This window comes from Blastococcus sp. SYSU D00868, assembly GCF_054050575.1.
The window spans coordinates 57,672-105,662 of record NZ_JBJGZO010000014.1; the positions used below are offsets into that span (position 1 = coordinate 57,672).

Consider the following 47,991-nt stretch of genomic DNA (forward strand, 5'->3'; position numbering starts at 1 on the left):
GGCAAGGAGGAGCTGCCCGGGCAGCTGTGCGCCTTCACCGCGGCGGTGCTGCGCGAGGAGGCGATGCACGAGCCGGGGCACTACGACGTCGTCCACTCGCACTACTGGCTCTCCGGCCAGGTGGGCTGGCTGGCCCGCGACCGCTGGAGCGTGCCGCTGATCCACAGCGCGCACACGCTGGCCAAGGTGAAGAACGCCGCGCTGGCCGCCGGCGACCACCCCGAGCCGCGGGCCCGGGTGATCGGCGAGGAGCAGGTGGTCGCCGAGGCCGACCGGCTGATCGCCAACACCGAGGACGAGGCTCGCCAGCTGGTGCAGCACTACGGCGCCGACCCGCGCCGCACGCTGGTCGTCCCGCCCGGTGTCGACCTCGACCGGTTCCGGCCGGCCGACCGGACCGCCGCCCGCCGCGCCGTCGGCCTGCCCGAGGACGCCGTCGTCCTGCTCTTCGTCGGCCGCATCCAGCCGCTCAAGGCGCCGGACCTGCTGCTGGAGGCGGCCGCGCGGATGCTCGCCGACGACCCGGCGCTGCGCGACCGGCTGCGGGTGCAGGTCGTCGGGGCCCCGAGCGGCTCGGGCCTGGAGGCGCCCCGGCAGCTGCAGGAGCTGGCCGCGGCCCTGGGCATCGCCGACCTCGTGACGTTCCTGCCGCCGCAGCCGCCCGACCGGCTGGCCGAGCACTACCGGGCCGCCGACGTCGCCGTCGTCCCCAGCCACAACGAGTCCTTCGGGCTGGTGGCGCTCGAGGCGCAGGCCTGCGGCACCCCGGTCGTCGCCGCCGCGGTCGGCGGGCTGCCGACGGCGGTGCGCGACGGCGTCTCCGGCGTCCTGGTCGCCGGCCGCGACCCGGGCGACTACGCCGCGGCGGTCCGCGCGGTGCTCGCCCGCCGGGAGCTGCTGTCGGCCGGGGCCCGCCGGCACGCGGCCGCGTTCTCCTGGGACCGCACCGCCGACTCGCTCGTGGAGGCCTACACCGCCGCGGCCGGCGAGATGGCCGGCGCCGCCCGGCGCCGCGGCGGCGGGGGCCTGCGGGCGGTCGCGGGCGCGCAGGTGGCCCGGTGAGCGAGGCCCTGCGGCGCAGCGTCGAGGAGCTCGACGCGGTCATCGCCGCCGCGCTGCAGGACGCCGACCTGGTGCACGAGCACCCCGCGCCCGGCCGGTGGCTGGTCGACCTGCCCGGCACCAAGAAGCTCAAAACGGTCTGCGGCCTGATCGTCGGCGAGCACGCGCTGCGCGTGGAGGCCTTCGTCTGCCGCCAGCCCGACGAGAACCGCGAGCAGCTGTGGACCTACCTGCTGCAGCACAACGCGCGGATGTACGGGGTGGCGTTCTCCATCGACGCCGTCGGCGACGTCTACCTGACCGGCCGGCTGCCGCACGCGGCGGTGACCGCCGACGAGCTCGACCGGGTGCTGGGGTCGGTCCTCAGCTACGCCGACGACCACTTCAACACGATGCTGGAGATCGGGTTCGGCACCTCCATCCGGCGCGAGTGGGCCTGGCGGGTCAAGCGCGGGGAGTCGCTGCGCAACCTGGAGGCGTTCGCCGACTTCGCCGACCCCACCCGGCGCTCGGCGAACGGCTCGGCCGACCCCTCCTGAGGCCGGTGCCCGGCGCCGTCGGGCAGGATGACCGCGTGACCGGGACCCTCGTGCTGCTCCGCCACGGCGAGAGCGAGTGGAACAAGGCCAACCTCTTCACCGGCTGGGTCGACGTGCCCCTGTCGGAGAAGGGCCGCGCCGAGGCCGCCCGGGGCGGCGAGCTGCTCGCCGAGACCGGCCTGCTGCCCGACGTGGCGCACACCTCGGTGCTCAAGCGGGCCATCGGCACCGCCGAGCTCGCGCTGGCCGCCGCCGACCGGCAGTGGATCCCGGTCAAGCGCTCCTGGCGGCTCAACGAGCGGCACTACGGCGCGCTCCAGGGCAAGGACAAGGCCGCCACGCTCGCCGAGTACGGCGAGGAGCAGTTCGCGATCTGGCGGCGCTCCTACAGCACCCCGCCGCCGCCCATCGAGCCCGGCAGCGAGTACAGCCAGGACGGCGACGTGCGCTACGCCGTGCTGCCGCCGGAGGTGCGCCCGGCCACCGAGTGCCTGGCCGACGTCGTCGTCCGGATGCTGCCGTACTGGTACGACGCGATCGTCCCGGACCTGCGGGCGGGGCTGACCGTGCTGGTCGCCGCGCACGGCAACAGCCTGCGGGCGCTGGTCAAGCACCTCGACGGCATGGGCGAGGACGAGGTGGTCGGCCTCAACATCCCCACCGGCGTCCCGCTGCGCTACGACCTCGACGACGACCTGCGCCCGACGAAGCCGGGTGGGGAGTACCTCGACCCGCAGGCCGCCGCGGCCGCCATCGAGGCCGTCAAGAACCAGGGCAGGAAGTAGCCGCCGCGCTCCCGTGGTGCCGTGCGGCACCGCGGGAGCGGTGGGTCAGGCGTTCCGCATCTCCATCTCGCCGGTGACGAGGTAGACGACGCGGCGGGCCACGCTGACGGCGTGGTCGGCGAAGCGCTCGTAGTAGCGGCCGAGCAGGGTGATGTCGATGGCCTGCTCCATGCCGTGCGGCCAGCTGTCGGACAGCAGCTCGGCGAACAGCTGCCGGTGCACCCGGTCCATGAGGTCGTCCTCGGCCTCGAGCTGGGAGGCGGCGTCGACGTCGAGCTTCGCGATCACGGTCGCGGTCTTGCTGACCAGGCTCTCGGCGATGTGGCCGGCCTCCAGGAACAGCGGCCGCACCTCCTGGGGCACGGCGGGGTCGGGGAACCGCATCCGCGCGACCTTGGCGACGTGGACGGCGAGATCGCCCATCCGCTCGAGGTCGGCGACGATCCGCATCGCGGCGGTGACGGTGCGCAGGTCGGTGGCGACCGGCTGCTGCCGGGCGAGCAGGGCGAAGCACCGCTGCTCGATGCTCTCCCGCACCGCGTCGATGCGCTCGTCGCCGGTGATGACCCGGTCGGCGAGGGCGACGTCGGCGTCCAGCAGGGCGGTGGTGGCCGTGCTCATGGCCGAGCCCACCGAGTTGGCCATCTCGACCAGGCAGGAGTTGATGTCCTCGAGTTCCTCGCGGTAGTGCTCGCGCACGGGTGTTGCCTCCTCGTCGGCCTGGGCCGGAGTGGTCCTGGGCAGGCGCCCACTGCTGCAGCGCCCGCTGTCAGGGACCCGAGCGTAGGCCGGGCCCGTGCACGCCGCCCGGCCCGCGAGGTGAACGAGGGGACACGCGGACGTGAACAGTCCAGCCCCGTCGTCGCGGCGCCACTCGCACGGGGGATGACGGGAGATCGACCCGGCCTAGCATCGGCTCCGTGAGCCCGCTGGTCGCCCTCGTGACCGGCCTCGCCCTGGGCGCTGCCCTCGTCGGGGCCGTCGTCGTGACGCGCCGCCGGCTCGCCGAGGAGCCGGTCCCGGCCCAGCCCGACCCCACGCTGGAGCAGCTGCTGGCCCGGCGCCTGGTCGACCTGATGGACCCGGCCGTGGTGGTCGTCGACACCGACGAGGCGGTCCTGCTGGCCAACCCGGCCGCGCGGGCGCTGGGCATCGTGCGGGGCACCCGGCTGCTCGTGCCCGAGCTGCTGCGGATCGTCCGGGAGGTCCGCGACGGCGGCAGCCGCCGGGCCGACGTCTCGCTGCCCGGCGACCTCGTGGGCTCGGGCCCGCGCCTCGTCGGCGTCCACGGGGTCCGCCTGGAGAGCGGTCCCGCGCCCGTCCCGGGGCCGGTCGCCCTGGTGTTGCAGGACGTGACGGAAGCCCGCCGGGTGGAGGAGGTCCGCCGGGACTTCGTCGCCAACGTCGGGCACGAGCTGAAGACGCCGGTGGGCGCGCTCGCGCTGCTGGCCGAGGCCGTCCAGGACGCCGCCGACGACCCCGAGACCGTGCAGCGCTTCGCCGCCCGGATGGCGCACGAGGCCGACCGCCTGGCCCGGCTGGTCCGCGAGCTCATCGACCTCTCCCGCCTGCAGGGCGGCGAGCCGCTGCCCGAGCTGGAGCCGGTCGGCATCGACACCGTGCTGCACGAGGCGACCGACCGGACCGGGCTGGCCGCGGCGGCCAAGCAGATCGACATCGTGGTCGGCGGCGAGCGCGGGCTGGTCGTGCGCGGCGTCGAGGCGCAGCTGGCGACCGCGGTCACCAACCTGCTCGCCAACGCCGTCACCTACAGCCCCGAGGGCACCCGCATCGCGGTGGCCGCCCGCGCCCGCTCCGGCTTCGCCGAGATCGCGGTGACCGACAGCGGCATCGGCATCCCCCGCGAGGACCGCTCCCGCATCTTCGAGCGCTTCTACCGGGTCGACCAGTCGCGCGCCTCCAGCACCGGCGGCACCGGCCTGGGGCTGGCGATCGTCAAGCACGTGGCCAGCAACCACGGCGGCTCGGTCTCCGTGTGGAGCGAGGAGGGCCTGGGGTCGACGTTCACGCTGCGCATCCCCCTGGCCGCCGCCGACACCGCGCCCCGCCCCGCGGCCGGGCACGACGACTCCGCGCCTCCGGGCGCACCATCACCCGGGGCCCCCGGCTCCGGGTCGCAGACGTCCGCCGTCACACACGCCGGCGGACCCACGGAAGGACGGTCATGACCCGGGTGCTCGTGGTGGAGGACGAGGAGTCCTTCTCCGACGCGTTGTCCTACATGCTGCGGCGGGAGGGCTTCGACGCCGTCGTCGCGTCCACCGGGCCGCAGGCGCTGGACGAGTTCGACCGTCAGGGCGCGGACATCGTGCTGCTGGACCTGATGCTGCCCGGCCTGCCCGGCACCGAGGTGTGCCGCACCCTGCGCAGCCGCAGCAACGTCCCGATCATCATGCTGACGGCCAAGGACGGCGAGATCGACAAGGTCGTCGGCCTGGAGCTGGGCGCCGACGACTACGTCACCAAGCCGTACTCGGCGCGCGAGCTGGTCGCCCGCATCCGCGCGGTGCTCCGCCGCCGCGGCGAGCCCGAGGCCGCGGCCGACGGCGCGCTGGAGGCCGGGCCGGTGCGGATGGACGTCGACCGGCACGTCGTGTCCGTGGACGGCGAGCCGGTGTCGCTGCCGCTCAAGGAGTTCGACCTGCTGGAGCTGCTGCTCCGCAACGCCGGCCGGGTGCTCACCCGCAGCCAGCTCATCGACCGCATCTGGGGCTCGGACTACGTGGGGGACACCAAGACCCTCGACGTCCACGTCAAGCGGCTGCGGGCCAAGGTCGAGCCGGACCCGGCCAACCCCAAGTACCTGGTGACCGTCCGCGGCCTCGGTTACAAGTTCGAGGCGTAGCACCCGGTCGGCCTACCGGCCGACACCGCGGCCAGGTGCCGGGTCGCCCTGCGCTGAGCCCCACCGTCGCGCCCCGTGGGGACCCTCCGGGTCCGCCACCGGGCACGACCACCCGCAGGGGCGGCTCTCGTCTGCCGGCCGTCGCAGGGGCGGCTGTCGGCCGGTGGGCCGACGATGTCATTGCCCGCGGCCGGTCTCCTCCTGCAGCTCGTCGATCTTCATCGACGCGTCGGCCTTGGAGATGTCGTCGGGCACCTCCTCGCCCGCCTGGCGGGCCAGGGTGTTCAGGTAGCTCTTCTGCGCACCGGTGGCCGGCTCGTCGCCGGTCACCCAGTCCCTCGGGTCCTTCTCCGCGGTCAGGTCGCCGGGCTGGCCGCTGTTGGCGCTGGATTCGCTCATGTGTTCGATGCTAGGCGCGGGCGAGCTCCTGCGCAGCGCGAGCGGAGGCGGCGGTCGCGGCCGAGGTGACGGCCCGGGTGCCGGCCTCGGCCACGCGACGGCGGGCCTCCTCCCAGCGCCGGCCGGTCCGGTAGACGTGGACGCTGCCGCAGGCGGGGCACTCCACGGCCATGGCCACGTGGGTGGGGTGGTTGGTGATCGACCGGATGCGCCGGTCGGCCACGAGCTCGTCGGTCCGGGTGACGGGGCAGGTGATCAGGAACATGGGAAGAGCCTGATCCCCCGGACGCGTCCCGACGAGTGGCCGGAGTGACACGGATCGCGTCATTCCTGCCATAGTGGGTGCATGACCGACGTGCAGCGTCCGATCGTCGTGAGCGCCATCGTCGCCGACCGCCTGGTCGGCACCTTCGGGCTCGGGGTGGCCGCCGAGGTGTTCGGCTACGACCGCACCCACATGGGCCTGCCGCCGTTCGACTTCGCCCTGGTCAGCGACCGGCCCGGCGTGGTGCACACCGACATCGGGCTGCCGATCACCGTCGAGCACGGCTTCGAGCGGCTGGCGGTGTCGGACGTCCTGCTGATGACCGCGTGGGAGGGCATCCACGGCGACCCGCCGTCGGCGCTGCTCGACGCGCTGCGGGCCGCGCACGCCCGCGGCGCGACGATCGTCAGCCACTGCACGGGAGCGTTCGCGGTCGCCGCCGCGGGGCTGCTCGACGGCTGCCGGGCCACGACGCACTGGAAGTACGCGGGCGAGCTCGCCGCGCGGTACCCGGCGGTCGACGTCGACCCGTCGGTGCTCTACGTCGACTGCGGCCAGGTCATCACCGGCGCCGGCACGGCGGCCGGCGTCGACGCGATGCTGCACCTGGTGCGCCGGGAGTGGGGCGCGGCCGCGGCCAACGCGCTGGCCCGCGAGATGGTGGTCCCGCCGCACCGCGACGGCGGCCAGGCCCAGTTCATCGACGCGCCGGTCGCCGCCTGCGAGGACGACCGGCTCGGCGTCGTCCTGGAGTGGGCGGTGGCCAACCTCGCCGAGGAGATCACCGTCGACGCGCTGGCCCGCCGGGCGCTGATGAGCCCGCGCAGCTTCGCGCGCCGCTTCAAGGCCACCACCGGCACGACGCCGCACGCGTGGCTGCTCGGTCAGCGGCTGGCCGCCGCCGAGGGGCTGCTGGAGGAGAGCGACGCCTCGATCGAGGAGATCGCCCGGCTGGTGGGCTTCGGCACCGCCGCCGGCTTCCGCGACCAGTTCACCCGGCGCCGCGGCGTCTCCCCGCGGGCCTACCGGCAGACCTTCCGCACCGTGCGGGCCGGCGACGCGGTCGCGGCGGACGACGCGGCGGCCTGATCCCGGACCGGCCGCGCGCTACGCCGTGCGGCGGCCGCGCGCGGCCTCGACCGGCGGCTCGGCGCCGCCGGGCGGCTCGGCGGCGTTGGGCGCCGGGGCGGGGAAGCGCAGCGCGAGCAGGGTGCCCACCCGCTGCCGGACGGCCGGCGCGACCAGGCCGGCGCCGCCGGCGCGCGCCTCCTCCTCCAGCCGCTCGCCGGCGACGACGACGTAGCGGTCCGGCGCCGCCTCCGCGCGGCCGAGGAACGCCCGGCGGACGGCGGCCGGGTCGGCGTCCGCCGGTGCCTCGGTGACCGGCGCGTCGACCACCACCGTCAGGTCCGGCATCAGCCCGCGGGTCGCCCACGTCGAGGTGCGCAGGATGCGCTCGGCGTCCAGGCCCTGGCCGGCGCCGTGGAAGGCGATCGAGGCGTCGACGTAGTGGGCGCTGATCACCACCTGGCCCGCCCGCAGCGCCGGCCGGATCACCGTGGCCACGTGCTCGGCGCGGTCGGCGGCGGCCAGCAGCGCCGCGGTGTAGGCCTCCACCCGCGGGCCGTCCCCCTCGCCGTCCGCGCCGCCGTGCGCCCCGCCGCCGCGGTGCGGCGGGCGGCGCGCCGGCGGCGCCGGCCAGCCCGGCTCGTACGAGACCGGCTGCGGCCGCGGCGGGTAGAGCAGCCGGCCCACCCGGCGGCCGAGGTCGGTGTCGCTCGGCTCGGAGGTGACGACGACCGGGCAGCCGCGCTCCCGGACGACGTCGGCGAGCGCGTCGGTGTAGCGGCGGGTCAGCTCGCGGTCGGCGCCCTCGACGACGAGGAACACGCCGTCGCTGCGCGGCGCGGCGGTGAGGATGTCCGAGCGGCCCCACAGCAGGCGCAGCAGGTCCCGCGAGCGGGTGCGGTGGCGGCCCGGGCCGACCTGCCGGGTGGCGTACGTGCTCACCAGCAGCGCGAGCAGGCTGCCCACCAGCAGGGTCAGCCCCGGCCCGGTGACGCTGAACACCAGGTCGCCCAGCTGGACGTCGTGGGAGCCCAGCACGCCGGCCAGGCCGGGGCCGACCGCGACGGCCAGCAGCAGGACGATGCGCACCGACGAGACGACGAAGGAGAACACCCGGCCGCGCAGCCGGTCCTCGACCTCGAAGCCGATCAGCGTGTAGCCGACGATCCAGCAGATGCCGGCGAAGAGCCCCACGACGAAGGCCGCGATGGTCGCCAGCACGAAGTCCTGCAGCAGGGACATCGCGAGCAGCGCCAGCCCGGCCAGGCCGATGGCGCGGGCGAACAGCGTGCGGCGGGGGATCGTGGGCAGGATCCGCGGCCCGATGAGCATGCCCAGCGCCAGGCCGGTGAAGACGGTGCCGAAGATGATCGAGTACCCGGCCTGGCCGGCGTCCAGGGTCGCCACGTACAGCTGGGCGACGCCGATCGTCAGCCCGCCCGCGCCGAACGCCCCGACGGTGCCGATGTAGAGCGCCCGCATGTTGGGCTGCCCCCGGAGGAACGACACGCCCTCGGCGATCAGCGAGAACACGTTGCCCTGCTCGCCGCGGTCGGCCGCGCGGCCCGGGATGAGGGCGCGCGAGAAGGAGATGGTGGCCGCCGTGACCCCGTAGGTGAGGGCGTCGAAGACGAGGGCGACGACGATCGCGGCCCGCGCCTCGTCGCCCGAGCCGTCGCCGATGGCGCGGGTCAGCGTGGAGAGCAGCGCGAACAGGACGGCGGCGATCGGGACGGCGCCGTAGATCGAGAACTGCATGATCTGGTTGGCGACCGCCAGCCGCTCCCGCGGGACGATCGCCACCTGCATGGCCTGCTTGGCCGGGTTGGTGAACAGCCCGACCGCCTCGACCAGGAACTGGGCGACGTAGAGCCAGGTCAGCTCGTAGGTGAACGCGATCGACAGGTACAGCGACATCGCCAGCAGGTCGCCCACGACCGCGGTGACCCGCCGGTCGAGCTTGTCCGCCAGCGCGCCCGCCAGCGGCGCCAGCAGCAGGTCGGGCAGCAGCCGGGTCAGGATCACGCCGGAGATCGCCGCGCCCTGGACCGCCAGCGACTCCTCCCGCGTCAGCTGCTGGGCCATCGCCGTGGTGGCCAGCAGGCCCAGCCAGTCGCCGAGGCTGGACACGGTGATCGCGAGCCACAGCCGGCGGAACACCGGGATCCGCACCAACGCGCGCAGGGCGTTGTCCGACGGCGCGGCGACCCCGGGTGGACCCGCGGCCGCGTGGTCCTCGGTCACTGGCCTCGCCGTTCGCTCGTCGGTCGGTTCGCCGGAAGGGTAGTGGCGCGACGTGCCGGGTCAGGGCTCCCGAGGTGCGGCGGGCTCACTTCCACCCGGTCGGCGGATCTGCAGCAGCGGCCGGGACGGCGGGTGCGGCGGCGGGCTGGCCGGGTGCGGGGCGACCAGGCCCTGGTCGAGGCGGGCCTCGGCGAGGCGGCGGAGCTCGGCGTACGCGGGTGCCCCGATCAGCGCCGTCAGCTCCGCGGCGTAGGTGACGACCATCGGCTCGGGGGAGACGTGGGCCGCCGGCGAGCCGGTGCACCACCAGTGCAGGTCGGCGCCCCCGGGCCCCCAGCCGCGGCGGTCGAACTCCCCGAGCGTCGTCACGGTCACCCGGGTGCCGTCGGGGCGCTCCACCACCTCCTGCTCCCGGCGCACCGGCAGCTGCCAGCACACGTCGGGCTTCGTGGTGAGCGGGTGCAGCCCCTCCCGCAGGGCCATCCGGTGCAGCGCGCAGCCCGCCCCGCCGGGGAAGCCCGGGCGGTTGAGGAAGACGCAGGCGCCGTCCACCAGCCGGGTGCGCAGCGAGCGCGCGCCCTCCTCGGCGTCGGGGGCCTGCCCCTCCTCAGTCACCTCCGCCTCGGTCCAGTCGCCGCGCCCCACCGGCGCCAGCTGCCAGTCCTCGTCGGTCAGGTCGGCGACCGCGGCGGTCACCCGCAGCAGGTCGTCCTCCTCGCTGAAGAAGGCGCCGTGGCTGCAGCAGCCGTCGTCCGCCCGGCCCGCCACCACCCCGGCGCAGCCGCGCCCGAAGACGCAGGTCCACGCCGACGTCAGCCAGGTCAGGTCCGCCCGGACCACCCGGCCCGGGTCGGCCGGGTCGGGGAACTCCAGCCACTCGCGGGCGAAGTCGGGGTCCACCTCGGCAGGGGGGTCGTGCGGCACCGTCCCAGAGTAGGGACGGCGGGCCGCGCCCCGGGTGCCCGCGCGGCCCGCCGGACGGGCGCCCGGCAGACTGACCGCATGCGGCTCGGGGTGCTGGACGTCGGCTCGAACACGGTCCACCTGCTCGTGGTCGACGCCCACCGCGGCGGGCACCCCACGCCCACCCACGACGACCGCTGGCTGCTGCGCCTGGCCGAGCACGTGGGCCCCGACGACCTGCTCTCCAAGGCCGGGGAGAAGGCGCTGGTCCGGGCGGTGCGCAAGGCCTGCGAGAAGGCCGAGCAGCTCGGCTGCGAGGAGCTGCTCGGGCTGGTCACCTCGGCGATCCGCGAGGCGGGCAACGGGCTGGAGGTCCTCGACCGGGTGCGGGCCGAGACCGGGGTGGACCTGCAGGTCACCAGCGGGGAGGACGAGGCGCGGCTCACGTTCCTGGCCGTGCGCCGGTGGTTCGGCTGGAGCGCCGGCAACCTGCTCGTGCTCGACATCGGCGGCGGGTCGCTGGAGCTCGCCGCCGGCCTGGACGAGGACCCCGACGTCGCCCTGTCGCTGCCGCTGGGGGCCGGCCGGATGACCCGCCGCTTCCTGCCCGAGGCGGCCACCGGCGGCCGGCCGGACCTGGCCGCGCTGGGCGAGCTCCGCGACCACGCCGAGGACCTGCTGGCACCCGCGGCGAAGAAGCTGCGCGCGGTGGGCCCGCCGGACCTGGTCGCCGCCACCAGCAAGACGTTCCGCACCCTGGCCCGGCTGACCGGCGCCGCGCCCTACTCGGCGGGGCTGCGGGTGCCCCGGCAGCTGACCGCCGACGGGCTCGGGCAGCTGCTCGGCTTCGTCTCGCGCATCGAGAGCTCCGCGCTGGCCGAGCTGCAGGGCGTGTCGCCCGACCGCGCGCACCAGGTCCCGGCCGGTGCCGTCGTGGCGCGGGCGGCGATGCACGCGCTGGACGTACCGTTCGTCCGCATCTGTCCGTGGGCCCTGCGGGAGGGCGTCATCCTCCGGCGCCTGGACTCCTTGGGAGGCGTGTGATGTCCGACCCGCGCAGGGACCCCGAGACCGGGGGCCGCTCGCTGGCGGACATCCTCCGCGAGGCCGGCGTGGAGTCGCCGAAGTCCGGGCGGCGCCGCCGCGGCGACACGGGCGAGGAGCCCGCCGTCCGCCAGCGCGGCTCGCGCAACGGGGACGGCGACACCGGCCGGGTCGCGGACGCGCCCGCGTTCGGCCGCCGCGCCGGCGACACCGGGAAGACGCCGCCGCTGGAGCCGGCCGACCCGGTCAAGGCCCGCGTGCGCACGCCGGCGGACCCGCTCGCCGGCCGCCGCGGCCGCGCCGCCGCCGACCCGCCCGCCGCCCGCGGCTCCGACGGCCCCTCGACCGCAGCCATCCCGGGGCTGCGGCCCTCCCGCAAGCCCGGCGTGCCCGGTGCCCCCGGCTCCGACGACGGCGGGCCGTCGACCGGCCCCATCCCGGTGGTCCGCGCCGACGACCCGCCGCTGGTCGAGGACGAGCCCGCCGGCGGCCCGTTGGCATGGCTGCGCTTCGGCGGCGAGCTGGTCGTCGCCCTCGCCGCCGGCGTGGGCATCTACCTGCTGTTCACCGTGCTCTGGGAGCAGCTGCCGCGGATCACCGTGGTCATCGCCCCGCTGGCGGTGACGGCGCTGGTGGGCGCGGTCGGCGCGTGGCGGCACCGGTTCGGCGGCGAGGCGCTGGGGCTGCGGCTCATCGTCGTCCTGGTGTTCGCCGGGACGCTGCTGACCGTGGCCCCCGCCGCGTCGCTGCTCGGCGGCGCCTAGCGGCCGGCCCGGCCGCGGGTCAGGCGTCGTCCTCCTCGTCGCCGGCCTCGGCCTCGGCCTTCGCGAAGACCTCGACGATCGCGCTGCCGAAGGCGTCGAGGTCGTCGGGCTTGCGGCTGGTCACCAAGGTGCCGTCGACCACGACCTCCTCGTCGACCCACTTGGCGCCGGCGTTGCGCAGGTCGGTCTGCAGCGACGGCCACGAGGTCATCCGGCGGCCGCGGACGACGTCGGCCTCGGCGAGCACCCACGGGGCGTGGCAGATCGCGGCGACCGGCTTGCCGGCGTCGAAGAAGGCCTTCACGAAGGCGACCGCATCGGCGTCGGCGCGCACGAAGTCGCCGTTGATCACCCCGCCCGGCAGCACCAGGGCGGCGTAGTCGTCGGGGTCGGCGTCGGCGACGGTCGTGTCGACGTCCTTGGTGTCGCCCTTGTCGATGTGCTGGTAGGCGGTGATCTGCCCGGCCTCCAGGGAGACCAGCTCGGGCTCCGCGCCGGCCTCCTCGAGGACCTGCCACGGCCGCTCCAGCTCGACCTGCTCGACGCCGTCGGTCGCCAGCACCGCGACCCTCATCCCGCTCAGCTCGTCCGCCATGCGCGGCGGCTACCCCGGCGTCCCGGGCGGCACACCCCGGACCGTCGACCCTGGTCACCACTAGCGTTCGTGCCGTGCGCGCCTCCCTGCCCGGCCTGCTGCGGCGGTACCTGCCCGGTGCCGGCGGCGGCGTCCGGCGCCCGGCAGAGGTCCTGCGCGGCGCCGCCGACCTGGTCGCCGACGGGTCCCCCGTGGCCCTGGACCCGGTCCCGGGCGACGACCCGGAGGCCGGGCTCGCCGCCCTCGCGCACGCCGCCGCGGCCACCGGGCTGGCCGGGCACTGCCGGGTGTCCGTGCCCCTCGGCCGGCTGACCGACGACGCGGCCGCCGCCCTGGTGGAGCGGGTGCTCGACGCCGGGCTGGGCGCCGACCTCGCCGGGCCGCCGGCGCGGGTGCGGGCGCTGGCGGCCCGCGCGCCGGGGGCCGGGGCGGTGGTGCCGGCCGCCGCGGAGGGCGCCGAGGAGGCCTGCCGGGCGCTGGCCGCCGGCCGGGTGCGGCTGGTCGGGGGCCGCGGCCGCGGCGCCGACCTGGCCTTCGTGCGCTGCCTCAACGTCCTCATGGCCGGCGGCGGGCACCCCGGCGTCGGCACCGGGGACCGGCGGCTGCTGGCGATCGCCGGCGAGCGGGCGGCGTGGAACCAGCGGGAACCGGAGACCTGGGAGTACGTGATGACGCAGGGAGTGCAGGTGCAGGAGCAGCGCCGGCTGCGGGCCGGGGGCCACACGGTGCGGGTCGCCCTGGCCGTGGACCTCGCGGGGTACGGCGTCGCGGGGGTGCGGCGGTGAGTCGGTCGGGGGTCGCCGTCGTCGGCGGCGGCAAGATGGGTGAGGCGCTGCTGGCCGGCCTGGTCCGGCGCCGCGGGCCCGAGGGCATCGTCGTCTGCGAGCGCAGCGAGGAGCGGGCCGCCGAGCTCACCGCCCGGTACGGCGTGCGCGTGCTCGGCCTCGCCGAGGCGGCCGCGGCCGCGCGGGTGCTGGTGCTGGCGGTCAAGCCGCAGGACGTCGACGCCCTGCTGGCCGCGATCGCCGGCTCGGTCGACGACGGGCACCTGGTGGTCTCGGTGGCCGCCGGTGTCAAGACGGCCCGGATCGAGGCCGCCCTGCCCGCCGGCGTCCCGGTCGTGCGGGTCATGCCCAACACCCCGGCCCTGGTGGACGAGGGGATGAGCGTGCTCTCGGCCGGCGCGCACGCCGCGGACGAGCACCTGGACGAGGCGCAGGAGCTGCTGGCCACGGTCGGCCGGGTGCACCGGGTGCCCGAGGCCCAGCAGGACGCCGTGACGGCGCTGTCGGGCAGCGGGCCCGCCTACTTCTTCTTCGTCGTCGAGGCGCTCATCGAGTCCGGCATCCTGCTCGGCCTGCCGCGGGCGCTGGCCGCCGACCTCGTCGTCCAGACCGCGCTGGGCTCGGCGGTGATGATGCGCGACTCCGGGGAGCACCCGGTGCAGCTGCGGGAGGCGGTCACCAGCCCCGGCGGGACGACGATCGCCGCGATCCGCGAGCTGGAGCGGCACGGCGTCCGCGCCGCGCTCATCGCCGCGGTCGAGGCCGCGCACGCCCGGTCGGTGGAGCTGGGGACGCCGAACCGCTGAGGCTATCGGCCGGCGGGGACGCGGCGGGGACGTCGCGGCCGCGTGTCCCGGCCGGTCACCGGCGACTCGCCCGGGCACATGTCGACAGGGCTACATAGGTGTAGTTCTGCCGAGGACGGACCGGTCCGCATGTCCGTTTCATACGTCGCATCAGTCACGCGGGTCCCCCTACTCTCTGTATCAGCACGTGCGTGTCCCGTAGCCGGTGGGGAAGCCGGCACCCGACTCGTGCTAGTCCGGAGACGACAACATGACCATGCCCCAGCGCCACGCCGCCCAGCAGCACGCCCAGTACACCCGCCCCGGTGTGCCCGCGCCGCGGCCCGTCGGCCGGCCCGTCTCGGCCGCCACGATGGCCCGCCCGGTCGGCCCGCAGCACCCGGCTGCCATGCCCGTCGGCCGCCCGCCGGTCCCGGCCCCGCGCGCCTCGGTCACGTTCCTGACCGTCGCCGAGGTCGCCAGCATGATGCGCGTCTCGAAGATGACCGTGTACCGCCTCGTCCACGCCGGCGAGCTCTCCGCCGTCCGCGTCGGCCGCTCCTTCCGCGTGCCCGAGCGCGCCGTGCAGGACTACCTGCGCGACGCCTACACCGACATCGCCTGACGAAGGACCCTGCTGCCCCCCACGCCACGCTCCGCGCGGCGCGGGGCCCTGCAGCAGGGCCGGGGTGTGGCGGTCGGTCAATCGCCCCACCTCTCGAACGGGGTGTCTCCGGCTCCCGCGGCAACGCCGCCGCGGGGGTGCCGGGTACTCTCGGCTCGATGCGGCCCGGGGCATCCGCCCCAGCACGGCCGCGCACGAGCTGATCACCCCCGCGCGGGGCCCGCGACCACGGTCGGAGCCCGCGCCAGCAGACCAGGAGCACAGACCATGGGTTCGGTCATCAAGAAGCGCCGCAAGCGGATGGCGAAGAAGAAGCACCGCAAGCTCCTGAAGAAGACGCGCGTCCAGCGTCGTAACAAGAAGTGAGCTGACGCTCGTGCCGCCCGCGGTCGTCCTGGTCACCGGTGTGAGCCGGTGGCTCGGTGGCGCGCTGGCGGCCGAGCTCGCCCACGACCCCGCCATCGGGCGGGTGATCGGGGTGGACACCGTCCCCCCGTCCGCCGAGATGCTGCGCCGGCTCGGCCGCACCGAGTTCGTGCGGGCCGACATCCGCAACCCGCTGATCGGCAAGGTCATCGCCACGGCCGGTGTCGACACCGTCGTGCACATGAACATCAGCTCCACCCCGGCCGGGTCCGGGGGGCGCGGGCCGATGAAGGAACTCAACGTCATCGGCACCATGCAGCTGCTGGCCGCCTGCCAGCGCGCGCCGTCGGTGCGCCGGCTGGTGCTCAAGTCGACCACCGCCGTGTACGGCGCCTCGCCACGCGACCCCGCCGTCTTCACCGAGAAGATGCAGGCCCGCCGGGTCCCGTCCGGTGGCTTCGCCCGCGACAGCCTCGACATCGAGGGCTACGTGCGCTCGTTCGCCCGCCGCCGGCCCGACGTCGGCGTCGCGGCGCTGCGGTTCACCAACTTCATCGGGCCCCGGATCGACTCCCTGCTCACCGGGTTCCTGCGGATGCCCGTCGTCCCCACCGCGCTGGGCTACGACGCCCGCGTGCAGCTGCTGCACGAGGACGACGCCCTGGCGGTGCTGACCCGCGCCACGACCGGCGACTTCGCCGGCACGGTGAACGTCGGCGGCGAGGGCACCCTGCTGCTGTCCCAGGTGATCCGCCGGCTCGGCCGGGTGCAGGTGCCGCTGCCCTCGCCGACGCTGGGCTCGCTGGGCCGGCTCACCCGCCGGTTCGGCTTCATCGACTACTCGCCGGAACAGATGCGCTTCCTCAACTTCGGCCGCGTCGTGGACACCACGGTGCTGCGCGACCAGTTCGGCTACACCCCGCGGTACACCACCGAGGAGGCGCTGGCCGACTACGCCCGGACCGTGCCGCCGGTGGTCTCACCGGAGCTCGTCGCGGGGATCACCGGCCGCGCCGAGCGGCTGATCGGCCGGGTCGGGCACACCGCCGCCTCGGTGGGGGACCGGCTGCGGCCGGCGCCGCCGGCGCCCGGGCTGCGGGCGGTGCGCGATGCCTGAGGCGCGCGTGATCCCGCTGCGGCCCGACGACGACGAGCCGCACGTCCCCCCGGCGTCGCCGCAGAGCTGGGACGAGCAGCTCACCGACGTCCTGGAGTTCCTGCGCCGCCGGCTGGGCGGGGAGTACGCGACCGATGAGTTCGGCTTCGACCCCGACCTCACCGACCACGTGCTGCTGCCGGCGCTGCGGCCGCTGTTCAACCGCTGGTTCCGGGTCGAGACGCACGGCGTGGAGAACGTCCCGGACACCGGCGGCGCGCTCGTCGTGGCCAACCACTCCGGCACCCTGCCGGTCGACGCGCTGATGACCACGGTCGCCCTGCACGACGACCACCCCGCCCGGCGGCGGTTCCGGCTGCTCGGCGCGGACCTCGTCTTCGAGCTGCCCTTCATCGGCGCGATGGCCCGCAAGTTCGGCACCACGCTGGCCTGCAGCGAGGACGCCGAACGCCTGCTCACCGGCGGCGAGCTGGTCGGCGTCTTCCCCGAGGGCTTCAAGGGGATCGGCAAGCCCTTCCGGGACCGGTACACGCTGCAGCGGTTCGGCCGGGGCGGTTTCGTCACCGCGGCCCTGCGGGCGGGGGTGCCGATCATCCCGTGCGCGATCGTCGGGGCCGAGGAGATCTACCCGATGGTCGGCAACGCCAAGACCCTGGCGCGGCTGTTCGGCCTGCCCTACCTGCCGATCACCCCGACGTTCCCGCTGCTCGGCCCGCTCGGGCTCGTGCCGCTGCCGTCGAAGTGGCTGATCGCGTTCGGTGAGCCGATCGAGACCGCGTCCTACGGTCCGGCGGCCGCCGAGGACCCGATGCTGGTGTTCAACCTGACCGACCAGGTGCGCGAGACCATCCAGCAGTCGCTCTACCAGCTGCTGCTCAAGCGCCCGTCCGTCTTCGGCTGAGGCGAGGCGCCGGGCGTCGTCCCCGCCGCGGCGGGGCGGCGCCGTTGTGCCGGTGTCCACGTCTCCGCGGCCGGCTGACGTGGACACGTGCACACACGCGCGGGGGTGCCGCGCCCGGGTGAGGCCCACGGGAGCGTCGTCCCCGAGCCGGCCGGTTCGGCCGGGCGGGTGGCCGCCGGGCGGCCAACGGTGGACGTCGGGCGCCGGGGCGGCGCCGTTGTGCCGGTGTCCACGTCCCCGCGGCCGGCTGACGTGGACACGTGCACACACGCGCGCGAGCAGGAGTGCGCGCCTGCCCTCAGAAGACGCGCTGCAGCAGGCGGCGCGGGGCCGGGGGCAGGGGAACCGGGACGGCGGGCTGCTTGCGGCGGCGGATGGCCAGCGCGCCGCCCACCACCCCGCCGGACAGCGCGGCGGCGGCCACCGTCGGGATGCCGATCCGCGCCGCCTTGCGACCGGTGCGGAAGTCGCGGACCTGCCAGCCGCGCGAGCGGGCCACCGCCCGCAGCTCGGTGTCCGGGTTCACCGCGACCGCGGTCCCGGTGAGCGTCAGCATCGGCAGGTCGTTCGAGGAGTCGCTGTAGGCCGTGCACCGCGACAGGTCCAGCCCCTCCCGCTCGGCCAGCGCGCGCACCGCCTCCGCCTTGGCCTCGCCGTGCATGAGCTCGCCGACCAGCCGCCCGGTGTACTGGCCGTCGCGGACCTCGGCGACCGTCCCCAGCGCGCCGGTCAGGCCCAGCCGGTGGGCGATGATCCGGGCCAGCTCGACGGGGGTCGCGGTGACCAGCCAGACGCGCTGGCCGGCGTCCAGGTGCTTCTGCGCCAGGACCCGGGTGCCGGCCCAGATCCGGTCGGCCATCAGCTCGTCGTAGATCTCCTCGCCGGCCTCGACGATCTCGCTGACCTGGCGGCCGGCCACGAACGCGAGCGCGTTCTCCCGGATGGTGTGCATGTCGTCGGCGCTCTCGTTGCCGGCCATCCGGAACTTGGCCTGCTGCCAGGCGAACCGGGCGAGGTCGCGGGCGGTGAAGTACTTGCGCGCGGCCAGCCCGCGGGCGAACCAGAACAGCGACGCGCCCATCATCATCGTGTTGTCCACGTCGAAGAAGGCGGCGGCGGTCGGGTCCGGGACGACGGCCGGCGGCGGCTCCACCTCCGCGGCGGCGGCCGAGGCGGCGCCGGCGACCGACGCCCGCGTCTCCTCGCCGAGCCCCGGGTCCTCCGTACCCCGGCGACCGCGGAAGGGCAGGACCGGCACAGGCGACCTCCTCGGGCCCAGGACCGCCGCGGGATGCGGCGCGCCACCCGGCAGCGACCCTAACCGGCGCTGACGGACCCCCCGTCCGGCCGGTCAGCAGATGACGGGGTACACGCAGATCGGCAGCGGGGTGTCGATCAGCGGGGGCGGTGCGGGCGTCGCCGTCCCGGCGCCCGGCTGGCCGGGCGCGGACGGGGTCGGCAGCCCGCCGCCCGGGGCGGGCAGGGGGAGCGTCGGCAGCGCGGGCCCCGCGCCGGGGGACGGCGAGGCCCCGCCGGAGCCGCCGCCCGGGCTCGACCCGGACCCCGAGCCCGAGCCCGCCCCGGTGCCGGGATCGCCGGCGGTGCCGCCGCCGGGCTGGGGTGCCGCGGGCGTCGGCGGTGTCGCCGGCGGTGCGCCCTGGTCGCTGGTCGGGGTGTCGGGGTCGGTCGCCGGCGCCCCACCGGCGGGCGGCGACGGGACGGCGGGCGCGCCGGCGCAGATCCCCGGCACCGGCCCCAGGTCGTCGCTGCCCTCGGTCGCCGGGACGGGCGCGCACTCGAGCGCGGCCTGCACCGCCGCGACGCGGGCCTGCACGGCCCCGAGCAGGTCCAGCGACGCCTGCGCCGCCCCCGCGGTCGCGGTCGGCAGCTCGGGGCGGATCGCGGCGAGCTCGGCCGCCTGCTCCTCGCTCCAGTCGGCCAGCCGGTCGACCGGGTCCGCCTGCCCGGACTCCACGGCCGACCCGACGAGGAGGGCGGCGCCCTCGGTGGTCTGCGCGTCCATCGCCGCCAGCGTCGAGACGACGAGGTCCGGGTCGTCCTGGGCCGCGGCGAGCTCGTCGAGCCGGGTGCTGGCGAACTCGAGCAGGGTCAGCCCGCGGTCGTCGCCGGCCAGCGCCAGCTGGGTCCGCTCGGTGCCGCGCTTGAGGTCGTAGAGCAGGTCGCCGGGCTGGGCGTCGGCGGAGAGCGCGACCAGCGTGCCGAGCGCGCTCACGGCCAGCGCCGCCCCGGCGAGGCCGGCGGTGAGGCGGGTGCGCCAGCGCGGGGGCGGGCCGTCGGCGGCGCGGACGCCGAGCAGCCGCCGCGCGAGCCCGGGCCGCGGCGCCTCGGGGGTGCGCACGGCGGCCATGGCGACCAGCCGGTCGCGGGTGGCCGCGCGGAACTCCGGCGCCGGCTCGTCGTCCAGGGCGGTCGCCAGCATCTCCAGGCGGGCGACGACCGCCTCCTCCCGGTCGCGGACGCCGGCGCGGCGGGTGCGCGCGGGCGCGTCGCCGTCCTCCGTCGTCATCGCGGTCCTCCGGTCGGTCGTGGGCGGGTCCGGCCCGAGGGGACCGGCATCCGGACGGCCAACGACGGTCCCGCGGTGGGTGTTACGGGGTACTGGCGGGTAACAACAGAATTCCTGCGGCGTGCCGGGCGGGTCACCGGAGGCCCTCCGGCAGCAGGCCGGCCAGCCGCCGCACCGCGCGGTGCTGGAGCGCCTTGATGGCGCCGTCCTTCTTGCCCATGACCGCCGCGGTCTCGGCGACCGACAGGCCCTGCAGGAAGCGCAGCGAGATGCACTCCTGCTGCTCGCTGTTCAGCTGCCGCACGCAGGCCAGCAGCTGCTCGTGGGTCAGCCGGGAGACCACCGAGTCCTCCGGGCCCTCGGTGGCCCGGTCGGCGTCGCGCATGTCGGCCGTGGCCACCTCGAGCCGGTACCGGCTGCTCTTCACGTGGTCGCGCACGATGTTGCGGGCGATGGTGACCAGCCAGGCGCCGACGTCCCGGCCCTGGAAGGAGAGCGAGTCGATCCGGCGCAGCGCGCGCACGAACGTCTCGCTGGTGAAGTCCTCGGCCAGCGTCCGGTCCCCGACCCGGTGGTAGAGGTACCGGTACACCATCGTCACGTAGTGGTCGTAGAGCCGGCCGAACGCCTCGGCGTCGCCCTGCTGGGCGCGGTGCACCAGGCCCCACACGTCGACACCCCGGTCGTCGGGCAGGGTCTCGGCCAGCGCGGCCACCTCGGCGACCAGCGCGGCGTCCTCCGGGTCCGCCTCCGGGGCCAGGGCCAGGTCGTCGGCGGGCCGGCTCTCCACGGGCTCCGGCGCGGCCCCGGGAACCGGCGCCGGGGCGACGTCGGCGACCACGTTCGGCGGGCGCGCCGGCGCCGCCGTGTCGGCCGGGACGCGGGGGTGCGGCGTCGGGCGGGGGCGCGGGCTGGGCCTGCGCGGGGCGGGGGTCGGCCCGGGAGGCCCCTCGGGGACGGCGGCGGCCCGCTCGTCCACGGGGCGCGACTGGGCCATGCGGGCGTCGACCTCCTCGGCGGCCCGCACTACCCGGGACCGGTCGTTCGCATGCGCGCGCGGCCCCGGAGGGCGTGTGCGTGCTGCGGTGCTGGTCACATGGTGACAACATCGCCAGGGCCCGTCCACGCCACCCCGGGTGTCGCCCCTCTCCGGGTGTCCCTCCCACGGGTGGAGCCGCCGCGCGACCCGGAGGAGATGTCGAGTGTCCGGAGCCCCGCCCTCGCTCGCCGCGCTGGTCCGCGCCGCGGCCCGGGACCGGCCCGACGCGCCCGCGGTGGTCGCCGGGGAGACCCGGCTCACCTGGGCGGAGCTCGACGCGCTGGTCGACCGCGCCGCCGCCGGCTACGCCGCGCGCGGGCTGGCGCCGGGGGAGCGGGTGGCGGTCCAGCTGCCCAACGGCGTGGCCTGGCTGCGCGCCACGCTCGGGGCCCTGCGGGCGGGTCTGGTCGTCGTCCCGGTCAACACCGCCTACACCGACCCCGAGCTCGAGCACGTCCTCACCGACGCCCGGGCCGCCCTGCTGGTGGCGGGGGAGGACCGGGCGGAGCTCGCCGGCGTCCCCGTCTGCCCCGGGCCGCCGGAGGACGACGGCCCGCCGCCCGACGTCGCGCCCGACCCCGCCGCGCCCGCGTTCCTGGCCTACACCAGCGGCACGACCGGCCGGCCCCGCGGCGCCATGCTCAGCACGGCCGCGCTGCGCGCCAACCAGGAGCAGTGCCTGGCCATGGAGCCGCCGCCGGTCCGCCCGGACGACCGCGTCCTGCTGGTCCTGCCGCTGTTCCACGTCTACGGCCTGAACGCCGGCTTCGGGCTGGTGGCGGCGACCGGCGCCTGCGCGGTGCTCATGGAGGCGTTCGACCCGCGCGCCGCCCTGGCGCTGATGGCCGCCGAGCAGGTCACCGCCGTCCCGGGCGCGCCGCCGATGTACCAGGCGTGGCTGGCCGCGGCCGACGCCGCCGGCAGCGACGCCGACCTGCGCCGCGCCTTCGCCGCCGTGCGGATCGCCTCCTCGGGGGCGGCGCCGCTGCCCGCCGAGACCTGGACGGCGATGCGCGAGCGCGCCGCGGTCACCGTGCACGAGGGCTACGGGCTGACCGAGGCCTGCCCCGTCGTCGCCAGCACGCTGGCCACCGGACGCGCCAAGCCGGCCTGCATCGGCGGTCCCATCCCGGGCGTCGACCTGCAGCTGCGCGACACCGCCACCCACGGGGGCGACCTCGAGGCCGGGGCCGAGGAGGTCGCCGACGAGGGCCCCGGCGAGATCTGGGTGCGCGGGGACAACCTCTTCTCCGGCTACTGGCCCGACGGCGCCGACGGCCCGGACGCCGACGGCTGGCTGGCCACCGGCGACCTGGCCTACCGCGACGACGACGGCGACCTGCACCTGGTCGACCGGCGCAGCGACCTCATCCTGGTCAGCGGCTTCAACGTCTACCCGGCCGAGGTGGAGCGGGTGCTGGACGCGCACCCCGCGGTCCGGGAGAGCGCCGTCATCGGGGTGCCGGACGCGCGCACCGGGCAGGCGGTGCGCGCCGTCGTCGTCCTGGTCCCGGGCGCGAGCGCCACCCTGGAACAGCTGCAGGAGCACGCGGCGGCGTCGCTGGCCCGCTACAAGGTGCCGACGTCGGTGCACTTCCTGGGCGCGCTGCCGCACTCGCTCACCGGCAAGGTGAGCCGCGCCCGGCTGCGCGAGCTCGGGCTCACCCGCGCCGACGAGGCGGCCCAGCAGCCGGCCCGGGTGGGGGCGGGCGGCGATGGCTGAGCGGCTGCAGCTGGTGACCCGGGCCGGCTGCCACCTCTGCGAGACGGCGGCCGGTGTCCTCGCCCCGGTCGCGGCGGAGGCCGGGCTCGCCGTCACCCCGGTGGACGTCGACGCCGACCCCGACCTGCAGGCCGAGTACGGCGACCGGGTGCCGGTGGTGCTGCTCGACGGCCGCGAGCACTCCTACTTCACCGTCGACGTCCCCCGGCTGCGGCGCGACCTCGGCCTCGGGCCCGGCTGACCCCGAACGGGTGGCGTCCGGCCGGTGCCGGTATGGTCCTCACCACAGGGACCGGCATCTGCGCTGCACGAGGGCCCCTGACCCCGGCAGCGACTTTGTTCCTGCGTTCACAAGCGGTTAACGTGGGCATCGCCGGACGGCGTCTGCGTCCGGTCCCCGATGTCGTCGCTCCCCGGCAGCCGCCGGGCGGACGGCGCGCCCGCTGTGGAGACGTCCCCCGTGAACCCGTCGAGGCCCCGGATCCCGGAGGCCACCGTGGCCCGCCTGGCCGTGTACCTCCGGGTGCTCACCGGGCTCGCCGACAGCGGCCGGGGCAGCGTCTCCTCGGGTGAGCTGGCGCGCGCCGCCGGGGTGAACCCCGCCGGCCTGCGCAAGGACCTCTCCCACCTCGGGCCGTGCGGCGTGCGCGGCGTCGGGTACGACGTCCCCGGCCTGCGGGACCGGATCGCCCGCGTGCTGGGCGTCGAGCGCTCGCGGGCCTGCGTGCTCGTCGGGCTGGGCAACCTCGGCTCCGCCCTGGCCGACTACGCCGGCTTCGGCAGCCGCGGGTTCGAGTTCGTCGGGCTGTTCGACAGCTCCCCCGAGCGGATCGGGCAGGTCATCGGCGGTCGCCCCGTGCGCCCGGTGACCGAGCTGGACGAGGTGGTCGCCGCGAGCGGCGCGACGATCGGGGTCATCGCGACACCGGCCGAGGTGGCGCAGTCGGTCTGCGACCGGCTCAGCGCGGCCGGGGTGAGGAGCATCTTGAACTTCGCGCCGGTGACGCTGGCCGCGCCCGCGGGCGTCGACGTCCGCCAGGTCGACCTCTCCGTCGAGCTGCAGGTGCTCGCGTTCCTCGACACCGACCGCGACGCCCGGCAGGCGCCGGTCCCGGCGCTCGGGGGGATGTCATGAGCCTCCTGGCCGTCGGGATCAGCCACCAGACGGCGCCGGTCAGCCTGCTCGAGCAGTTCGCGATGGGCGCCGACGAGACCGTCAAGGCGCTGCACGAGCTGGTCGGCAGCGACCACGTCAGCGAGGCCATCGTCCTGGCCACCTGCAACCGGGTCGAGGTGTTCGCCGAGGTCGACCGCTTCCACGGCGGTGTGACCGAGGTCAGCCGGGTGCTCGCCCGCCAGGCCGGCGCCTCGGTCGAGGCGCTCTCGCCCTACGTCACGGTCCACTACGAGGACCAGGCCGTCGCCCACCTGTTCACCGTCTCCGCCGGCCTGGACTCCATGGTCGTCGGCGAGACCCAGGTGCTCGGCCAGCTCCGCAACGCCTACGCGCTGGCCCGCGAGCACGGCACGGTCGGCCGGGCGCTGCACCCGGTCGCCCAGCACGCCCTGCGGGTCGGCAAGCGGGTGCACTCGGAGACCGGCATCGACCGCGCCGGCGCCTCGCTGGTGTCGGTGTCGCTGGACCACGCCGAGCAGCGGATCGGCCCGCTCGCCGGCCGGCCGGTGCTCGTCGTCGGCGCCGGCTCGATGGGCGCCTTGGCCGCGACCACCCTCTCCCGGCGCGGCGCGCTGGTCACCGTCGCCAGCCGCACCCCGGAGTCGGCCGCCCGGCTGGCCGCCGCCGTCGACGGCGGCACCGCGGAGATGGCCGACCTGCCGGGCGCCATCGGCGCCGCCGACCTGCTGCTGACCTGCACCGGCGCCTCCGGCCTCGTCGTCGGCACCGAGGCGGTGGCCGCGGCGATGCGCGGGCGCGCCGACCGGCCGCTGGCCGTCGTCGACCTCGCCCTCCCGCGCGACGTCGACCCCGCGGTCGCCGGGCTGCCGGGCGTGCACGTCGTCGACCTCGCGCTGCTGCAGGGCGAGCGGACCGCCGCGCACGAGACGTCGCCGGCCGGCGCGGTCGCCGCCGACGACATCGCCGCCGCGCACGCGCTGATCGAGGCCGAGGTGGCGCTGCTGCGCGCCGAGCGGCAGGCCGCCGCCGTCGCGCCCACCGTCTCCGCGCTGCGCAGCCAGGCGGCCGAGGTCGTCGACGCCGAGCTGCTGCGGCTGTCCACCCGGCTGCCCGACCTCGACGCCCGCGCCCGCGCCGAGATCGCCCGCACCGTGCGGCGGGTGGTCGACAAGCTGCTGCACGAGCCCACCGTGCGGGTCAAGGAGCTGGCCGCCACGCCCGGCGGCGTCGACTACGCCGACGCGCTGCGCGCGCTGTTCGGCCTGGGCATCGACGCCGACGTCCCGGCCGAGGGGCCACGGCTGGCCGAGGCCGTCACCGTGGACCCGGACGAGCTCCGCTCGGGCGGCGCGTCGTGACCGCCGTGCCGGCGGTGCGCACCCTCCGGCTCGGCACCCGCGCCAGCCTGCTGGCGACCACCCAGTCGCAGACGGTGGCCGACGCGATCACCGCGGCCACCGGCGTCCCGGTCGAGCTGGTGCACATCAGCACCGAGGGCGACCGGTCCGCCGCCGCGATCGCCCAGCTCGGGGGCACCGGCGTGTTCGTGACGGCGATCCGCCGCGCCCTGCTCGAGGGCGCCGTCGACGTCGCCGTGCACAGCTACAAGGACCTGCCGACGGCGCCGGAGCCCGGCCTGGCCCTGGCCGCCGTCCCGCCGCGGGAGGACCCGCGCGACGCGCTCGTCGCCCGCGACGGCCTGACCCTCGGCGAGCTGCCCGCCGGCGCCCGCGTGGGCACCGGCGCCCCGCGGCGGGTCGCCCAGCTGCGGGCGCTCGGCCTCGGCCTCGAGGTCGTGCCGATCCGCGGCAACGTCGACACCCGCATGGCGCGGGTGGCGCCGGGCGACCTGGACGCCGTCGTGCTGGCCCGCGCCGGGCTCACCCGGCTCGGCCGGCTCGACGCGGTCACCGAGACCCTCGACCCGCTGCAGGTGCTGCCCGCGCCGGCGCAGGGGGCGCTGGCCGTGGAGTGCCGGGCCGACGACGAGGCGACCCTCGCCGTGCTCGCCCGCCTCGACGACGCCGTCACGCGGGCCTGCGTGCTCGCCGAGCGGACGACGCTGGCCACGCTCGAGGCCGGCTGCAGCGCACCGGTGGCCGCCTACGCCGAGGTCGCCGAGGGCGAGGACGGCCCCGAGCTGTTCCTGCGCGCCTCGGTGACGGCCCTGGACGGCAGCGACGGCGTCCGCGGCTCGGTCACCGGGCCGGCCGAGGACGCCGAGCGGCTGGGCCGGGAGCTCGCCGCCGACCTGCTGGACCGGGGAGCGGCCGAGCTCGTGGCCGCCTCCCGGTGACCCCTCCGACCCTCCCCCCGCCGGGCACCGCAGCCCGGCCCCAGACCCCAGAACGAGCCCCGGGAGGGGCTCTCAAGTGAAGTGGAACAGGAGCACGCGATGACGCGCTTCCGCAGCAAGAGCGGCGGGGCGGCCGGCACGGTCGTCTTCGTCGGCGCCGGCCCGGGCGACCCCGGGATGCTGACCGCCCGCGCCTCGGCGGCCCTCGGCGAGGCCGACGTCCTCGTCGTCGACGCCGCGGTCGCCCCGGCCGTGACCGCGGCCGTCCGGGAGGCCCGGCCCGACCTGGAGCCGACGACCGCGACCGGCGAGCCGGACGAGGTCGCCAAGGCCGCCGTGGCCGCGGCGAAGAAGGGCGAGACGGTCGTCCGGCTCGTCGCCGGTGACCCGTTCACCTCCGACGCCGTGGTCAAGGAGGTGCTCGCGGTCGGCCGCACCTCCGTGCCGTTCGACGTCGTCCCCGGCGTGGCGGCGGCCACCGCCGTCCCGGCGTTCGCGGGTGTGGCGCTGGGCGCCACGACGCTGACCGGCGACCTGCACGGCAGCGACCTGGTCGCGCTCGCCTCGGCGGCGCACGGCCTGGGCGCGCCGCTGGTGCTCACCGGCGACGCCGCCGACCTGCCCGACGCCGCCACCCGGCTGGTCGAGGGCGGTCTGCCGGGCGGCACGTCCGTCGTGGTCACCGCCGCCGGCTCGACCACCGACCAGCGCAGCGTCCCGGCCAAGCTGGCCGCGGTCGCCGAGAAGACCGCGGGCCTCGACGCGCTCAGCGGCGCCGTCGTCGTCACCGTCGGCGCCGTCGTCGACAAGCGCGGCAAGCTCTCCTGGTGGGAGAGCCGCCCGCTGTTCGGCTGGCGGGTGCTGGTGCCGCGCACCAAGGACCAGGCCGGCGACATGAGCGAGCGGCTGCGGGCCTACGGCGCGGTGCCGGTCGAGGTGCCGACCATCGCCGTCGAGCCGCCGCGCAGCCCCGCGCAGATGGACCGCGCCATCAAGGGCCTGGTCACCGGCCGCTACGGCTGGATCGTGTTCACCTCGGTGAACGCGGTGAAGGCCGTCCGCGAGAAGTTCGCCGAGCTCGGCCTCGACGCCCGCGCCTTCGCCGGCGTGAAGGTGGCCTGCGTCGGCGAGCAGACCGCCGCCGCGGTCCGCGCCTTCGGCATCGTGCCGGAGCTCGTGCCGGCCGGGGAGCAGTCCAGCGAGGGCCTGCTGGCCGACTTCCCCGAGTACGACGACGTCCTCGACCCGATCGACCGGGTGCTGCTGCCCCGCGCCGACATCGCCACCGAGACCCTCGCCGCGGGCCTCAAGGAGCGCGGCTGGGAGATCGACGACGTCACCGCCTACCGCACCGTCCGGGCGGCGCCGCCGCCGGCCGCGGTCCGCGAGGCGATCAAGGGCGGCGGCTTCGACGCGGTGTGCTTCACCTCGTCGAGCACCGTGCGCAACCTGGTCGGCATCGCCGGCAAGCCGCACGCGAAGACCGTCGTCGCCGTGATCGGCCCGCAGACGGCCGCGACGGCGCAGGAGTTCGGCCTGCGCGTCGACGTGCAGCCCGAGACCGCCGCCGTCGGCCCGCTGGTCGACGCGCTGGCGGCCTTCGCTCAGGCGCGCCGGGAGGAAGGCGACTCCAAGTGAGCGCCTCCGGCGGGGGGAACCCCGGCTTCGCGCGCGGGCGCCGGCTGCGGTCGACGCCCGCGCTGCGGCGGCTGACCGCCCAGACCCGGCTGTCCCCGGCCGACCTGGTGCTGCCGGTCTTCGTCAAGGAGGGCATCGCCGAGCCGCAGCCGATCGGCTCCATGCCCGGCGTCGTCCAGCACACCCAGGACTCGCTGCGCAAGGCCGCGCACGAGGCCGCGGAGGCCGGCATCAGCGGGCTCATCCTGTTCGGGATCCCCGCCGACAAGGACCCGGTGGGCTCGCAGGCCGACGCCGCCGACGGCGTGGTCAACGTCGCGCTGCAGCAGCTGCGCGCCGACCTCGGCGACGAGCTGGTGCTCATGGCCGACCTGTGCCTGTGCGAGTACACCGACCACGGGCACTGCGGCGTGGTCACCCCGGCCAAGGGTGGGGTCCGGGGGCAGGGCGGGGCGATGGTCGTCGACAACGACCCGACGCTGGACCGGTACGCCTCGGTGGCGCTGGCCCAGGCGCAGGCCGGGGCCCACGTCATCGCCCCCAGCGGGATGATGGACGGCCAGGTCGCCGCCATCCGCCGGGCGCTGGACGGCGGCGGGTACACCGAGCTGCCGGTGCTGGCCTACGCGGCCAAGTACGCCTCCTGCTTCTACGGCCCGTTCCGCGAGGCCGCCGAGGGCGCGCCGCAGTTCGGCGACCGCTCGACCTACCAGATGGACCCGCCCAACGCCGACGAGGCGCTGCGCGAGGTCGAGCAGGACCTCGCCGAGGGCGCCGACGCGGTCATGGTCAAGCCGGCGCTGGCCTACCTCGACGTCATCGCCCGGGTGGCCGACGAGGTGCGGGTGCCGGTGAGCGCCTACCAGGTCAGCGGCGAGTACGCGATGGTCGAGGCCGCCGCGGCCAACGGCTGGGTGGACCGCGAGCGGGCGATCCTGGAGACGCTGACGGCGATCCGGCGGGCCGGCGCGGGCTCGGTGCTGACCTACTGGGCGGTCGAGGCGGCCCGCCTGCTGCGCCGCTGACCGCGGGCGGGCGGCGGCACTGATGGACCACGTCGAGACCGGGGGCTCCTGGCGGTCGTTCTGGCTGGTCGCCGGGGCGCTGGGGGTGCTGCTCGTCATGGACGTGGCGCTGCCGGGCCCGGACGTCCCGCCGCTGCTGTGGGCGGTGGCGCTGGTCGCCGTCCTGGGCATCGTGGCCGCCGGGGTCCTGTCGGCCCGCCGCACGTGGACCGTCCGGGTCGGCCGGGGCGACGACGCGGAGGGCGGGGTCGCGGCGCTGTGGGTGGGGCGCGAACGGGTGCCGCTGGCCGAGGTCGACACCGCCCACCTGCGCGCCGTCCGCGAGGGGGAGGCCGGCGCCGACGCCGGCGCCCCGGTGCTCGGCGGCGGCTGGGCGGTGCCCCGCGGGCGCACCGGCATGCCGCTGCGGCTGACCGACGGGCGCACGGTCCTCGTGCCCACCCGCGACCCGGACGCGCTCGCCCGCGCGGTGCTGGCCGCCGCGCCGCCGGCGGAGGACCCCGGTGCGACGGGGCCCACACCCGGCACGCCCGGCGCGGAGGGGACACTGGGGCCGTGACCTCGCTGGACGGTTCCCGCTATCCCTACGAGGCCCCGGTCTCCGCCGAGCTGTTCGCCCGCGGCCGGCGGGTCACGCCGGGCGGGGTCAACAGCCCGGTCCGCGCCTTCCGTGCCGTCGGCGGCACGCCGCGCTTCATGGCCGAGGGGCGGGGCGCCTGGCTCACCGACGCCGACGGCCGCCGCTACGTCGACCTGGTGGCCTCGTGGGGGCCGCTGATCCTCGGCCACGCCCACCCCGCGGTCGTCGAGGCGGTCACCGCCGCCGCCCGCCGCGGGACCTCCTTCGGCGCCCCGACCGCCGGCGAGCTGGACCTGGCGGAGGAGATCATCGACCGCATGCCGCCGGTCGAGCGGGTGCGGCTGGTGAACTCCGGCACCGAGGCGGTGCTCTCGGCGATCCGGCTGGCCCGCGGCGCCACCGGCCGCCGGCTGGTCGTCAAGTTCGCCGGCGGCTACCACGGCCACGTCGACGCGCTGCTGGCCTCGGCCGGCTCCGGCGTGGCCACCCTCGGCCTGCCCGACACCCCCGGCGTCACCACGGGCGCGGCGGCCGACACCGTCGTCCTGCCCTACAACGACGTCGCCGCGGTCGAGGCGGTGTTCGCCGAGCGCGGCGCCGAGGTCGCCTGCGTGATCAGCGAGGCCGCGCCGGGCAACATGGGCGTCGTCCCCCCGCTGGACGGCTTCAACGCGCAGCTGCGCCGGATCACCGCCGAGCACGGCGCCCTGCTCGTCCTCGACGAGGTGATGACCGGCTTCCGGGTGTCCCGGTCGGGCTGGTACGGCCTGGACCCGGTCGACGCGGACCTGTTCACCTTCGGCAAGGTCATGGGCGGCGGGCTGCCAGCCGCGGCCTTCGGCGGCCGCGCGGACCTGATGGACCAGCTCGCGCCGGCCGGGCCGGTCTACCAGGCCGGCACCCTGTCGGGGAACCCGGTGGCCGTGGCCGCCGGGCTGACCACCCTGCGGCTGTGCACCGACGAGGTGTACGCGCGCTGCGACGAGGTGGCGGTCACCCTGCGCGGCGCCGCCAGCGCCGCCCTGTTCGCCGCGGGCGTGCCGCACCGGGTGCAGCAGGCCGGCTCGATGTTCTCGGTGTTCTTCGTGCCCGACGAGCGGCAGGTGCGCGACTTCGACGACGCGCGCAGCCAGGAGACCTTCCGCTACACCGCCTTCTTCCACGCCCTGCTCAGCCGCGGGGTGTACCTGCCGCCGTCGGCGTTCGAGGCGTGGTTCGTCAGCGCCGCGCTGGACGACGCCGCCGTCGAGCACGTCCTCGACGCGCTGCCGGCCGCCGCCCGGGCGGCCGCCGAGGCCACCCCCGACGAGGCGCCGCGCGCGACCGGCCAGGACCCCAGCGAGGTCAGCACCTGATGAGCGAGACCACCGTCGTCCACCTGCTGCGCCACGGCGAGGTGTTCAACCCGGCCAAGGTGCTCTACGGCCGGCTGCCCGGCTACCGGCTGTCCGAGGCCGGCGAGGAGATGGCCCGCAGCGCCGCGACGTGGTTCACCGGCGTGGCCGCCGACCCGGCGATCACGTACCTGGTGGCCAGCCCGCTGGAGCGCGCGCAGCAGACCGCGGCACCGATCGCCGAGGCCCTGCGCCTGCCGATCGCCACCGACGAGCGGCTGATCGAGGCCGCCAGCGACTTCGAGGGCCTGCGGGTCGCCGTCGGGGACGGCGCCCTGCGCGACCCGCGGCACTGGTGGAAGCTGCGCAACCCGTTCCGGCCGTCGTGGGGCGAGCCCTACGTCGAGATCGCCGCCCGGATGCTGCGCGCGGTCGAGGCGGCCCGCGACGCCGCCCGGGGCTCGGCGGCGGTGTGCGTCAGCCACCAGCTGCCGATCTGGACGCTGCGGCTGCACCTGGAGGGCCGCCGCTACGTGCACGACCCGCGCCGCCGCGAGTGCGCGCTGGCCAGCGTCACCTCGGTGACCTACGAGGGCGACCGGGTCGCCGGCGTCACCTACGCCGAGCCGGCCGGCGCCACCGACCCCGACGCGGTACCCGGGGCATGACCACCCCACGAAAGCGCTCCGCTGGCGCTCCACGCTTCCGCGGGGGCCCCGGGAGACGCCTCCTGCCCGCGCTCGCGGGAGCCCTCGTCCTCGCCGCCGGCTGCACCACCGGCGAGGGGTCGGCCGTCGACGTCAACAACGGCGGCGAGTTCCGCTTCGAGGCCGGCACGCCGTCGGGCGAGGTGATCCCCGAGGGGGAGCGGGCGACCGCCCCGGAGTTCACCGGCGACCTGCTCGGCGGCGGCTCGTTCGACTCGGCGGACCTGACCGGCGACGTCGCCGTCCTCAACTTCTGGGGCTCCTGGTGCCCGCCCTGCCGGGTGGAGACGCCGGAGTTCCAGGAGGTCTACGCCGAGGTGCGCGACCGCGGCGTCGAGTTCCTCGGGCTCACCGTCAAGGACGACGAGCAGCTGGCGCAGGCGTTCCTCGACTCCAACGGCATCGAGTACCCGGCGCTGTTCGACCCGCGCGGGGAGGTGGCGCTGGCCTTCCGGGACTACCCGGCCAACGCCGTCCCGTCCACGATCGTGCTCGACCGCGAGTACCGGGTCGCCGCCGTCTACACCGCCCAGGTGTCGCAGGAGGACCTGCGCGCCGTGCTCGACCGGCTGCTCGAGGAGGGCTGACGTGGGGGAGACCTTCAGCGGCCTCGTCACCGACGGCCCGCTCCTCGTGGCCGCCGCGGTCGCGGCGCTGGTCGGGCTGATCAGCTTCGCCTCGCCGTGCGTGCTGCCGCTGGTGCCCGGCTACCTCTCCTACGTCGCCGGCCTGGCCGGCAACACCCGGGGGACGGCGGACGGCGACCGGCCCGCCGCGGGCGGCGGGACCGCCACCGCGACCGCGACCGACCCGCGCACCGGCCGGCGGCAGATGGTGCTCGGCGCGCTGCTGTTCGTCCTCGGCTTCACCGCGGTGTTCGTCGCGCTCGGGACGGCGGCGGGCTCGCTGGGCCGCCTGCTGCTCGTGCACGACGACGTCATCACCCGGGTGATGGGCGTCGTGGTGATCGTCGTCGGGCTGGGCTTCCTCGGCTGGCTGCCGCTGCTGCAGCGCACCAAGCGGCTGTCGCTGCGTCCCTCGACCGGCCTGCTCGGCGCGCCGCTGCTCGGCGTCGTCTTCGGGCTGGGCTGGACCCCGTGCCTCGGCCCGACCCTGGGCGCCGTCCTCAGCCTCGCCTACACCGAGGGGACCGCCGGCCGCGGCGCCTTCCTGTCGATCGCCTACTGCCTCGGCCTCGGCGTGCCGTTCGTGCTGGTCGCGCTCGGCGCCCGGTGGGCGCTGGGGGCGACGGCCTTCCTGCGCCGGCACGCCCGCGCTGTCACCCGGGTCGGCGGCGGGCTGCTCGTGCTGGTCGGCCTCCTGCTGGTCACCGGCGCGTGGGCGGAGATGATGGGCTGGCTGCGCTCCTGGGCCGCCGCCACCGGGATCGGGACCTCGCTGTGACCGTCACCGCCCCGCCGCGCGAGGCGGCCGCGCCGCCCCCGCCCGCCCGGCCCTCGGCCGGCCGGCGCGCGTGGACCCTGCTCGTGCGGTGGTGGCGCCGGCTGACCGCCATGCGGACGGCGATCATCCTGCTGTTCCTGCTGGCGCTGGCGGCCATCCCCGGCTCGCTGCTGCCGCAGCGCTCGCTGTCGCAGACCAACGTCGCCCGCTACTTCGCCGACCACCCGACGCTGGCGCCGTGGCTGGACCGGTTCTACCTCTTCGACGTCTTCAGCTCGCCCTGGTTCGCCGCGGTCTACCTGCTGCTGTTCGTCTCGCTGATCGGCTGCGTGCTGCCGCGGGCCGTGGAGCACGCCCGCGCCCTGCGCACCCCGCCGCCGCCGGCCCCGCGCAACCTGCTGCGGCTGCCGGACGCCGCCCGGCTGGACACCCCGCTCGACGGCCCGGCCGCGCTCGACACCGTCGAGGAGGAGCTGCGGGTGCGGCGCTACCGCGTCGTCCGCCGGGCGACGACGGCCGGCCCCGAGCTGTCCGCGGAGAAGGGGTACCTCAAGGAGGCCGGCAACCTGCTGTTCCACCTCTCCCTGGTGGCGCTGCTGGTCGCGCTGGCCGGCGGGAAGCTGTGGGGCTACGAGGGCAGCATCCTGGTGACCGAGGGCCAGGGCTTCTGCAACGCCTTCCAGCAGTACGACACGTACTCCGCCGGGCCGCTGGTGGACGGCGGCGACCTCAGCCCGCTGTGCGTCGACCTCGAGGACTTCCGCGCCGAGTACGAGTCCGGCACCGCCGCCTCGTTCACCGCCGACATCACCTACGGCGGGCCGGGCGAGGAGGGCACCCCGCAGACCATCGGCGTCAACGACCCGCTGCGCGCCGACGGCGACCGCGTCTACCTCACCGGCCACGGCTTCGCGCCCCGCTTCACCGTGACGACGCCGACCGGCCAGACCTTCACCGACGTCTCCGCGCCGTTCCTGCCCAGCGACCAGACGACGATGGCCAGCGAGGGCGCGCTCAAGCTGCCCGACCTCGGCGTCGACGCGGAGTCGCAGCTGGCGATCCAGGGCTTCTTCGCCCCGACCGGCGTGGTGCAGAACGGCATCCTGACCAGCGCCGACCCCCGCCCGCTGGACCCGCAGGTGGCCGTCGTGGCCTACCAGGGCTACCTCGGCCTGGACACCGGCCGCCCGCAGTCGGTGTACTCGATCAGCGCCGAGCAGATCGAGCGCGGCGCGCTGGAGCGGGTCGGCTCGGCCAACCTGGCCATCGGGGAGACGCTGACCCTGCCCGACGGCACCGCGATCACCTTCACCGGCTACGCGGAGTTCGCCGCCCTGCAGCTGTCGCACGACCCGGGGCAGGTGTGGGTGCTGGTCGCCGCGATCGCCGTCCTCGTGGGCCTGCTGGGCATGCTGCTGCTGCGCCGCGAGCGGGTCTTCGCCCGCGTCGGCCCGGCCGCCGGCGCGCCCGGTACCGTGCTGACCGTCGGCTCGCTGACGCGGGGCGGCGGCGAGGGCTCCGAGCGCTTCGCCGGGCTGGCCGACGACCTGCGGGCGGCGCTGGCCGCCCGCGCCCCCGCACGCCCCACCCCGCCGGCCGGCGGGGTCCCCCCGGACCCGGAGGTCCCCGCCCCGTGACCGTCGACACCACCCTGGCCGACCTCTCCGACACGCTGTTCTCCGTCAGCGTCGGCCTGTACTCGCTGGCGGTCATCGCCTTCTGCGCGCAGCTCGCGTTCGGCCGGCGGCCCGCCCCGGCCCGGGAGCTGGTCGGCGCCGGCGCGCCGGCCGGGCCGGCGGCGGCCGAGGTCCCGGCCGAGCCGGCGAGCGTCCGCCGCTACGGCGTGGCGGGGATGGTCCTCACGGTGCTGGGCGCGCTCGCCCAGGCCGGGGTCCTGCTGTTCCGCGGGCTGGCCACCGACCGGCTGCCCTGGGGCAACATGTACGAGTTCGCGACCGGGGTCGTGCTCGTGGCCGTCGTCTCGTTCACGGTGCTCGCCGTGCGGCGGCCGGCGCTGCGGCACCTCGGCGTCTTCGTGCTCGCGCCGGTCGTGCTCTCGATGGTCGCCATCGGGCTGTTCCTCTACGCCGAGGCCGGGCCGCTGGTCGCGTCGCTGCGGTCGAGCTGGCTCGCCGTCCACGTGACCACCGCGATCCTGGGCTTCGGCATCTTCTTCGTCAGCGGCATCGCCAGCGTCATGTACCTGCTGCGGCTGCGCCACGACGCCCGCGTCGCCGCCGGCACCGCGACGGCCGGCGGCCTGCTCGACCGACTGCCGGCGCCGGCCGCGATCGACCGGGTGGCCCACCGCACCGCGGTGTTCGGCTTCCCGATCTGGACCTTCGCCGTGATCGCCGGCGCCATCTGGGCCGAGAGCGCCTGGGGCCGGTTCTGGGGCTGGGACCCCAAGGAGACCTGGGCGTTCATCGCCTGGGTCGTCTACGCGGCCTACCTCCACGCGCGGACGACGGCCGGCTGGCGCGGCAGGCCGGCCGCGTGGGTCAACGTGGTGGGCCTCGGCGTGATGATCTTCAACCTGCTCTACGTGAACATGGTCTCCACCGGCCTGCACAGCTACGCCGGCGTCTCCTGAGGGGCCCGGAGAGGGGTCGGACGTCGTCACCGCGGGTGACCGGCCCCCGGTCGGGCGACGTCGGCGGGTGACGGGACCGCCCGGTCCGTGCTGGGATGCAGGCATGGACAGGCACCGGGGTGGTCACCGTGGGTAGGCACGCGGCAGCAGTCGGCGCGGACGTCGACCCGGTCGTCGCGGCGGCGCTCGCCCGGCGCGGCGTCGCCGGCGGCACCCCCCGGCACACGGACGCCGGTGACGAGCGGCGCGGCGGGGAGCGGCAGGAGAACCCGGTCGGCTGGCCCGGGCGGGACGACGAGGCCCCCGGCGGGTCGCCGGTCGGCTGGCCGGGCTCGATCACGGCGGAGCCGGCCGAGCGGGCCCCGGAGCGGCCCGCGGCGACGCCGACGCCGGAGCGTCCGCGGGGCTGGCGGCGGCTGTTCGGCGGGAGCCGGGCCGCCTGAGGCGCCCGGCCACGATCAGCGTCCCTGATCGTGCGGTGTCCTCCCCCGCGGTGGACCGTGAGGGAGGACGCGTCGGGATCAGGTCACCTGATCCCGGCTGAGGCGGCGGGTCAGGCCGGCGAGCCGTCGTCGCGGCGGGCGCGGCGCTCCAGTTCGCGGAGGAACTCCGGGTCGTCGTCGGGCGCCAGCGGGCGCGCGTTGCGCGGCGGCCGCGGACGGCGCTGCGGGCGCGGCGCCCCCAGGCCGGGGCCGCCGCTCGTACCGGACTTCTCCGCGGCGCGCATGACCAGCACGACCACGGCGATCGCCACCACCAGGAACACCAGGAACACCACGCGGCGCCACCTCTCCGTCTCCCCCTGTACGACCCACAGTACGTCCGCGGCGATACTCGGGGGCGGGGTCGGGGCATCCGGTCCCGATCCGGGACGGAGGACGGTCATCGACGCGGTCGACCGCAGGCTCATCGAGCTGCTGCAGGCCAACGGCCGGGCCAGCTACGCCGAGCTGGCCCGCCAGGTGGGGCTCTCGGCGCCGGCGGTGCACGAGCGGGTCGGCAAGCTCGAGGCGGGCGGGGTCATCACCGGCTACCGCGCGGTCGTCGACCCGATGGCCGTCGGGCTGGACGTCACGGCGCTGATCAGCGTCATCGAGAGCGACTCGGTCGACGAGACCGGCGTGGAGGCGGCCCTGGCGGCGATGCCCGAGGTCGAGGACTGCTGGCGGGTCGCCGGCGCGGAGGGCTACGTCCTGAAGGTGCGGGTGACCGACATCCCGGCACTGGAGGCGGCCATCAGCGCGTTGAACCGGATCAGAGGAGTGGCACGCACCCGCACGACCGTGGTGCTCTCGACCAAGTGGGAGGGCCGGCATGGCTGACGCGACCGGACCGGCGGCGCCCGGGTCCCCGACCGGCGGCCGGGCCACGCCGCCGCGGGTGGCGCCGCCGCTGGTGCTCTACACGCTCGGCCGGCTGCTGATCACCGTCGCGCTCGTCGCCGTCATCTGGGTCGCCGGCCTGCCCGGCTTCCCCGCGCTGCTGTTCGGGCTGCTGCTGTCGATGCCGGTCTCGCACGTGCTCCTGCGCGGGGTCCGCGACCGGCTCACCGAGGCGCTCGCCGCGCGCAGCGTCGCGCGGCGCGCCGCCAAGGAGGACCTGCGCACGCGGCTGTCCGGGGACGCCGCGGACGACGCCTGAGCCCCGGTCAGCTCAGCGCGAGCCCGGCGGCGAGCAGCACGCCGGTGGCCAGGGTCAGCAGGCCGGTCGCCTGCAGGCCGGCGACGAGCGCCGGCCCGCGCGCCCCGGAGAGCACCAGCCGGGCCGGCGGCACCGCCAGCGGCGCGGCGGCCAGGCCGAGCAGCGCCCAGGGGCGGGCGACCCCGATCGCGACGACCACGGCGAACGCGACGACCAGCAGGCCGGTGTAGGCCAGCCGGGTGCCGCGCTCGCCGAGCAGCACCGCCAGCGTCCGCTTGCCGACGGCGGCGTCCCCGGCGATGTCGCGCAGGTTGTTCACCACGAGCAGCGCCACCGACAGCAGCCCGATCGGCACCGCCGCCGCGAGCGCCAGGCCCTCCACCGACCGGGTCTGCACGAACGTCGTCCCGGCGACCGCGACCAGGCCGAAGAAGACGAAGACGAACACCTCGCCCAGCGCCCGGTAGCCGTAGGGCAGCGGGCCGCCGGTGTAGGTCCAGGCCGCGGCGATGCAGACCGCGCCGACCGCGACCAGCCACCAGCTCGACAGCGCGGCCAGCGCCAGCCCGGCGACCCCCGCGACGGCGAAGGCGGCCAGCGCCGCGACGAGCACCTGCCGGGGCGTCGCCGCGCCGGAGCCGACCAGCCGCATCGGCCCGACCCGGTCGGCGTCGGTGCCGCGGCGGCCGTCGGAGTAGTCGTTGGCGTAGTTGACCGCCACCTGCAGGGCCAGTGCGACCAGCAGCGCCAGCAGCGCCGGCCCGGGCCGGAACCCGTCGAGCGCGGCCGCAACGCCGGTGCCGACCAGCACGGGGGCGACGGCGGCCGGCAGCGTCCGGGGGCGCGCGCCGGCCACCCACTGCGCGGGCGTGGCCATCAGGCGGCGCCCGTCAGGGCCGCGGCCACCGCGCGGCGGTCGGGCTTGCCGGTGTGCAGCGTCGGGACGGCGGGGATCCGGTGCAGCTCCCGCGGCGCGGCCGGCCCGCCCAGCCGCGCGGCGACCCACGGCCGCAGGGCGTCCAGGCCCGGGTCGGCGCCGGGCGCCGGGACGACGGCGGCGACCACCCGCTGCCCCCACTCGGGGTCGGGCCGGCCGAAGACGACCGCGTCGGCGACCGCCGGGTGCTCGCGCAGCACGCCCTCGACCGCCTGCGGGGCGACGTTCACCCCGCCGGTCACCACGACGTCGTCCAGCCGGCCGTGCACGGTCAGGACCCCGCCGGCCAGCTCACCGGCGTCGCGGGTGCGGAACCAGCCGCCGGCGAAGGCCTCCGCGGTGGCGGCCGGGTCGCCGCGGTAGCCCAGCGCGAGCACCGGCCCGGCGAGCTCGATCCCGCCGCCGGCGACCCGCACGGAGACGCCGTCCAGCGGGACGCCGTCGTAGACGCAGCCGCCCGCGGTCTCGGTCATCCCGTACGTCGTCACGACCCGGACGCCGTCCTCCCGCGCCCGGGCCAGCAGCGCCGGGTCGGTGGCCGCGCCGCCGACCAGCACCGCGTCGAGCGCGCGCAGCGCGTCCGGCTCGGCGTCCAGGTACCGGCGCAGCTGCGTGGGCACCAGCGAGGCGTAGCGGCGGCCGGCCGGCATCCGCGCGACCGCGGCGGCCAGCGGCTCGCCCCGGCCCGGCACGGTCGGCGTCGTCCCGGCCAGCAGGGAGCGGAGCAGCACCTGCAGCCCGGCGACCGCCGACACCGGCAGGGCGAGCAGCCACGCCCCCGGCCCGCCCAGCCGCTCGTGCGTCGCCGCGCCGGCGGCGCGCAGCGCCGCGGCCGGCAGCAGGACGCCGCGGCCGCCGCCGGTCGACCCGGAGGTGACGACGACGAGGTCGGCGCCGGCCTCGAGCGGCTCCTCGGGCCGCAGCACCGCGCGCGCGGCGGCCACCGCGGCGGGCGGCCCGGCCGGCAGCACGGCCAGCGGCGCGGCGCCGGCCAGGCAGGCGCGCAGCGGCTCCAGCAGCACCAGGGGGTCGTCGGGCGCGGGCACGAGGGTCAGGTGCCGGGCCACGGGATCCGAGAGTAGGGACCCTCCTGCCCCCCACGACTCGCGGGCTCGCCGCGGGACCCCGCAGGAGGGCCGAACTACGCTGGTCACCGTGGCGGACGCGGCGGGGATCGACGCCGTCCACGTGTACTCGGTGCCGCTGCGCACCCGGTTCCGCGGCATCGACCTCCGCGACGGCGTGCTCGTGCACGGCCCGGCCGGCTGGGGCGAGTTCAGCCCGTTCTGGGACTACGACGCCGCCGAGAGCCGCCGCTGGTGGGCCGCCGCCCGCGAGGCGGCGCTCGAGGGCTGGCCGCCGCCGCGCCGCGACGCCGTCCCGGTGAACGTGACCGTCCCGGCCGTCGGGCCGGAGCGGGCGCACGCGATCGTCGCCGCCTCCGGCTGCCGGACCGCCAAGGTCAAGGTCGCCGAGCCCGGGCAGGACGCCGCCGAGGACCTGGCCCGCGTCGAGGCGGTGCGCGACGCCCTCGGCCCGGACGGCGCGGTGCGGGTCGACGCCAACGCCGCCTGGGACGTCGACACCGCCGCCGCCCGCATCTGCGCGCTCGACGCCGCGGCCGGCCTGGAGTACGTGGAGCAGCCCTGCCCGACGCTGGCCGAGCTCGCCGCGCTGCGCCGCCGGGTCGACGTCCGCATCGCCGTCGACGAGGGCGTGCGCCGCTCGGCCGACCCGCTGCGGGTCGACCTGCGCGAGGCCGCCGACGTCGTCGTCCTCAAGGTGCAGCCGCTGGGCGGCGTCCGGGCCGCGCTGCGGGTGGCCGAGGCGCACGGCCTGCCCTGCGTGGTGTCCTCGGCGCTGGAGAGCTCGGTCGGCATCGCCGCCGGGGTGGCGCTGGCCGCCGCGCTGCCCGAGCTCCCGTTCGCCTGCGGCCTGGCCACCGTCGCGCTGTTCACCGCCGACGTCGCCGCCGACCCGCTGCTGCCGGTCGACGGCGCGCTGCCGGTGCGGGCGGTCGCCCCCGACCGGCTGGCCGCGGTCCCCGCCCCGGCCGACGTCGACGCCCGCTGGCGGGCCCGCCTCGCGGCCGTCCGGGCAGGGGCGGCGGCGTGAACCCCTCGACCGCGCTGGCCACCGTGCTGGTCGACGAGCTGCTCCGCGGCGGCGTGACCGACGCGGTGGTCGCGCCCGGCTCGCGCTCGGCGCCGGTGGCGCTCGCGCTGGCCGCCGCCGAGCGGGCCGGCCGGCTCACCCTGCACGTGCGGGTCGACGAGCGGACGGCGGCCTTCCTCGCCCTCGGCCTGGCCCGCGGCACCGGCCGCCCGGTGCCGGTCCTCACCACCTCGGGGACGGCGACCGCGCACCTGCACGCCGCGGTGCTGGAGGCCGACGCGAGCGGCGTGCCGCTGCTGCTGCTCACCGCCGACCGGCCGCCCGAGCTGCGGGCCACCGGGGCCAACCAGACGATCGACCAGCCCGGGCTGTACGGGGGCGCGGTGCGCTTCGCCGCGGACGCCGGCGTGCCCGAGGCCGGCCGCGAGGAGCCGCAGAACCGGTACTGGCGCGCGCTGGTCGCCCGGTCGCTGCTCGTCGCCCGCGGCGTCGTCTCCGGCGACCCCGGGCCGGTGCACCTGAACCTGCCGTTCCGCGAGCCGCTGCTGCCCGACGGGCCGGCCGCCACCGGGCAGCCGTGGGCCGGGCGGCCCGACGGCGCGCCGTGGACCGCCGCCGGGGCCGGCGCCCCCGGCCCGGCGCCCCTGCCGGCCGGCCCCGCCCGCACGGTGGTCGTCGTCGGGGACGCCCCGCCCGCGCTCGGCCGCGCCGCCGCCGGCCTCGCCCGGCGGGCCGGCTGGCCGGTGGTGGCCGAGCCCAGCAGCGGCGCCTGGGGGGCCGCGGTGCGCGGCGGCGCGCTGCTGCTGGGCGCCGCGGACTGGCTGGCCGCGCACCGACCGGAGCGGGTGCTCGTCGTCGGCCGCCCGACGCTGTCCCGCCCGGTGTCCGCGCTGCTGGCCGACCCCGCGGTGCGGGTGGAGGTCGTGCCGGCCGGCTCGCGGTGGGCCGACGCCGGCCGCAGCGCCGCGGCCGTCGGCGCGCTGCCGGGGACCGCGGAGACCGCCGACCCGGCCTGGGCGGCGGCCTGGAAGTCGGCCGCCGCGCGGGCCGGCGCGGCCGTCGACGCCCTGCTGGCGGGGGAGCCGGCCACCGCCGCGCGGCTGGCCCGCGACGTGGTGGCCGCCGCGCCCGCCGGGGGGCTGCTGGTGCTCGGCTCCTCGACGCCGGTGCGCGACGTCGACCGGCTGGCCGTGCCGCGCGCCGACCTGACCGTGCTGGCCAACCGCGGCGTCGCCGGCATCGACGGCACGATCTCGACCGCGGTGGGCGCCGCGCTGGCGCACCGGCGGGCCGGGGGCGGGCCGGCCGTCGCGCTGCTGGGCGACCTGACCGTGCTGCACGACCTGACCGGGCTGCTGCTCGGCGACGGCGAGCCGGCGCCGGACCTGACCGTCGTGGTGCCGGACAACGACGGCGGCGGCATCTTCGCCCAGCTCGAGCCGGGCCGCCCCGAGCACGCGGCCGCCTACCGCCGGGTGTTCGGCACACCGCACGGCCGCGACCTCGTCGCCGTCGCCCGGTCCCTGGGGTGGGCGGCCGAGGCGGTGCCGGAGACCGACGACCTGCGGGCCGCCCTGACCGCCGGCGGGCCGCGGCTGCTCGTCGCCCGCACCGACCAGCGGGCCGAGGCCGACCTCGCCGTCCGGCTGCGGGAGGCGGCCGCCGCGGCGCTGGGCTGATCCGCCGGACGGCGCAGGTTAGGCTGCCCTGACCTGTTCGCCCGGCCGCCGAGGAGGAGCCCTGCCTCCCACGGCGCGCACCCTGCTGCGGCGGGCGCTGCGGCGACACCCGCGCCGGCTGGCCGCCTCCGTCGCCCTCCTGTCGCTGCACCAGACCTGCGAGGCCCTCGTCCCCGTGGCGATCGGCCTGACCATCGACCGGGCGGTGGCGACCGGCGACGTCCCCGCCCTGGGCGTCGCGCTGCTCGGCACCGGCCTGCTGTTCGTCGTCCTCTCCCAGGCCTATCGGTTCGGCGCCCGGGCCGTCGTGGCCGCCTGGTGGGAGGAGACCCACCTGCTCCGGGTGGAGCTCACCGAGCGGGTGCTCGACCCGCGCGGGCTGGCCGACCCGCCGCCCACCGGCGAGCTGCTGTCGACCGCCACCTCCGACGCCGACCGGGTCGGCCGGGTGATCGAGGCCGCCTCGGTACTGGTCGCCGGCACCGCCGCGGTCGCGGTCGCGGCGGTCTCGCTGCTGGTCGTGCACGTGCCGCTGGGGCTGGCGGTGCTGGTCGGCGCCCCGCTGCTGGTGGGCGCGCTGCAGCTGCTCGCCCCGCTGCTGACCCGCCGCACCGCCGCGCAGCAGGAGGACGTCGCCCGCACCGCGGGGCTGGCCACCGACCTGGTGCAGGGCGTCCGGGCGCTGCGCGGCATCGGCGCCGAGGACGCGGCCACCGAGCGCTACCGGCGGACCAGCCGCACGTCGCTGGCCTCCACGCTGCACGCCGCCCGCGCGGTCGGCCTCTACCGCGGGGTCACGACGCTGGGCAGCGGCCTGTTCCTCACCGCGGTCGCCGGCGCCGCCGGGGCGCTGGCGTTCGACGGGCAGCTGAGCGTCGGCGACCTGGTCACCGTCGTCGGCCTCGCCCAGTTCCTCGCCGAGCCGGTCGGGCTGCTCGGCTTCGCCGGCCAGAGGTGGGCCGAGGCCCGGGCGTCGGCGGCCCGCGTCGCCGACGTGCTGGCCCGGCCGGTGCTCGCCGCCGGCGGCGCGGGCCGCACCCCCGCCGGCGCGGGCCGGCTGGAGCTGCGCGAGGTCACCGCCGGCTCCCTGGCGGGGCTGTCGCTGACCGCGGAGCCGGGGGAACTGCTCGGCGTCGTCGCCCCCGACCCCCGCGACGCCGAGGCGCTCGTCGCCCTCCTCGCCGGCCGGCTGCCCGCCGACCGGGTCGCGGGCGCCGTCCTGGTCGACGGCGCGGAGGTCGGCGACCTCGACCCCGCGGCCGCCCGCCGCGCCGTGCTGGTCGAGCCGCACGCGGTCGTGCTGTTCGAGGGCACCGTCCGCACCGCGGTGGACCCGGCCGGCACCGCGCCCGACGACCGGTTCCTCGCCGCGGTGCGCGCCGCGGCCGCCGACGACGTCCTCACCGGGCACCCCGACGGCGCGCAGCGGGCGGTGGCCGACCGCGGCCGCAGCCTGTCCGGCGGCCAGCGCCAGCGGGTCGCACTCGCCCGCGCGCTGCTGCAGGCACCGCCGGTGCTGGTGCTGCACGACCCGACCACCGCGGTCGACGCCGTCACCGAGGAGGCCATCGCCGCCGGGGTCGAGGACATGCGCCGCGGGCGGACGACGGTGCTGGTCACCAGCAGCCCCGCGCTGCTGGGCCGCTGCGGCCGGGTCCTGCTGCTGGACGGCGGCCGGGTCGCGGCCACCGGCACCCACGCGGAGCTGTCGGACGCCGACGCCTACCGGACGGCGGTCCTCCGGTGACCGCGGGCGGCCCCGCGCCGGACCTGCTGCCCACCGCGACCGGACGGCGGGCGGCCCGGGTGGTCGGCCGCCACGCCCGCGAGCGCCCGCTCGACGCCGCCGCGGCCGTCGTGCTCAGCGTCGCCGCGGCCGCCGCGGGGCTCGTCGCGCCCGCCGTGCTCGGCCGGCTGGTCGACGCCGTCTCCGCGGGCGGCTCGATCGGCGGGTACCTCGTGGCGCTCGCCGGCGCGGCCCTGCTCTCCGCCGTCCTGGTGGGCCTGTCGGCGGTCGCGGTCAGCCGGCTCGGGGAGTCGGTGCTGGCCCGCCTGCGCGAGGCGGTCGTGGCCCGCGTGCTGCACCTGCACACCGCCGTCCTGGACCGGGTCCGCGCCGGGGACCTGCTCTCCCGCGTCGGCGACGACGTCGCCCGGGTCAGCGAGTCGGTCACCACCGGCCTGCCCGAGGTGGTCAACGCGGGGCTGGCCGTGCTGCTCACCCTGCTCGGCCTCGGGGTGCTGGACTGGCGGCTGGCGCTGGCCGGGCTGCTCGCGCTGCCCAGCTACGGCCTGGCCCTGCGCTGGTACCTGCCGCGCTCGGCGCCGGTGTACGCCCGCGAGCGGGTCGTCGTCGCCGAGCGGGCCGACGGGCTGCTCGGCGCGGTGCACGGCGCCGACACCATCCGCGCCTACGCCCGCAGCGGCCCGCACGCCGCCGAGGTCGCCCGGCGCTCGGCGGTGGCCCGCGACGTCGGCGTCGGCGTCTTCCGGCTCTACACCGACTTCGGCTGGCGGATGAACCGCTCGGAGTACGTCGGGCTGGCCGCCGTCCTCGGCGTCGGGTTCCTGCTGGTGCGCTGGGACGTGGGCACCGTCGGCGAGGTGACGACGGCGGCGCTGCTGTTCCACCGGCTGTTCGGGCCGCTGGGCACCCTGCTGTTCTCCTTCGACGAGGTGCAGGCCGCCGGGGCCGCGCTGGTGCGGCTGGTCGGCGTCGTCGACCTGCCCGAGCCCACCGCCGCCCCGCAGCGCCCGGCCGGGCCGCACCGCCCCGCCGTCGAGCTGCGCGGCATCGGGCACCGCTACGGCGACGGCCCCGCCGTCCTCGCCGGCGTCGACCTGCGGATCGGGCCGGGGGAGCGGGTCGCCCTCGTCGGGGCCAGCGGCGCGGGCAAGACCACGCTCGCCGCCGTGCTGGCCGGCGCGCTGGAGCCCACGGCGGGGGAGGTGCTCCTCGACGGCGTCCCGGCCCGCGCGCTGCCCGGCCGCGGCCTGCGCGACCAGGTGGCGCTGGTCAGCCAGGAGGTGCACGTCTTCGCCGGGACGCTCGCCGACGACGTCCGGCTCGCCCGTCCCGACGCCCCCGACGAGCAGGTGCGCGCGGCCCTCGAGCTGGTCGGCGCCCGCTGGGCGGCCGCGCTGCCCGAGGGGATCGCGACCCGGGTCGGCGAGGGCGGCGCCGCGCTCACCCCGGCGCAGGCCCAGCAGCTGGCGCTGGCCCGGCTGGCGCTGGCCGACCCGCCGGTGGCGGTGCTCGACGAGGCGACCGCGGAGGCGGGCAGCGCCGGCGCCCGCGAGCTGGAGGAGGCGGCCTTCGCGGCCACGGCCGGCCGGACGACGCTCGTCGTCGCGCACCGGCTCACCCAGGCGGTCCGGGCCGACCGCGTCGTCGTCCTCGACGCCGGCCGGGTGGTCGAGGAGGGCACCCACGCCGACCTGGTCGCCGCCGGCGGCCGCTACGCCACGCTGTGGGCCGCCTGGCAGGGCCGCTCGACCGTGGCGGGGAACGCGGGTGGGCCCCGGATCGACGGGTAGGGCACGACCGAACGGGGCGTTCAGGGCCGCCGATCCGGTGCGGTGAGCGTCCCGCGAGGAGGTGACGTCGTCGTGACGTGGATCTGGATCGTGGCGGCCGTCGTGGTGATCGGCGGTCTCGCCGCCGCGTGGGTGGCCAACGCCGCGCGGCTGGCCCGGGCCAACGGGCAGCTGCACCGCAGGAGCCCGACCGCCGGCGATCGGGCCGAGCGGATCGCCCGCGGCGAGGACGACCGGTAGCCCCCGCCCCCGGCTCCGGCGGGCGCCGCCTCGTCGGGCCGGGGTGCTCCGGGACGTAGGTTGGCGGCGTGGGCCTGGAGATCGCGACGCGCGCGTCCGACTCGCCGTGGATCGACTCCGTCTGGACCAGCCGCAGCGACGCGGTGTCGGAGATGACGTCGGTCGCGTCGGAGACCTGGGGGCTCGTCTTCTGGGAGCAGGACGGCGTCCGGCACGCGGCGGTGACCGGGCCCGAGACCCGCTCGGGCACCGCCCCGGTGCCCGAGGGGGCGGTGTTCGTCGGCATCCAGTTCGCGGTCGGCACCGCCCTGCGGCGGACGCCCACCCCCGCCCTGGTGGACTCGGGGCTGGCGCTGCCGGACACGACGAGCCGGCACTTCACGCTGCACGGTGACCGCTGGGAGACGCCGGGGCCCGACGACGCGGAGGCCCTGGTGGAGCGGCTGGTCCGCCGGGGCGTCGTCGAGCGGGACCCCCTGGTGGCCGCGGCCCTGCGGGGGAGCGGCGTGCCCGGCTCCGACCGCACGGTCGAGCGCCGGTTCCGCGCCGCGACGGGCCTGACCCGCGGCGCGGTCGACCAGATCGCGCGCGCCCGGGCGGCGACCACGCTGCTGCTCGGCGGGGCGACCGCCGCCGGTGTCGTCGCCGAGCTCGGCTACTACGACGAGCCGCACCTGGCCCGTGCGCTGCGCCGGTACGTCGGCCGCACCGCCGGTCAGCTGCGCAGCGGGACCGGCGGTGCGCTCGCGCTCACGGCTCAGCGCACGACGTCGTAGACCGCCTTGAGGACGCCGTTGGAGTAGGACTCCGACTCCCGCAGGGACAGCTGCTGCCGGGCGCGGTCGGCGCGGCTGAACAGGCTCTTGCCCGAGCCCAGCAGCACGGGGAAGACCAGCAGGTTGTAGCGGTCGATCAGGTCGGCGTCGGCGAGGCGGCGCGCGAGCTCGGCGCTGCCGTGGACGAAGATCGCGCCCCCGTCGGTCTGCTTGAGCGCGGCGACGTCCTCGGTCGACCGCAGGAGCTGCTGGGGCCCCCAGCCGTCGACCAGCGCGTCCTCGCCCAGGGAGCCGGACACCACGTACTTGGGCAGGTCCCGGTAGGCGACGTGGTCCTCGGAGCCGGGCCAGCTGGCCGAGAACGCCTCGTAGCTGCGCCGGCCGAACATCAGCGCGCCGGTCTCCTCGAGCTCCTCGGCCTTGAGCGCGAACGACTCCGGGACGAACGGCGTGCTCAGCACCCAGCCGCCGCTCGGGTGCCCCTCGACGGCTCCGCCGGGGGAGTCGACGACGCCGTCGAGGGTCATGAAGCCGGTCCAGACGAGTTTCCGCGACATGGTCTGCCTCCGCAGGTCCTGGAGGGCGCCGACGCCCTCCGACTGCCGGGAACGCTAGGGGCTGGGGGACCGGCGGTCTTGGACGGAAACGACACCGTCCCCCGGTCGGCCGTCGCCGGGGCGGGCGGGTGGCGCGTCCCTGGTGCGCCGCGCGGTCCTGCGGAGCAAGCTGTGACCGTCGTCACGCAGCGAGCGGGAGGGGTGCCCACGATGGTGAGTCCGGAGCCGAACGGCGGGGAGTTCTGGCGCGACCTCAAGCCGCTCGAGAACGTCTTCCGCGCCGACGCCGCGCCGGAGATCTTCCTGCCCGACACGCTCGACGACGACGACCGCTACTACATCCCCCTGTCGGAGACGGTCGGCTCCCGGCCGCTGTGGATCTCGCTCACCCAGAACCGCTGGGCCGACGTCCTGATGGCGAAGCAGGCCGGGCTGGTGAACCGGCACTACCACCCGCACCAGGTCTTCGGGTACACGCTGTCGGGGAAGTGGAGCTACCTGGAGCACGACTGGGTGGCCACCCGCGGCTGCTTCGTCTACGAGACCCCCGGCGAGGCCCACACCCTCGTCGCGCACGAGTCCGACGAGCCGATGCGCGTGCACTTCAACGTGACCGGCCCGCTGATCTGGCTGGACGAGGACGGGCAGCCCAGCGGCACCTTCGACGCCTACGACTACCTCGAGCTGGCGCGCCGGCACTACGAGGAGGTCGGCCTGGGCGCGGCGGCCGTGGAGAAGTTGCTGCGCTGACCGGGGCGGCTCAGCCCTCGAGGGCGGCCTGGAACGCGGCGAACTTCGACTGCGTCTCGGCCAGCTCCGCGGCCGGGTCGGACCCGGCGACGATGCCGCACCCGGCGAACAGCCGCGCGCCGGCCGGGTCGTCGGGGGTGAGCTGGGCGCAGCGCAGCGCCAGCCCGAACTCGCCGTCCCCGCGGGTGTCCAGCCAGCCCACGGGCCCGGCGTAGCGGCCGCGGTCCATCCCCTCGAGCTCGGCGATGAGCGCGGCGGCCCGCTCCGGCGGGGTGCCGCAGACCGCGGCGGTCGGGTGGACGGCGGCGACGAGGTCCAGCAGGCTCGCCGCCCCGCGGCGCCCGGCCCCGCGCTGGGTGCCGGTCACGTCGGTGGCCAGGTGGCGGACGTTGGCCAGCGTGAGCAGCTGCGGCTCCCCGGGCGCGTGCAGCTCCCGGCAGTACGGCTCGAGCGCGCGGACCAGCGAGTCGACCGCCAGGGCGTGCTCGGCGCGGTCCTTGGGCGAGGTGAGCAGGGCGGCGGCCAGCCGCTCGTCCTCGGCCCCGGGGGGGGGGGGGGGGGGGCGGGGGGGGGGGGGGGGGGGGTGGGGGGGGGGGGGGGGGGGGGGCGGGGGGGGGGGGGGGGGGGCGCGGGGGTGGGCGG

Annotated in this window: 52 protein-coding genes (1 of these 52 cut by a window edge); 38 read left to right on the top strand and 14 right to left on the bottom strand. The window is 77.1% G+C overall.

Annotated features, from left to right (window positions below):
* The 3 genes in view from mshA to ACI79F_RS13665 are tightly spaced (at most 35 nt apart) and all read left to right on the top strand, a layout consistent with a single transcriptional unit that may run on beyond the window.
* Positions 1–1,062: the 3' portion of a D-inositol-3-phosphate glycosyltransferase gene (gene mshA, locus ACI79F_RS13655; protein WP_456544753.1), read on the top strand. Its footprint begins 261 nt before the window's first position; the window shows 1,062 of its 1,323 coding nt (coding positions 262–1,323); its start codon lies beyond the left edge, outside the window; the stop codon is at positions 1,060–1,062.
* Complete coding sequence (locus tag ACI79F_RS13660) at positions 1,059–1,601, top strand: YbjN domain-containing protein (protein ID WP_456544754.1); 543 nt, start codon at positions 1,059–1,061, stop codon at positions 1,599–1,601. Before mshA ends, ACI79F_RS13660 begins: the two co-directional genes overlap by 4 nt.
* Before the next feature lie 35 nt (positions 1,602–1,636).
* Positions 1,637–2,386: a phosphoglyceromutase gene (locus ACI79F_RS13665; protein ID WP_456544755.1), complete on the top strand. Its 750-nt coding sequence runs from the start codon at positions 1,637–1,639 to the stop codon at positions 2,384–2,386.
* A 45-nt stretch (positions 2,387–2,431) separates the two neighbouring features.
* Here ACI79F_RS13665 and phoU read toward each other — a convergent pair whose 3' ends face one another.
* Complete coding sequence (gene phoU / locus ACI79F_RS13670; protein ID WP_456544756.1) at positions 2,432–3,085, bottom strand: phosphate signaling complex protein PhoU; 654 nt, start codon at positions 3,083–3,085, stop codon at positions 2,432–2,434.
* Positions 3,086–3,306: 221 nt separating this feature from the next.
* Here phoU and ACI79F_RS13675 point away from each other — a divergent pair, with 221 nt between their 5' ends.
* Both ACI79F_RS13675 and ACI79F_RS13680 read left to right on the top strand, forming a co-directional pair.
* Complete coding sequence (locus tag ACI79F_RS13675) at positions 3,307–4,575, top strand: sensor histidine kinase (RefSeq protein WP_456544757.1); 1,269 nt, start codon at positions 3,307–3,309, stop codon at positions 4,573–4,575.
* On the top strand, positions 4,572–5,252 hold the full coding sequence (locus ACI79F_RS13680; protein WP_456544758.1) for a winged helix-turn-helix domain-containing protein: 681 nt from the start codon (positions 4,572–4,574) through the stop codon (positions 5,250–5,252). The genes ACI79F_RS13675 and ACI79F_RS13680 overlap by 4 nt, the downstream gene beginning before the upstream one ends.
* 177 nt (positions 5,253–5,429) lie before the next feature.
* On the opposite strand, the gene ACI79F_RS13685 is transcribed toward ACI79F_RS13680, so the two are convergent.
* Together ACI79F_RS13685 and ACI79F_RS13690 are read right to left on the bottom strand one after the other, a co-directional pair.
* Positions 5,430–5,651, bottom strand: a complete 222-nt coding sequence (locus ACI79F_RS13685) for a DUF3072 domain-containing protein (RefSeq protein WP_456544759.1) — start codon at positions 5,649–5,651, stop codon at positions 5,430–5,432.
* A 10-nt stretch (positions 5,652–5,661) separates the two neighbouring features.
* Positions 5,662–5,916, bottom strand: coding sequence for a hypothetical protein (locus ACI79F_RS13690; protein WP_456544760.1), 255 nt, complete (start codon positions 5,914–5,916; stop codon positions 5,662–5,664).
* An 81-nt stretch (positions 5,917–5,997) separates the two neighbouring features.
* Between ACI79F_RS13690 and ACI79F_RS13695 the strand changes: the two genes are divergently transcribed.
* Complete coding sequence (locus tag ACI79F_RS13695) at positions 5,998–7,005, top strand: helix-turn-helix domain-containing protein (protein ID WP_456544761.1); 1,008 nt, start codon at positions 5,998–6,000, stop codon at positions 7,003–7,005.
* An 18-nt stretch (positions 7,006–7,023) separates the two neighbouring features.
* On the opposite strand, the gene ACI79F_RS13700 is transcribed toward ACI79F_RS13695, so the two are convergent.
* Both ACI79F_RS13700 and ACI79F_RS13705 read right to left on the bottom strand, forming a co-directional pair.
* Positions 7,024–9,228: a bifunctional MFS transporter/dTMP kinase gene (locus ACI79F_RS13700; RefSeq protein ID WP_456544762.1), complete on the bottom strand. Its 2,205-nt coding sequence runs from the start codon at positions 9,226–9,228 to the stop codon at positions 7,024–7,026.
* Between the two features lie 60 nt (positions 9,229–9,288).
* Positions 9,289–10,152, bottom strand: coding sequence for a hypothetical protein (locus ACI79F_RS13705; RefSeq protein WP_456544763.1), 864 nt, complete (start codon positions 10,150–10,152; stop codon positions 9,289–9,291).
* Between the two features lie 78 nt (positions 10,153–10,230).
* Between ACI79F_RS13705 and ACI79F_RS13710 the strand changes: the two genes are divergently transcribed.
* Positions 10,231–11,175: a Ppx/GppA phosphatase family protein gene (locus ACI79F_RS13710; RefSeq protein ID WP_456544764.1), complete on the top strand. Its 945-nt coding sequence runs from the start codon at positions 10,231–10,233 to the stop codon at positions 11,173–11,175.
* Positions 11,175–11,939 carry a hypothetical protein gene (locus ACI79F_RS13715; RefSeq protein ID WP_456544765.1) on the top strand — a complete coding sequence of 255 codons (765 nt, stop codon included), beginning with the start codon at positions 11,175–11,177 and terminating at the stop codon, positions 11,937–11,939. The genes ACI79F_RS13710 and ACI79F_RS13715 overlap by 1 nt, the downstream gene beginning before the upstream one ends.
* Positions 11,940–11,958: 19 nt before the next feature.
* On the opposite strand, the gene ACI79F_RS13720 is transcribed toward ACI79F_RS13715, so the two are convergent.
* Complete coding sequence (locus ACI79F_RS13720; protein ID WP_456544766.1) at positions 11,959–12,534, bottom strand: type 1 glutamine amidotransferase domain-containing protein; 576 nt, start codon at positions 12,532–12,534, stop codon at positions 11,959–11,961.
* A 74-nt stretch (positions 12,535–12,608) separates the two neighbouring features.
* Here ACI79F_RS13720 and ACI79F_RS13725 point away from each other — a divergent pair, with 74 nt between their 5' ends.
* From ACI79F_RS13725 to ACI79F_RS13750, 6 genes are all read left to right on the top strand, one after another.
* Entirely contained in the window at positions 12,609–13,319 is a 711-nt protein-coding gene (locus tag ACI79F_RS13725; protein WP_456544767.1) for a hypothetical protein, read from the top strand.
* Positions 13,316–14,125 carry a pyrroline-5-carboxylate reductase gene (gene proC / locus ACI79F_RS13730; protein ID WP_456544768.1) on the top strand — a complete coding sequence of 270 codons (810 nt, stop codon included), beginning with the start codon at positions 13,316–13,318 and terminating at the stop codon, positions 14,123–14,125. The genes ACI79F_RS13725 and proC overlap by 4 nt, the downstream gene beginning before the upstream one ends.
* Positions 14,126–14,375: 250 nt before the next feature.
* Positions 14,376–14,729: a helix-turn-helix domain-containing protein gene (locus tag ACI79F_RS13735; RefSeq protein WP_456544769.1), complete on the top strand. Its 354-nt coding sequence runs from the start codon at positions 14,376–14,378 to the stop codon at positions 14,727–14,729.
* A gap of 267 nt (positions 14,730–14,996) precedes the next feature.
* Positions 14,997–15,095: a 30S ribosomal protein bS22 gene (locus ACI79F_RS13740; protein ID WP_012854759.1), complete on the top strand. Its 99-nt coding sequence runs from the start codon at positions 14,997–14,999 to the stop codon at positions 15,093–15,095.
* A gap of 10 nt (positions 15,096–15,105) precedes the next feature.
* Positions 15,106–16,212, top strand: a complete 1,107-nt coding sequence (locus ACI79F_RS13745) for an NAD-dependent epimerase/dehydratase family protein (RefSeq protein WP_456544770.1) — start codon at positions 15,106–15,108, stop codon at positions 16,210–16,212.
* Positions 16,205–17,113: a lysophospholipid acyltransferase family protein gene (locus ACI79F_RS13750; protein WP_456544771.1), complete on the top strand. Its 909-nt coding sequence runs from the start codon at positions 16,205–16,207 to the stop codon at positions 17,111–17,113. Before ACI79F_RS13745 ends, ACI79F_RS13750 begins: the two co-directional genes overlap by 8 nt.
* 298 nt (positions 17,114–17,411) lie before the next feature.
* Here ACI79F_RS13750 and ACI79F_RS13755 read toward each other — a convergent pair whose 3' ends face one another.
* From ACI79F_RS13755 to ACI79F_RS13765, 3 genes are all read right to left on the bottom strand, one after another.
* Positions 17,412–18,371 (bottom strand): HAD family hydrolase, encoded by a 960-nt coding sequence (locus tag ACI79F_RS13755; protein WP_456544772.1) that lies wholly within the window; start codon positions 18,369–18,371, stop codon positions 17,412–17,414.
* A gap of 93 nt (positions 18,372–18,464) precedes the next feature.
* A complete protein-coding gene (locus ACI79F_RS13760) occupies positions 18,465–19,640 on the bottom strand; it encodes a hypothetical protein (RefSeq protein ID WP_456544773.1) in 1,176 nt (391 codons plus the stop codon).
* Between the two features lie 133 nt (positions 19,641–19,773).
* Positions 19,774–20,637 carry a sigma-70 family RNA polymerase sigma factor gene (locus ACI79F_RS13765; protein WP_456544774.1) on the bottom strand — a complete coding sequence of 288 codons (864 nt, stop codon included), beginning with the start codon at positions 20,635–20,637 and terminating at the stop codon, positions 19,774–19,776.
* 205 nt (positions 20,638–20,842) lie between these two features.
* Here ACI79F_RS13765 and ACI79F_RS13770 point away from each other — a divergent pair, with 205 nt between their 5' ends.
* The 15 genes from ACI79F_RS13770 to ACI79F_RS13840 all read left to right on the top strand — a co-directional run bounded on the left by ACI79F_RS13770 (position 20,843) and on the right by ACI79F_RS13840 (position 35,560).
* Complete coding sequence (locus ACI79F_RS13770; RefSeq protein WP_456544775.1) at positions 20,843–22,402, top strand: AMP-binding protein; 1,560 nt, start codon at positions 20,843–20,845, stop codon at positions 22,400–22,402.
* A complete protein-coding gene (locus ACI79F_RS13775) occupies positions 22,395–22,643 on the top strand; it encodes a glutaredoxin family protein (RefSeq protein WP_456544776.1) in 249 nt (82 codons plus the stop codon). Before ACI79F_RS13770 ends, ACI79F_RS13775 begins: the two co-directional genes overlap by 8 nt.
* A gap of 159 nt (positions 22,644–22,802) precedes the next feature.
* The gene (locus ACI79F_RS13780; RefSeq protein ID WP_456544777.1) at positions 22,803–23,537 is read left to right on the top strand and encodes a redox-sensing transcriptional repressor Rex; all 735 of its coding nucleotides are present in this window, start codon (positions 22,803–22,805) and stop codon (positions 23,535–23,537) included.
* A complete protein-coding gene (locus tag ACI79F_RS13785) occupies positions 23,534–24,898 on the top strand; it encodes a glutamyl-tRNA reductase (protein WP_456544778.1) in 1,365 nt (454 codons plus the stop codon). The genes ACI79F_RS13780 and ACI79F_RS13785 overlap by 4 nt, the downstream gene beginning before the upstream one ends.
* Positions 24,895–25,836 (top strand): hydroxymethylbilane synthase, encoded by a 942-nt coding sequence (hemC, locus tag ACI79F_RS13790; RefSeq protein WP_456544779.1) that lies wholly within the window; start codon positions 24,895–24,897, stop codon positions 25,834–25,836. The genes ACI79F_RS13785 and hemC overlap by 4 nt, the downstream gene beginning before the upstream one ends.
* A gap of 99 nt (positions 25,837–25,935) precedes the next feature.
* Entirely contained in the window at positions 25,936–27,474 is a 1,539-nt protein-coding gene (locus tag ACI79F_RS13795; protein ID WP_456544780.1) for a uroporphyrinogen-III synthase, read from the top strand.
* Positions 27,471–28,499 carry a porphobilinogen synthase gene (gene hemB / locus ACI79F_RS13800; protein WP_456544781.1) on the top strand — a complete coding sequence of 343 codons (1,029 nt, stop codon included), beginning with the start codon at positions 27,471–27,473 and terminating at the stop codon, positions 28,497–28,499. Before ACI79F_RS13795 ends, hemB begins: the two co-directional genes overlap by 4 nt.
* A 22-nt stretch (positions 28,500–28,521) precedes the next feature.
* Entirely contained in the window at positions 28,522–29,058 is a 537-nt protein-coding gene (locus tag ACI79F_RS13805; RefSeq protein WP_456544782.1) for a DUF3093 family protein, read from the top strand.
* A complete protein-coding gene (gene hemL / locus ACI79F_RS13810) occupies positions 29,055–30,434 on the top strand; it encodes a glutamate-1-semialdehyde 2,1-aminomutase (protein WP_456544783.1) in 1,380 nt (459 codons plus the stop codon). The genes ACI79F_RS13805 and hemL overlap by 4 nt, the downstream gene beginning before the upstream one ends.
* Positions 30,434–31,081 (top strand): histidine phosphatase family protein, encoded by a 648-nt coding sequence (locus tag ACI79F_RS13815; protein WP_456544784.1) that lies wholly within the window; start codon positions 30,434–30,436, stop codon positions 31,079–31,081. Before hemL ends, ACI79F_RS13815 begins: the two co-directional genes overlap by 1 nt.
* Entirely contained in the window at positions 31,078–31,707 is a 630-nt protein-coding gene (locus ACI79F_RS13820; protein WP_456544785.1) for a TlpA family protein disulfide reductase, read from the top strand. The genes ACI79F_RS13815 and ACI79F_RS13820 overlap by 4 nt, the downstream gene beginning before the upstream one ends.
* 1 nt (position 31,708) lies before the next feature.
* A complete protein-coding gene (locus ACI79F_RS13825; protein ID WP_456544786.1) occupies positions 31,709–32,524 on the top strand; it encodes a cytochrome c biogenesis CcdA family protein in 816 nt (271 codons plus the stop codon).
* A complete protein-coding gene (gene resB, locus ACI79F_RS13830; RefSeq protein WP_456544787.1) occupies positions 32,521–34,161 on the top strand; it encodes a cytochrome c biogenesis protein ResB in 1,641 nt (546 codons plus the stop codon). Before ACI79F_RS13825 ends, resB begins: the two co-directional genes overlap by 4 nt.
* Positions 34,158–35,117, top strand: a complete 960-nt coding sequence (ccsB, locus tag ACI79F_RS13835) for a c-type cytochrome biogenesis protein CcsB (RefSeq protein WP_456544788.1) — start codon at positions 34,158–34,160, stop codon at positions 35,115–35,117. The genes resB and ccsB overlap by 4 nt, the downstream gene beginning before the upstream one ends.
* A 128-nt stretch (positions 35,118–35,245) precedes the next feature.
* Positions 35,246–35,560: a hypothetical protein gene (locus ACI79F_RS13840; RefSeq protein WP_456544789.1), complete on the top strand. Its 315-nt coding sequence runs from the start codon at positions 35,246–35,248 to the stop codon at positions 35,558–35,560.
* Between the two features lie 110 nt (positions 35,561–35,670).
* On the opposite strand, the gene ACI79F_RS13845 is transcribed toward ACI79F_RS13840, so the two are convergent.
* Positions 35,671–35,895, bottom strand: a complete 225-nt coding sequence (locus tag ACI79F_RS13845; RefSeq protein ID WP_456544790.1) for a hypothetical protein — start codon at positions 35,893–35,895, stop codon at positions 35,671–35,673.
* 106 nt (positions 35,896–36,001) lie between these two features.
* Here ACI79F_RS13845 and ACI79F_RS13850 point away from each other — a divergent pair, with 106 nt between their 5' ends.
* Both ACI79F_RS13850 and ACI79F_RS13855 read left to right on the top strand, forming a co-directional pair.
* Complete coding sequence (locus ACI79F_RS13850; protein WP_456544804.1) at positions 36,002–36,439, top strand: Lrp/AsnC family transcriptional regulator; 438 nt, start codon at positions 36,002–36,004, stop codon at positions 36,437–36,439.
* Positions 36,432–36,758 (top strand): DUF4229 domain-containing protein, encoded by a 327-nt coding sequence (locus tag ACI79F_RS13855; protein ID WP_456544791.1) that lies wholly within the window; start codon positions 36,432–36,434, stop codon positions 36,756–36,758. The genes ACI79F_RS13850 and ACI79F_RS13855 overlap by 8 nt, the downstream gene beginning before the upstream one ends.
* Before the next feature lie 7 nt (positions 36,759–36,765).
* Here ACI79F_RS13855 and ACI79F_RS13860 read toward each other — a convergent pair whose 3' ends face one another.
* Together ACI79F_RS13860 and menE are read right to left on the bottom strand one after the other, a co-directional pair.
* Positions 36,766–37,635, bottom strand: a complete 870-nt coding sequence (locus ACI79F_RS13860) for a 1,4-dihydroxy-2-naphthoate polyprenyltransferase (protein ID WP_456544792.1) — start codon at positions 37,633–37,635, stop codon at positions 36,766–36,768.
* On the bottom strand, positions 37,635–38,762 hold the full coding sequence (gene menE, locus ACI79F_RS13865; RefSeq protein ID WP_456544793.1) for an o-succinylbenzoate--CoA ligase: 1,128 nt from the start codon (positions 38,760–38,762) through the stop codon (positions 37,635–37,637). The genes ACI79F_RS13860 and menE overlap by 1 nt, the downstream gene beginning before the upstream one ends.
* Positions 38,763–38,850: 88 nt before the next feature.
* Here menE and ACI79F_RS13870 point away from each other — a divergent pair, with 88 nt between their 5' ends.
* The 6 genes from ACI79F_RS13870 to ACI79F_RS13895 all read left to right on the top strand — a co-directional run bounded on the left by ACI79F_RS13870 (position 38,851) and on the right by ACI79F_RS13895 (position 46,042).
* Positions 38,851–39,810, top strand: a complete 960-nt coding sequence (locus tag ACI79F_RS13870; protein ID WP_456544794.1) for an o-succinylbenzoate synthase — start codon at positions 38,851–38,853, stop codon at positions 39,808–39,810.
* Complete coding sequence (menD, locus tag ACI79F_RS13875) at positions 39,807–41,489, top strand: 2-succinyl-5-enolpyruvyl-6-hydroxy-3-cyclohexene-1-carboxylic-acid synthase (protein WP_456544795.1); 1,683 nt, start codon at positions 39,807–39,809, stop codon at positions 41,487–41,489. Before ACI79F_RS13870 ends, menD begins: the two co-directional genes overlap by 4 nt.
* 139 nt (positions 41,490–41,628) lie before the next feature.
* Entirely contained in the window at positions 41,629–43,236 is a 1,608-nt protein-coding gene (locus tag ACI79F_RS13880; protein WP_456544805.1) for an ABC transporter transmembrane domain-containing protein, read from the top strand.
* On the top strand, positions 43,233–45,026 hold the full coding sequence (locus ACI79F_RS13885; protein WP_456544796.1) for an ABC transporter ATP-binding protein: 1,794 nt from the start codon (positions 43,233–43,235) through the stop codon (positions 45,024–45,026). Before ACI79F_RS13880 ends, ACI79F_RS13885 begins: the two co-directional genes overlap by 4 nt.
* A 72-nt stretch (positions 45,027–45,098) precedes the next feature.
* The gene (locus ACI79F_RS13890) at positions 45,099–45,266 is read left to right on the top strand and encodes a hypothetical protein (protein WP_456544797.1); all 168 of its coding nucleotides are present in this window, start codon (positions 45,099–45,101) and stop codon (positions 45,264–45,266) included.
* A 68-nt stretch (positions 45,267–45,334) separates the two neighbouring features.
* The gene (locus ACI79F_RS13895; RefSeq protein WP_456544798.1) at positions 45,335–46,042 is read left to right on the top strand and encodes a helix-turn-helix domain-containing protein; all 708 of its coding nucleotides are present in this window, start codon (positions 45,335–45,337) and stop codon (positions 46,040–46,042) included.
* Here ACI79F_RS13895 and ACI79F_RS13900 read toward each other — a convergent pair.
* The gene (locus ACI79F_RS13900; protein WP_456544799.1) at positions 46,024–46,599 is read right to left on the bottom strand and encodes a dihydrofolate reductase family protein; all 576 of its coding nucleotides are present in this window, start codon (positions 46,597–46,599) and stop codon (positions 46,024–46,026) included. The genes ACI79F_RS13895 and ACI79F_RS13900 overlap by 19 nt on opposite strands.
* A 210-nt stretch (positions 46,600–46,809) precedes the next feature.
* Between ACI79F_RS13900 and ACI79F_RS13905 the strand changes: the two genes are divergently transcribed.
* Positions 46,810–47,349 (top strand): 2,4'-dihydroxyacetophenone dioxygenase family protein, encoded by a 540-nt coding sequence (locus ACI79F_RS13905; RefSeq protein ID WP_456544800.1) that lies wholly within the window; start codon positions 46,810–46,812, stop codon positions 47,347–47,349.
* A 10-nt stretch (positions 47,350–47,359) separates the two neighbouring features.
* On the opposite strand, the gene ACI79F_RS13910 is transcribed toward ACI79F_RS13905, so the two are convergent.
* The coding region (locus ACI79F_RS13910) for an isochorismate synthase (RefSeq protein WP_456578914.1) at positions 47,360–47,991 on the bottom strand (632 nt) is incomplete at its 5' end.

Bases quoted from the DNA above. Each gene is read 5' to 3' on its own strand.
- ACI79F_RS13740 (WP_012854759.1), top strand. From the start codon at position 14,997: ATGGGTTCGGTCATCAAGAAGCGCCGCAAGCGGATGGCGAAGAAGAAG.
- ACI79F_RS13765 (WP_456544774.1), bottom strand. From the start codon at position 20,637: ATGGCCCAGTCGCGCCCCGTGGACGAGCGGGCCGCCGCCGTCCCCGAG.
- ACI79F_RS13795 (WP_456544780.1), top strand. From the start codon at position 25,936: ATGACGCGCTTCCGCAGCAAGAGCGGCGGGGCGGCCGGCACGGTCGTC.
- ACI79F_RS13720 (WP_456544766.1), bottom strand. From the start codon at position 12,534: ATGGCGGACGAGCTGAGCGGGATGAGGGTCGCGGTGCTGGCGACCGAC.
- ACI79F_RS13750 (WP_456544771.1), top strand. From the start codon at position 16,205: ATGCCTGAGGCGCGCGTGATCCCGCTGCGGCCCGACGACGACGAGCCG.
- ACI79F_RS13905 (WP_456544800.1), top strand. From the start codon at position 46,810: ATGGTGAGTCCGGAGCCGAACGGCGGGGAGTTCTGGCGCGACCTCAAG.
- ACI79F_RS13780 (WP_456544777.1), top strand. From the start codon at position 22,803: ATGTCGTCGCTCCCCGGCAGCCGCCGGGCGGACGGCGCGCCCGCTGTG.
- ACI79F_RS13815 (WP_456544784.1), top strand. From the start codon at position 30,434: ATGAGCGAGACCACCGTCGTCCACCTGCTGCGCCACGGCGAGGTGTTC.
- ACI79F_RS13695 (WP_456544761.1), top strand. From the start codon at position 5,998: ATGACCGACGTGCAGCGTCCGATCGTCGTGAGCGCCATCGTCGCCGAC.
- ACI79F_RS13855 (WP_456544791.1), top strand. From the start codon at position 36,432: ATGGCTGACGCGACCGGACCGGCGGCGCCCGGGTCCCCGACCGGCGGC.
- ACI79F_RS13685 (WP_456544759.1), bottom strand. From the start codon at position 5,651: ATGAGCGAATCCAGCGCCAACAGCGGCCAGCCCGGCGACCTGACCGCG.
- ACI79F_RS13710 (WP_456544764.1), top strand. From the start codon at position 10,231: ATGCGGCTCGGGGTGCTGGACGTCGGCTCGAACACGGTCCACCTGCTC.
- ACI79F_RS13900 (WP_456544799.1), bottom strand. From the start codon at position 46,599: ATGTCGCGGAAACTCGTCTGGACCGGCTTCATGACCCTCGACGGCGTC.
- ACI79F_RS13735 (WP_456544769.1), top strand. From the start codon at position 14,376: ATGACCATGCCCCAGCGCCACGCCGCCCAGCAGCACGCCCAGTACACC.
- ACI79F_RS13785 (WP_456544778.1), top strand. From the start codon at position 23,534: ATGAGCCTCCTGGCCGTCGGGATCAGCCACCAGACGGCGCCGGTCAGC.
- ACI79F_RS13820 (WP_456544785.1), top strand. From the start codon at position 31,078: ATGACCACCCCACGAAAGCGCTCCGCTGGCGCTCCACGCTTCCGCGGG.
- ACI79F_RS13805 (WP_456544782.1), top strand. From the start codon at position 28,522: ATGGACCACGTCGAGACCGGGGGCTCCTGGCGGTCGTTCTGGCTGGTC.
- ACI79F_RS13860 (WP_456544792.1), bottom strand. From the start codon at position 37,635: ATGGCCACGCCCGCGCAGTGGGTGGCCGGCGCGCGCCCCCGGACGCTG.
- ACI79F_RS13715 (WP_456544765.1), top strand. From the start codon at position 11,175: ATGTCCGACCCGCGCAGGGACCCCGAGACCGGGGGCCGCTCGCTGGCG.
- ACI79F_RS13760 (WP_456544773.1), bottom strand. From the start codon at position 19,640: ATGACGACGGAGGACGGCGACGCGCCCGCGCGCACCCGCCGCGCCGGC.
- ACI79F_RS13775 (WP_456544776.1), top strand. From the start codon at position 22,395: ATGGCTGAGCGGCTGCAGCTGGTGACCCGGGCCGGCTGCCACCTCTGC.
- ACI79F_RS13690 (WP_456544760.1), bottom strand. From the start codon at position 5,916: ATGTTCCTGATCACCTGCCCCGTCACCCGGACCGACGAGCTCGTGGCC.
- ACI79F_RS13680 (WP_456544758.1), top strand. From the start codon at position 4,572: ATGACCCGGGTGCTCGTGGTGGAGGACGAGGAGTCCTTCTCCGACGCG.